This is a genomic window from Streptomyces sp. RLB3-17, assembly GCF_007113425.2.
GTDB lineage: Bacteria > Actinomycetota > Actinomycetes > Streptomycetales > Streptomycetaceae > Streptomyces > Streptomyces mirabilis_D.
The window spans coordinates 5311261-5367434 of record NZ_CP041610.2 but is presented as its reverse complement, the minus strand read 5'-3'; the positions used below and the strand labels follow the sequence as shown (position 1 = coordinate 5367434).

The following is a 56174-nucleotide window of genomic DNA, read 5'->3' as shown; positions in this document are numbered from 1 at the left end:
CGGCGGGCGAGAGCGACCGCGTCCCGCGCTTCCACGGCGCGGAGCAGCTCGCGGGCTGGACGAAGGTCGCCGACGCGGTGCACGCGGCGGGCGGCACGATCGTTCCGCAGCTGTGGCACATCGGCATGGTGCGCAAGGCGGGGAAGCCGCCGTACGCCGACGCCCCCGCGGTCGGCCCCTCCGGCATCCGTCTCGACGGCACCGAGGGCACCGGCAAGGCCATGACCCAGACCGACCTGGACGAGGTCATCGCGGCGTTCGCCGAGGCCGCCGCCACCGCCGAGCGCATCGGCTTCGACGGCGTCGAACTGCACGGCGCGCACGGCTATCTGCTCGACCAGTTCCTGTGGGCGGGCACCAACAGGCGTACGGACGCCTACGGCGGTGACCCCGTCGCCCGTACGAAGTTCGCGGCGGAGATCGTCGCCGCGGTCCGTGACTCGGTCTCGGCCGACTTCCCCGTCCTCTTCCGCTACTCGCAGTGGAAGTCGGACAACTACGACGCCCGGCTCGCCGAGACCCCGGAGGAGCTGGAGGCCATCCTGACCCCGCTCGCCGCCGCCGGCGTCGACGCCTTCCACGCCTCCACCCGCCGCTACTGGCTCCCCGAGTTCGACGGCTCCGACCTGAACCTCGCGGGCTGGACCAAGAAGCTCACGGGCAAGCCCACCATCACCGTCGGCTCGGTCGGCCTCGACGGCGACTTCATCAAGGCCTTCATGGGCGAGAGCTCCAAGGTGGCCTCCCTCGACAACCTCCTCGACCGCCTGGAGCGCGACGAGTTCGACCTCGTCGCCGTGGGCCGCGCCCTCCTCCAGGACCCGGAGTGGGCGGCGAAGGTCCTGGACGGACGGCTCGAGGAGCTGGGGTCGTACGACCCGAAGGCGCTGAGCTCGCTCAGCTGAACCTCGGGTCGACCGGGCGGGACCTGACCTCGTCCGGACCCGGCCCGACCGGATCGGACCGGATGTGACCCGACCTGTCCGAAATCGCAGCCAGGCGATCACCCTCCCCATCCCCGGGGGGTGATCGCCTGGCTGTTTCGTAGCACGCTGTTCCCCCAAGGGCCCGTTCCGTTCCGCCCGTACCCAGGGAGCCGTCGTGACGTCAGCAGGAGCGAGCGTGGTGCGTACCCACGCCGGTGCGGTGCGTGGTCGCCGGGAGGACGGGCTGACGGTCTTCCGGGGCATTCCGTTCGCCGAACCGCCGGTGGGGGAAGCGCGGTTCGCCGCCCCGCGTCCGGTGGCCGCCTGGGGCGGCACCCGCGACGCGTTCGCCTTCGGGCCGCCGCCCCCGCAGGAGTCGGGATTCCAGGGCCGTACCGGGGTGATCGACGCCCCGATGGGCGACGACTGGCTGACCGTGAACGTCTGGACGCCCGACCCGGACCCGGCCGCCCGCCGTCCGGTGATGGTCTGGATCTACGGCGGCGCCTACAAGCTCGGCCACTCCGGCAGCCCCGGATACGACGCCCGCCGCATCGCCCGCGACGGCGACCTGGTCGTCGTCACCCTCAACTACCGCCTCGGCGTGGAGGGTTTCGCCCGGATCGACGGAGCCCCCGCCAACCGGGGGCTGCTCGACCAGGTCGCGGCCCTGGAATGGGTGCGGGAGAACATCGCGGCCTTCGGCGGCGACCCCGGCCGGGTCACCGTCTTCGGCGAGTCCGCGGGCGCCGGGTCCGTCGCCTCGCTGCTGGCCATGCCCGGCGCGGCCGGGCTGTTCGGTCGGGCGATCGCGCAGAGCGTGCCCGGCCCCTTCTTCTCCGAGGACCTCGCCCGCGACATCGCCGCCGCCATCGCCGCAGAGGCGGGCCTGCGCCCGACGGCCGCCGACCTGTCCTCGGTGGATCCCCGCCGACTGACCGCCGTGGGCGAGGCGTTGGGGCCCAGGATGCGGGAGTTCGAGGACAGATGGGGCATGGTCGCCCACACGCTGACCGCCTTCTCGCCCGTCGTCGACGGAGAGGTGCTGCCGACCGCCCCCTGGCAGGCGCTGGCGGCCGGCTCGGCACGGGACGTGGAACTGGTCGTCGGGCACACACGGAACGAGTACCGGCTGTTCGCCGCGCTGGGCGGCCAACTCGGGACGATCACGGACGCGCAGGCGACGGCTGCACTGCGCACCTTCGGACCGGGGCCGGGCTCAGGGGCTGACGGCGAGCGGGCCTACCGCGCCGCCTTCCCCGACGCCTCTCCCGAGGAGCTCTACGAGTGGGTGCACTCCGACGCGCTGTTCCGTATGCCCTCGTTGCGCTTGGCCGAGGCGCAGATCGCGGGCGGTGGCCGCGCGCACGTCTACGAGCTGGCCTGGCCCGCGCCCGCCTACGGAGGCGCGCTGGGTGCCTGCCACGGCCTCGACATACCGCTGCTGTTCGGAACCTTCGCCGCCGACCTCGGCCTGATGCTGTTCGCCGGGGTCGGGTCGTCCCCGGAGGCCGAGGCCCTGTCGTCCCGCTTCCGCACGGCCTGGACGGCGTTTGCCACGACCGGAGACCCGGGCTGGCCCCCGTACGACACCGAGCGGCGGCCGATCCAGGTCTTCGACACGGACTCCGCGGTCACCCCGTACCCGCACGAGACCTCGCGCCGCCTCTGGGAGCACCACGACTTCGGGGCGCTGCCGTTGGGCTGAGGGCTCGGGCACGTCAACCCGCCGGCTTCCCGGTGCGCAGGACCGTGGCCAGGCGTGGGAGTCCGTCCGGTCCGTGGCCGGCGGCGACGGCTCGGTCGGCGGCGTCCTTCGCCGCGGTCAGCGCGCCCACCTCCAGGCCGTGGGCGGTGGCCGCGTCGATCAGGTGGGCGATCGTCGTCGCCGCGGAGGCGATCGTGGAGCGCTCACCGGGGTAGTCGCCGGTGCGGAGCTGACCGGCGAATCGCGGGATCATCTCGGACAGCAGACCGCTGATCCCGATGGCGAACGGGGCGAGGTCGTCGGGTGCGACGCCCTCGGCCGAGGCGAGCGCGAAGGAGTGGGCGACGCCGTACACCGACGTGGTGAACAGGTCGAGGAGCGCCACCTCGTATGCCGCCGCCCGGCCGGGATCGGCACCGAGATACGTACCGGTGCCGCCCACGGCGGCCATCGTGTCCCGTACGGCCTCGTGCACCTCGTGCGCCCCGCTGTAGAGGACGGCGGTGGCCGCCGTGCCGACGACCTGGGTCGGGGTGAGGATCGCGCCGTCCAGGTAGCGGATGCCGTGCGCGGTGGCCCAGTGCGCCATCGAGCGGGCTCGGGCCGGCTCCCCGCTGGTGAGGTTGGTGAGCAGGCGCCCCTCCCAGCGCGTCGGCGCGACCGGCCCCAGCACCGCTCGTACGGCGTCGTAGTCCCGCAGGCAGGCGACGACCACCCGCCCGGCACCCACCGCGTCCGCCACCGACCCGGCGACGGCGGCACCCCGGTCGGGCAGCTCGCCGGCCCGGCCGGGCGTGCGGTTCCACACCGTCACCGGGTGACCTGCCGCCAGGAAGGCGGAGGCCAGGGCGCGGCCCATCGGGCCGAGGCCGAGGACGGTGACAGGAGCGGGCGGGGCGGACGGGGCTGACGGATCGGGGTACGGCCGGGGGGTGTCCTGCGTGGATGAGGTCATGCTTCGACGCTAGACATTCACGTTGACGTGAGAGTCAAGTCCCTGTTGGACTCGGCCTCATGAGGATCGGTGAGCTATCGCGGCGTACGGGCGCGAGCCCGCGAGCCCTGCGCTACTACGAGGAGCAGGGGCTGTTGTCGCCGACCAGACTGCCGAGCGGATACCGGGAGTACGGCGAGCGGGACGTGATGACCGTGCGGCGCGTCCGGGTCCTGCTCTCCGCCGGACTCGGCACGTCCGTCATCGCGGAGATCGTGCCCTGCGTGGAGGACGACACCGTCGTCCTGGCGGGCAAGTGCCCGGAGCTCCTCGAAGGACTCGGGCGGGAGCGCGGGCGGATCACGGCGGCGATCGACGACCTGACCGCCGCGCGTGACATCCTCGACTCCCTCGTCGGCCGCCCTCTCTAGCGCTTGAGCTCCGCGACGAAGGCCGTCCATGCCTCGGCCCGGAACGTGAGTGTCGGGCCGAGGGGGTTCTTGGAGTCTCGGACGGGGATGAGGGTGGGGTGACCGGAGGCGACTTCGAGGCAGTCTCCGCCGCTGCCGCCGCTGTAGCTCGACTTGTGCCAAGTGGCTGTGCTCAGCTTGTGGTCAGGGTTGCTCGTCATGCTGGTAATCCTGCGCCAGCTCCTCGATCAGGGCCAGGGACTTCTCCGGGGAGAGCGCGGAAGCCGTGAGGAGCTCGTAGGTGAACCTGTGGTGCGCGACGGTGGCGGGGTCGTCCTCGAGCCGTCCACTGCCGACGCAGTCGAAATAGACGAGGGGAGGGGCGCCCTCGAAGTCCATCAGCTTCAGGGCGCCCTCCATGGCCGCGTGCGCACCTGCGCTGAACGGCAGCACCTGCACGATCGCCCCATTGCGGCGAGCCAGGTCGGCGACGTGACGAAGGGCCTGTGCCATCACCACAGCCCCACCCGTCTCGCGGCGCAGTGCTGCCTCGTCAATCACCGCCCACAACAGGGGCTTTGTTGGACTGTCGAGGATGAGGGCCCGCGCCAGCCGGGCCGCCACCAGTTCGTCGATCACCTCGTCCGGTGCCGTCGGCCGGTACGCGCGGAAGACGGCCCGCGCATAGTCGGCCGTCTGCAACAACCCGGGGATGAGCGTCGAGTGGTAGTGGCGAATGGCCGTCGCGCTCGCCTCCGCTTCCACCGCCTCAGCGAAGTGTTCCGGATAACGAGACTTCGCCGACGCGCCGCAGTTGCGCGTGAAGAAGTCCTCCATACCCAGGACCTCGTCAAGCATCCGCGCGTACTCCGGCTGCATCCGCCGCGTGCCCGCCTCCAACTGGCCGATGAACGAGCCGCTGACGAACAGCCGCCCGCCCAGCTCCTCCTGGCTGAGGCCCGCCTTCTCGCGGGCGTGGCGCAGCTCGGCGCCCAGAAGGGCACGGGGGGACGAGGAGGGGTCGAGATCCTTCGGGCCTGCCATGGACAACAACTCCCTGTCACACACGCTGGGTTGTTGGGACGCCGTCTCTGGCCAGGTTAGAGGCAGGTTGGCCACTCTGTGTGGTGAACATGGACACTCAGAGTGGAGAAGGCGGGATCATGGACGCGACGTCGACAGAAGAAGTGGTGGCACAACTCCGGGCGGCCCTGGAAGGCGTCGGCATCGTTCTGCCCTCGCTGCGGGTCGATCCGGTGACCGGTGCGAGCGAGGAGCCGTTCGCGCTGGTCGCGCTCGGGCGGTGCAACGTGCGTACCGCGGTGCGGCTGGCGGACGTGTTGCGTGCGTGCGCGCCGGAGGAGGCGCTGCGGGCGCGGGTCAGGGAGGCCAACCGGGAGTCCGAGCGTGCGAGATCGCGGACCGGTACGCCAGGGTGACCGTGGTGGTGGCCGGCCACGGCGCGGACAACGACCCGGGCGACTTCGTCAAGTGGATCGCGACGGTGTCCGGCTACAGGTCCTAGCCTGGAGACATGGGCGGTGGCCTCGTCACACTGTTCCTGGCCGGTGATGTGATGCTCGGCCGGGGAGTCGACCAGATCCTTCCGCACCCCGGCGATCCGAAGCTGCGGGAGTCGTACGTCAAGGACGCCCGCGCCTATGTGGAGCTGGCCGAGGCGGCGAACGGCGTGATTCCCCGTCCGGCCGGCTTCACCTGGCCCTGGGGCGACGCGCTGGACGTGCTCGCCGCGGTGGCCCCCGACGCCAGGATCCTCAACCTGGAGACCGCCGTCACGCGCAACGACGAGGCCGCGCCCGGCAAAGAGATCCACTACCGGATGCACCAGGCCAACCTGCCCGCCCTCGCCGCCGCAGGTCCGCACGCCTGTGCCCTGGCCAACAACCATGTGCTGGACTACGGCCGCCGCGGGCTGGAGGAGACCCTCGACGTCCTGGCGGACGCGGGTCTTCGTGCGCCGGGAGCGGGGCGGGACGCCGACGAGGCCCGGCGTCCCGCGATCGTCCCCGTCACAGGCGGCCGGCGCGTCCTGGTCTTCTCCGTGGGGGTGGCCTCCAGTGGCATACCCCGTGGCTGGGCCGCCACGGCGCAGCGCAGCGGGGTCGACTTCGTCGCCGAGCCGTCGGACGCCGCCGCGGCCGGGATCGCGACCCGGCTGCGTCCGGCCAAGCGGCCGGGCGACATCGTGGTCGTCTCGGTCCACTGGGGTTCCAACTGGGGCTACCTCGTCCCGCGTGACCAGGTCCGCTTTCGGCCATGCGCTCGTCGACGGCGGCGCGGACGTCGTGCACGGGCACTCCTCGCACCATCCGCGGCCGTTGGAGTCGTACCGGGGAAAACTCATCACCCACGGCTGCGGCGACCTGATCAACGACTACGAGGGCATCGGCGGCTACGAGGAGTACCGGGACGATCTCCGGTTGCTGTACTTCGTCACCGTGGACCCGGAGGACGGCAGGTTCGACCACGTGCGCGTCGTCCCGATGCGGTCCCGGCGGATGCGGCTGGAGCGTGCGACGGTCGAGGACTCGCGGTGGGTACGGGACGTTCTGAGCCGGATCAGCCGGTCCTACGGCTCACGGGTCGACCTCGACCCGGACGGCACCCTCACCGTCCGGCCGGCCCTGGGAGCCGCGAGTGGCGGCGCTCCATAATGGACTTGTCCGGACGGAACGGACTTTTCCTCCGGAATTGATTGTCCGCCCTGCAGTGCGGACCGGACTTCACTCGGGACCCGAGGAGCTCACCTCACCCGGGAGGCGACCATGTACTTCGCTGATCGAATCGACGCGGGCCGGCAGCTCGCCGCCCGGCTGCACCACCTCAAGGGCCAGGACCTCGTGGTCGTGGGACTTCCCCGCGGCGGCGTCCCGGTCGCCGCGCAGGTCGCCGAGGCTCTCGGCGCTCCGCTCGACGTCTGCCTCGTGCGCAAGCTGGGGGTGCCCTTCCAGCCGGAGCTGGCCATGGGCGCCATCGGCGAGGAAGGCGTCCGTGTCATCAACGAAGAGGTGCTGCGGGGGACGGGTGTGACGGACCGTGCCCTGGCGGCGGTGGAGGAACACGAGCGTGGCGTCCTGCAGCAGCGGGCCCGCCACTACCGGGGCGAGCGGCAGCCGGCCCGGTACGAGGGCCGGACGGTCCTGGTGGTGGACGACGGGCTGGCGACCGGCTCCACGGCGCTCGCGGCCTGCCGGATCGCGCGCGCCCGCGGCGCGTCGCGGATCGTGCTGGCGGTTCCCGTGGCGCCGCACGACTGGTCGGCCCGCCTCGGAGGCGCGGCGGACGAAGGCGTCTGTCTGCACACCCCCCGGCTGTTCTACGCGATCGGCCAGTTCTACACGGACTTCGGGCAGACGAGCGACGAGGAGGTCATCGCCTGTCTGGAGCACAACCGCGCGGTGCACGCCAGGTCCGACGCACCGCAGGCCGCCGCGGGCAGTGCCTCCCCGGAGGACGCTCCCCTGCCCTATGACGGGGAGGTCCGGATACCGGCCACGGGCGCCGCGCTCGACGGGCGGCTGACGGTTCCCCGCGGCGCCCCCGGGGTCGTCCTCTTCGCCCACGGCAGCGGCAGCAGCAGGAAGAGTCCACGCAACCGCTTCGTCGCCACCGGGCTGAACCGCGCCGGTCTCGGCACCCTTCTGTTCGATCTGCTCACCGAGGCCGAGGCGGTGAACCGGGACAACGTGTTCGACACGGCGCTGCTCGCCCGCCGCCTGATCCAGGCGACCGAATGGCTGCGTGAGCAGCCCGGCATCGAGGGCATGGCGTTCGGTTACTTCGGTGCCAGCACGGGCGCCGCCGCCGCGCTGTGGGCCGCGGCGGAGCCGGCGGCGGACGTCGCGGCAGTCGTCTCCCGCGGGGGCAGGCCGGATCTGGCCGGCGCCAGGCTGCCGGAGGTGAAGGCTCCGACGCTGCTCGTCGTCGGGGGCCGTGACCACGTCGTACTGGACCTCAACCGGCAGGCCGCGGCGCGCCTGAGCTGTGAGCATCGGCTGGCAGTCGTCCCCGGTGCCACCCATCTCTTCGAGGAACCCGGCACCCTGGAATCGGTCACCGAGCTGGCCACGGAGTGGTTCACCGGGCATCTCGCCTCTGCCGTCCCGAGCGCGGGAGCCCGCGGGTGACCGGCTACAGGTTGCCCATCGGCTCGATGTCCACCTTCACCGGTGTGCCCCAGATGCGCAGCACCTCGTAGTCCGTGAACTCGTGGACCAGGCGGTAGGCCATGCCGGGGCGCGGGGTGCGGCGCTCCGCGGCGAGATACCGCTCCGCCTCGACGCGGTCGCGTCGCGGGGTGCCGCACAGCTGCCACGCCTGGCCGGTCCACACCTCCGGCAGCCAGCGCTGCTGGGGCTGGGGGCGGTCGGCCCGCACGCCGTACCGGGACATCGTGCGCTCGGGTGCGTCGTCGGCGCCGCTGGGGCGGCCCTGCGGGAAGGCGTCGTTGACCTCGGTGCGGCGTGCGGTGCGTCGCCGTGTCTCACAGAGCAGGCAGAGGTCGACGGCGCCCTCGTCCACCGGGCCACTGGGGTGCTCGGCGCAGCGCGTCGTGGGCACCGCCGTCGTCACCGTCTCCTCCAGCAGGTCCAGCGCCCGCTTCAGGTCGGCCTTCACCTCGTGCAGCTTCGCGTCGGGCGTGTCGGCGTTCAGCGCGTCGCCGTGCTCGCCGAGCACGCGCAGGGCGCGGCCGAGGGCGGTCAGCTGTGCGTGGTTCACGGTGGTGGATTCCCTCCCAGGTCGGTGTCCTGCCCCTCCTTCGAAGAATCGCACACACCACTGACAGTGCCCCCGACCGTCCTCCCGAGGCCGAAGAAGTACGTCGCCGCGAACCCCACCACGTACCCCGTCAGCAGTCCGCCCGCGTAGATCGCCGCCGTCAGGGCCAGTCCGCCCGTGCCCTTGAGCAGGGGGAACAGCGCCCAGCCCGAGGGGCCGATCGCCGTGGAGCCGATCTTGTCGCCGAGCATCGAGAAGAAGCCGACGAAGGCGCCGCCCGCCGCGCCGCCCGCGCAGGCGGTGACGAAGGGGCGGCCGAGGGGGAGCGAGACGCCGTAGATCAGGGGTTCGCCGACGCCCAGGAGGCCCGCGGGGAGCGCCGACCTGATCGTCGTACGGAGGGACTGGTCGTGGTGGAGGCGGACGTAGACCGCGAGTGCCGCGCCGACCTGCCCGGCGCCCGCCATCGCCAGGACGGGGAGCAGGACCGTGTAGCCCTGCTGCTGGATGAGGGTGGTGTGCAGCGGGATCAGGGCCTGGTGCAGGCCCAACATCACCAGGGGGAGGAAGAGGCCGCCCAGGACCAGGCCCGCGAAGACGCCCGTGTGGTCGAGGAGCCAGTTCGCGCCCGTCCCGACGGCCGTCGACAGCTCGCCTGCCGTGTACATCAGGACGTAGAGCGTCACCAGGCCGGTGATCAGGACGGTGAGGGTGGGGGTGACGAGGACGTCGAGGGCTTCGGGAACCCAGCGGCGGCACCACTTCTCCACGTACGTTCCCAGGAGCGCGGCGGCCAGTGCGCCGAGTACCCCGCCCTGCCCCGGCGCCAGGGTCATGCCGAAGGCCGTCACCTTCGCGACCCCCGCGTACACGACGATCGCCGCCACCGCCCCGCCCAGGACCGGGGTGCCGCCGAACTCCTTCGCCGTGTTGTGGCCGACGAACACCGCGATCAGGGCCATGAAGCCGGAGGCGATCGCCGCGAGGGCGGGGGTGAGGGAGGGGAGCCACCCCAGATTGACCAGCAGGCCGCCCAGGCCCGCGATGACTCCGCAGCCGATCAGGGCGGGGATCAGGGGGACGAAGATGTTCGCGATCCGGCGCAGGAGGAGTTTGAGGGGGGTCGCGTTGCGCTGTTGCCGGGCCGCCTTCCACTCGGCGCCGCGTGCGGCCAGCGCGTCGGCCGTGCCGGTGACCAGGGCACCGGCCGTGCCGGCGACGAGCGCCTCGAACTCGGGGGTCACCCGTGCGACCGTGCCCGGCCCCAGGACGATCTGGTAGCTGTCGTCGTCCGTGACCACGCCCAGTACGGCGGGCAGGGACCTGAGAGCGTCCTCGCGTACGAGGGTCCGGTCCCGCAGGCCCAGGCGCAGGCGGGTCATGCAGTGGGCGACGGAGGTGACGTTCGCGGCGCCGCCGACCAGGGGGAGGATCGCGGCGGCGGTGGCGGCATGGGGGGTGAGGTCGTTCGTTGTGCGCACTCCACGAGGGTGCTGGTCAGCCCGTCGATGCGGCGAGCGCCGCGCGCAGATGGCCGTCGCTCTCCTCCAGAAGGCGGGCCGCCGTGGGCCCGTCCACGCCGCCGAGGATGGTGAGGATGGCGTTCTTCACCTCGCCGTCGGTGGCCGCGAGGGCCTGTTCGATCTCCTCGTCCGAGGCGCCGGTCGCGAGGGCGACGATACGGCGGGAGCGGGCCCGCAGCTTCTCGTTCGAGGCGCGGACGTCGACCATCAGGTTCCCGTACGTCTTGCCGAGACGGATCATCGTGATCGTCGAGAGCATGTTCAGGACGAGTTTCTGCGCCGTGCCCGCCTTGAGGCGGGTCGAGCCGGTCAGCAGCTCGGGCCCGACGACGATCTCGATGCCGTGCTCGGCCGCGGCGGCCAGCGCGCTGTGCGCGTTGCAGGACAGGCCGATCGTCAACGCGCCGCGTGCGCGGGCGTGTTCGACCGCGCCGACGGCGTACGGGGTGCGGCCGGAGGCGGAGACGCCGACCACCGTGTCGTCGGGGGTCAGGGAGAGCTCCTTCAGGTCGGCCTCGGCCAGCTCCTTGGAGTCCTCGGCGCCCTCGACCGAGGTGACCATGGCGCTCGGGCCGCCCGCGATCAGGCCCACGACCTCGGACGGGTCGGTGTTGAAGGTGGGCGGACACTCGGAGGCGTCCAGCACGCCGAGGCGTCCCGCGGTGCCCGCGCCCGCGTAGACCAGCCGGCCGCCGCGGGACATGCGCTCGGCCACGGCGTCGATCGCGGCGGCGATACGGGGCAGCTGGGTCGCGACGGCCGTCGGCACGGTCGCGTCCTCGGCGTTCATGATCTTCGCGATCTCCAGCGTCGACAGCCGGTCGATCTCGGACAGCTCGGGACGGAACGCCTCAGTGGTCAACGTCTCCAACTCGGCCCGCAGGGAGCGGTGGTTGGAGGAGGCGTCGGCGGTGGAGGAGGTCATGACGAACGGCTCTTTCCAGTGCTGGGTGGTGAAGGCGCGCCCCTCAGGGGCGCGGGGAACTGCGCGACCAGCCACAACGGGCCCGCAGAGTGACGACGGCATCCAGTTCTTACAGGCTCCCAGCGGAGCGTTACCGCATACGGCCACGAGGGCTGTGGCGGTGCGCCAGCGCCTCGTACGACGCGGACAGCGCCGGCGCCGCCGTCTCGTACGTCCGCTGGGCGACCCCCACGAACAGACAGTCCACCACCAGCAACTGGCTGGTGCGCGACGACATCGCCGCGGGACGCAACTCGCTCTCGCGGGCCGTGGACGTGGTGAGTATGTGATCGGCGTACTGCGTGACGGGCCCGTCCGGGCGGCCGGTGATCGCGACCGTCGTCGCCCCGCGTTCGAAGGCGACCCGCAGTGGCTCGATGACGTCGCCCGTCGAGCCGGAGTGGGTGATCGCGATCGCCACGTCCTTGGCCCGCAGCTGCACCGCGTTGGTGACGGCGAGGTGCGGATCGCTGTGCGGGTGGGCTATGAGTCCGATGCGCAGCAGCTTCTGGGCCAGGTCCTGGGCGACGAGGCCGGACGCGCCGACGCCGTAGATGTCGATCCGGCGGGCGGCGGCGAGCGCGGTGACGGCCGCGCCCAACTGGACCGTGTCGAGCCCCGCCGCGGTGTCGGCCAGGGTCTGCTGCTCGTCGTACGCCAGTTTCGCGACGACGTCCGCGATGGGGTCGTCGACCGCGATGTCCGCGGTGACGGCGGGGGCGCGGCCCGACTGCTGCTGGGCGGCGAGGCCGGCGAGCGCGAGGCGCAGGTCGCGGTAGCCGGGATAGCCCAGCAGACGGGCGGTCCGCACGACCGTGGCCTCGCTGGTGCCGGTGAGCTCGGCGAGGCCGGTGACCGTGAGGGCCGCGCAGCCGGCCGGGTCGCCGGCGACGGCTTCGGCGACCCGTTGCATGGAGCGGGTCATCGACGGGGCAAGCGTCCGCACCTTGGCCGCGAGGGCGGCGGGAGCGGGCGGAGCCTCACCGGCGAAAATTTCCTTCACGTTGTGGGTCACTTGTGAAAGATATTTTCTGCTGGGGTATGCGGTCAAGGGTGCGCACAATGGGTGCATGGACCCCACCAGCGATCCCGTCAGCCCCTTGGAGCAGGCGTTGCACGCGGCGCGCGCCCTCGTTCTCGCCGATCTCGTCGCGCGTGAGGTCGCCGAGGCGGATGTCGTCTCGCTCGTCGAGGACTCGGTGGTCCAGCGCCGATGGTGGGTCGAACAGTGGCCGGAGGGCGTCGGCTATGTGGCCGGGCTCGTCGCCCAGGACGTACAGGACGCGTTGCTGGAGCGGTACGGGCGGTGGCCGTTGTGTCCGGTCTGCGGCTCGGGCGACCCGCACGCCCTCGACGTCGAGCCGGAGCTCGGGCCCGACCCGCACTGGGTCTGCCACAAGGCGGGCGTGAAGGTCGCGTCCGTGGGATGCCTGGGGTCGGCGACCGGCGAGACGCCGTCTTCGTGACCGTCTACATCGACCCGCCCGCCTGGCCGGGGCACGGGCGGCTCTGGTCCCACCTGGTCAGTGACGTCTCGTACGACGAACTGCACCTGTTCGCCGCGGACTTGGGCGTGCCTCCGCGCGCCTTCGAGCGCGATCACTACGACCTGCCCTCCCACCGGTACGCGGACGCCGTGCGCGCCGGGGCGGTGGAGGTCAGCAGCCGCGAGGTGGTGCGGCTGCTGTACGGGGCGGGGCTGCGCCGGCGCAAGTACGTCGGTCGGTAGGAGGACCGGTCCGCCCACCGCGGTGGGCGGAGGTCAGTCCGTACGGGCGTACACCCGCAGCGAGGGATCCTGCGCGCGCAGCTCGTACGCGTACTCCTGCTCGTCCTCGCTCACCCGGGTGAATCCGGCGCGCGCGATGACCCGCTGGGAGGGCGCGTTGGTCCGCTCTATGGCCGCGAAGAGGATGTCGAGCTCGTCGTGGGCGAGGGCCCAGGCGGCCAGGGCGCGCAGGGCCTCGGTCGCGTAGCCGAGGCCGCGGGCGTTCTCGGCGAGGTCGTAGCCGACTTCCGCGCGGCCGTCCTCGTCGGGGGCGCCGTGGAAGCCCATCGCGCCGACCGCCCGGCCGTCCTCGGTCCGTACGAGCACGAACATGCCCCACTCCGGGCGGTGCACCCCGCTCTCGTAGGCCTTCAGGACCATTCCGGCGGCGTCCCGCGTGCCGTCGAAGGGTCCGCCCTCGATCCACTCGAAGCCGCCGGTGCCACCCGCGCGCAGATCGGCGGCGGCCGCCGGGGTGACGCCTTGGAGCGTGAGCCGTCCGGCCTCGATCACCAGGTTGTTGCTCCAGCGCCACTCGGTGAGCGGGGCGCGACCGGGCAGCTCGCCGCGGCCGGTCGCCCACAGGAGGGTGGGCCACGGGTCGGACCCCGGCCTGACGTGCGGAAAGATCCGGGTGAGGACGTCCGCGCAGAGCTCGGCCGGCGGCTCGTAGGCGACCCCGAGGCCCTGCGCGATGTCATGCGTGTGCAGCAGCACTTCGGTGACACCCATCGCGGCGAAGCCCTCGCGGTTCGCGCTGCGGAACGGGTACGGGTGGAAGGCACGCACCTCGCGCGGCGTGGTGCGCACGGCGGCGGCGAGCAGGGCGCCGGTCGTCTCGATCACGTCGACGACGCCCGCGTTGTCGGTACCGTCGTCCAAGGTGATCTCGAAGGGCACGTACGCCGTGGTGGCCCGCCCCGCCAACTGGCCCGCGTACGCGAGGAGATCGTCCGCGATGTGCTCGGCGGTCCTGCGGCAGCTCCACTCGAGACGGCCCGCCCCGACGCCGTCCCAGTCCCGCCCGGCCACCGCCCGCAACAGCGCGACGGCCCCCGCGACGGCTTCCTCCACCTGGTCCCCACCCATGGATCGCATGCGGCTGAGGATAGGCGCGGTCAGACGTCGTTACGTACTGGATTGTTGGTCCTGTCGGCCTTTTCGGCCTTCTTGTTCATGGACACCACCACGCGGGAGGCCCGGGTACGGCGCTGGAGGCGCAGCGAGACCGCGGCCACCCCCAGGCCCGTCACCGTCATGGCCGCGCCCGCCCAGGCCGTCGCCGGGTAGCCGAGACCCGCGTCGATGACCGTGCCGCCGACCCAGGGGCCGCCGGTGTTGCCGAGGTTGAAGGCGGCCGTGGTGGTGGCACCGGCCAGGGTGGGGGCGGCCCCGGCGAGGTTGAAGAGCCGGGCATTGAGCGCCGGGGCGGTGAAGAAGCAGGTGACGCCGAGGAGGAAGGAGAGAACCACGGCCGCGACCGCGTACTGCCCCAGGAGCGCGAGCGCCACGAGAACGGTGGTCGAGGCCGCGGTGCCGGAGAGGAGCACCCCGAAGAGGTGCGCGTCGGCGACCCGCCCGCCGATCGTCGTACCGATCAGCGCCCCGACCCCGAAGAGCGCGAGCACGCTCGGCACCCAGCCCTTGTCGAGCCCGGCGACATCCGTGAGCAGCGGCGAGAGATAGCTGAACGTGCAGAAGACGCCGCCCGCGGCGAGCATCACGAGAGCGACGGTGAGCCGGACCTGCGCGTCACGGTAGATGGAGACTTCCCGCCTGAGCTGCGGCTTCTCGTCGGGGAGCGGGATGCGGGGGATGAGGGTGACGACCCCGACCAGGGCGATCGCGGAGGCCGCGCCGACCGCCCAGAACGCGGACCGCCAGCCGAGATGCTCGCCGAGGAAGGCACCGGCCGGGACCCCGAGCACGTTCGCGATCGACAGACCGCCGATCATCACCGCGAGCGCGCGGGCCCGGGCGGTCACCGGGACCATCGCGATCGCCACCGCCGCGCCCACCGCCCAGAAGCCCGCACAGGCGAGGGCGCTGACGATCCTGGAGGCGAAGAGCACGGCGTACGTCGGCGCCAGCGCGCCGGCGATCTGGCCGAGCCCGAAGACGGCGATGAGCGAGACGAGGGTGGTACGGCGGGGGAGGCGGAGGGTGGCCACGGCGAGCAGCGGCGCGCCGACGACCATGCCTATGGCGAACGCCGATATGAGCAGACCCGCCTGCGGAATCGTGACACCCATGTCGTCGGCGATGGGCGGCAGGAGTCCCGAGAGCATGAACTCGCTGGTCCCGAGGGCGAAGACGGAGAGGGCGAGGATGTGGACGGCGAGGGGCATGCGGGGGCCGGGCGGCCGACCGGGGCGGCTCACTTGGCGGCCTTCCGGGGTGGGTTCGGTGAGTCCGGGGTGGCTTCGGTGAGGTGGGCGAGCTCGCGCCGGAGGTTCTCCCGGGCCCGCTCCTCCCACTCCCGTGTTCCGTACGGCGTCCTGAACAGCCGTGGCAGGTCGAGGAGTTGACGCAGCACGGCCGCCCGGCCCGCCCGGAACGCCTCGTCCGGGACGAAGGCGTACTCCTCGCGGACGGCGGCGGCGTAGGCGGCGTAGGTGTCGGGGAGCGAGGCGAGGATCGCGAGGTCGGCGTCGCAGAGGACCTGGCCGTTGCGGTCGTCGTCGGTCGGGGCGTGGGTGACGGTGAGCCGGACAAGACGCACGACCTCGGCTGTTTCGTCTTCCCTCACCCCGGCCTCGGGGAGGGCCCGTTCGGCGAGGCGGGCGGAGCGCTCCTCGTTCTCGGAACGGTCGGGGAGGTAGACGGCGTCGTGGAACCAGGCGGCGAGGCGGACGAGGGCGGGGTCGTCCGCGTACTCCTCCAGTACGTCGATGTGGTCGAGGACCGCGGTGAGGTGCGCGAGGGTGTGGTAGCGGCGCTGTGGCTCCTGCCAGCGGGCGAGGAGGTTGTCCGCGTACGGGACGGGGTCGGGGCCGCCGGGGGAGCGGGCGCCGTCGAGGGCATGGGACCAGCGGGTGCGCAGCGCGTCGAGGTCGGGCATGCGTCGATTCTCCCGCTTGGGCTGCTTGGCCCCTAGCGTGGAGGGCATGACGACTCCTGCTGACGTGTACGAGGCGAGGGATCCCGGGCTGCCGGGGCGGCTGCTGACCGTCGAGCGCGACGCGCTGATACCGCTGCTGCGGGCCCGGCCGGGGGAGGACTTCGGGCTGCCGACCGCGTGTCCCGGGTGGACCGTGCGGGATGTGCTCGCGCACTGCGGGGCCGCGCTGACCCGGGTGGTGGAGAGCCGGTTCGAGGAGGGGGTGTTCTCGCCCGAGGCGAACGATCGTGACATCGCCGAGCGGACCGGCTGGTCCGTGGCGGAGATCGTGGACGAGCTGGAGCGGGGGATGAGTGAGGCGGGGGTGGTTATCGCCGAGGCGGGTGGGGTGCTGGACGGGGTCGCGCTCGGGGAGTGGGTGCATGCGGGGGATGTGCGTGAGGCGTTCGGGGAGCCGGGGGCGTATGCGGGGGCGGGGCTTCCGTACGCGTTGACCTTGCTCGCGCGCGTCAGCCGTGAGAGGGGGCATGTCCCTGTGCACGCCGACCTCGACGATCTGGACGAGCCGTTGCGGTTGGGGGGCGTGGCGGGGGATCGGCCGCCGGCGCGCTACATCGGCGACGCTCCGACACTGATCCGGCTGTACGCCGGACGTCCTGTTTCCGGCACGGGGTACGAGTTGGCCGGGGCGGCCGAGCGGGACCTGAACATCTTCGGCTGACGCGTCGCCACGATTGCGCCCAGCGTTTTCCAGACCCCCGGGTGGGTTTGTCGGCTGCGGGCCGGTGGGGGCCGATCGCGCAGTTCCCCGCGCCCCTGGGCCACGGGGCTGCGCCCCGGCCCCCCTCGGCCTGAACGGCCTCGTCCTCAAACGCCGGACGGGCTGAATGATGCGGGCCGGAGGAGTGGTGGGGTGTCGCCCCCGAGAACAGGGACCCCTCGAACGCCGACCAAACTGAGGCTTCCAGGGGCGCGGGGAACTGCGCGACAAGCCCCCACCGTCCCGCAGCCAAAGCACACGGCGAGGGCGGGGCATCGGGGCGGAGCCCCGCCTGGGGGCGCGGGGAACTGCGCGACCGGCCACCGCCGTCTCGCAGGCGAACGGATTCGGGTGGGCGGGGGATTCGGGGCGGAGCCCCGTCTTGGGGGCGCGGGGAACTGCGCGACGAGCCACCGCCGTCCCGCAGGTGAACGCATTCGGGTGGACGGGGATTCGGGGCGGAGCCCCGATGATGTGTCCCGGTAAAGGGCGAGGCCTTCTCGCGGGGGTCGGTCGGCGCGGCGTACCCTGAGATTGGACTAGACCTGTAGCCGCCCCAGAGGAAGAGGCCCCATGAGCGAGCGCAAGCGTGCAGTTCTGGAGGTGATCGCCCTCGGCGTGGAGGACGCGGTCGCCGCCCAGGCCGGAGGCGCCGACCGGCTGGAGCTGGTCACCGACATGGCCGCCGACGGGCTCACCCCGGCGGTGGAGACCTTCGTCGGTATCCGCGCCGCCGTCGACATCTCGCTGCGCGTGATGCTGAGGCGGGCGGACGGCTTCGCGGCGGGCGGCGCCAAGGACGTCGACGCGCTCGTACGGCTCGCGGGGGAGATGCGGGCCGCCGGAGCGGACGAGTTCGTGCTCGGTTTCCTCGACGAGCACGGCGGTCCCGACCTGTCCGCCGTGGAGCGGATCGTCGCGGAACTGGACGGCTGCCCCTGGACGTTCCACCGCGCGATCGACCGCGCCGCCGACCGCGACTCCCTGCGCAAGCAGCTCGCGGACCTGCCGGGCCTGGACGCGTACCTCACGGCGGGTTCCCCGGACGGCGTGGACGACGGTTTCCCGACCCTCCTCGCCGAGGCCGCCCGCCGCACCGAACCCGGTTACGAGCCCCGGATCATGGTGGGCGGCGGGCTGCGTCTCGATCATGTTCCTCGGCTGAGGGCCGCGCGGATCGACGCCTTCCACATCGGTGGAGCGGCCCGGCCCGGCGGATGGGACGGGCCGGTGGCGGTGGCGGCCGTACGGGAGTGGCGGCAGGCCCTGGACGCGTAGCGGCCGGCAAAGGGCAGGCCCTAGGCCAGTTGCTGCGGCAGCGGGGCCGCGTGGGTGACGGTCAGGCCCGAGACCGCTCGGGTCAGGGCCACGTACAGGCGGCGCAGCCCGGTCCGTTCGTCCGGCTCGCCGTCGACCACGGCCTGCGGCTCGTCCAGGACCACGTAGTCGTACTCCAGGCCCTTGGCCAGGGAGGCGGGGACAAGGGTGAGCCGGGTCTGAGCCGTCGTCTCCTCGCCGGGGCCCAGGTACGTCAGGCCCGCCGCCGCCAGCACCTCGGTCAGCGCCGGGATCCGGGCGTCGGCGGCGATGAGGCCGACCGAACCCTCGTTGCGCAGCAACTCCTCGCAGGCGTCCACGACCTGCTCGTCGACGGTCGTCGGCCGCACCTCGAAGAAGCCCGGGTTCTCACGGACCGACGCCACCGGGGTCAGGCCCGGCGCGATGTGCGGCAGCAGCCGGGAGGCGTAGGCGATGACGTCGGTGGGGACGCGGAAACCGGCGGTCAGCTCCTCGATCACCGCTTCCCCCTTGCCGAGGTGCGCGAGCGCCTCGTCCCAACTCCGCGTCGCCCAGGGGGTCGTGCCCTGCGCGAGATCACCGAGCACGGTCGCCGAACCCGTCGTGCAGCGCCGCCCCACCGCCCGGTACTGCATCGGCGACAGATCCTGCGCCTCGTCGAGCACGACATGGCCGAGGGAGTGGGTGCGCTGGACGAGATCGGTGGCCTCGTCGATCAGCACGGCGTCGGCGGGCGACCACTTGGCCGACTTCACCGACCGCACCGGCTTCGACCAGAGGATCTCCTTCTGTTCGTCCTCGTCGAGGATGCCGTCCGCGTGGACGGCCAGGAAGTCGGCGTCGGTGAGCAGGCGAAGGACCAGCTTGGCGGGGTCGACCGGCGGCCAGATCGCCTTGACGGCCGCCTTCACCGCGGTGTTGCGGGCCACGGCGTCCTGCACCCGGTCGTCCGGTGCCTCGCCCGAGCGTTCCATCTGGACCAGCACGGCGTGCGCGATCCGCTGCGGAAGGGCCTCGCGGGCGGCGCCGTACCGGATGTCGCGGTCCAGCAACTCCCCGACGATCGTCTCGAGTTCGTACGCCGGGACACGCCAGCGCCGCGACCCGCGCACGACCACGACGCCCTCGGTCGGGAGCGTCACATGCGAGCGGACGGCCCGGCGCAGCACCTCGGCCATCCGGGCGTCGCCCTTGACGACGGCGGCGGTCGCGTCGTCCGTCCCGCGTACCTCCACATGCGCGACGAGGTCGTCGACCGTCGCCTGCTTGACCTCGAGCTCGCCCAGCGCGGGCAGCACCTGCTCGATGTAGTGCAGGAAGGACTTGTTCGGCCCGATGACCAGGGTGCCGGTGCGGGCCAGCCGCTCCCGGTGGGCGTACAGGAGGTAGGCGACGCGGTGCAGGCCGACGGCCGTCTTCCCGGTGCCGGGGCCGCCCTGCACACAGACGGAGCCCGCGAGACCCGCCCGTACGATCTCGTCCTGCTCCGGCTGGATGGTCGCCACGATGTCCCGCATCGGGCCCACGCGCGGGCGCTCGATCTCCTGCTGGAGCAGCTTGCTGGTCGCCGCGGCCTCGGAGGGGTCGGACAGGTGCTCGTCCTCGTACGCCGTGAGGTCGCCGCTGGTGTACCCGAAGCGGCGGCGCAGTCCGACGTCCATCGGGTCCTTCTTCGAGGCCCGGTAGAACGGCTGCGACACCGGGGCGCGCCAGTCGATGACCATCGGGTCGCCCTCGGCGTCGTGCACATGCCGGCGCCCGATGTAGAAACGCTCGCCCTCCGCGCCCTCCGCCTTGTCGGCGCCGGGCGCGTGCAGATAGTCGAGGCGGCCGAAGAACAGCGGGGTGTGGCTGAGGTCGGCGAGGGCCTTGATCCGCTCGTCGATCTGGTGCTGGAGGACCGCGGCGTTCACCCAGTTCGCGGTGACGTCCGTGATGTCGAGGTTCTCCACGTCCTCGCGCATCGCGCGCAGTGCCGCGCGGGACGAGCCGAGGTGGGCACGCTCGCGGGAGAGGGGGTCCTGGGCGGGTGGGGTGGACAACGTGGTGCCTCCGGAAGACCTGCTGCGTGTGAGTGGGTACGGCGGTCGAGCCGTTGGATGCCGTCCGGTTTCCGTCCGGGCAGCGGCACTCCGTCGAGGGAGGCGGGCAAGAGCGGAGATTCTAGGTCAGGGGAGGAGGTCCGGGCCAACCCTTTTTCGCGGACGGCTCGCGGCACCGTTCGCGGCGTCATACGCGGTATCAGGGATGCGACCCCCATATCCCTAGGGGTCGCCGTCCGTCGTGAGGCGTACACACAGAGGCCTGGAGGCGTACGAGGGGTCGCCGAGGTTCGGTCCATAGGCCGACGCCATAAGGGGGCGCGCATTCCATCATGGATACATGAGCGCAGCAACCTTCACCCCAGGCCCTTCCCAGCGCGGTCCCGCCGCTCGTGGCGCGACCGCCTTCTCCGCCGTCCACCACCGCCACCGTGTCGGCGACGCCCTGCATGCCGTCAAGGTCTTCGTGGGCGCGGCGTTCGGCGTGGTGCTCCTCGGGGAGTACGAGGAGGAGGCGGGCGTACGACGCCGGTGAGCCGTCCGCCGGGGTGAACCGTCCCGGCACTAGGGTCACTCCGTGCTTCAGCGGAACGTGACCGATCGCTCACTCGACGAAGTTCTCCCGTTCTCCGTCCCCCGTTTCTCCTCCCGCTTCCCCGCGTCTCTTCTGCCCCTCCTCCTGCTTGCCGCTTCCCTCACCGTCTTCGCCGCGCTGTGTCTTCTCCGGCGCACCCCGATGGCCGACGCGCTCGTCTACCGGGCCGAGGGTGCGGCCGTCGTCCACGGCACGGATCTCTACGGGTTCACCGTCACCGAGTGGCAGCTGCCCGCCACGTACCCGCCCTTCGCGGCGGTCCTCTTCGTCCCGCTGGCCTGGCTCCCGCTGTCCGTCCTCAAGGCGGCCTGCGTCGCCGGGAACGTGGCCCTGCTGGCCGTGCTGGTCCGGCTCTCCTGCCGTCTCGCGGGCCTGCCGACGCGGCTGCCCGCGCTCTGCGCCGCCACCGCGCTCGCCCTGTGGCTCGAACCCGTCTTCCAGACCGTGCTCTTCGGCCAGATCAACCTCGCCGTCGCCTGCCTGATCCTCTGGGACCTGACACGGCCGCCCGGCGCCCCCGGCAAGGGCATCGCCCTCGGCATCGCGGCCGGGGTGAAACTGACCCCCGCCGTCTTCGTGGCGTATCTGCTGCTCAGGGGCCGGCGACGGGAAGCGGCCACCGCCCTGGCGGCCTTCGCCGGGACCGTACTCCTGGGAGCGCTGGCCCTTCCCGCCGCGAGCGTCGACTTCTGGACCCGGCGGCTCTACGAGACCGGCCGCGTCGGCAAGGTGTGGATCGTCGACAACCAGTCGCTGCAGGGGCTGATCGCGCGGGCGCTGGGGGACCCGGCACCGGGCTTGCTGTGGGCCGTACCCGCGCTGGCCGTCGCGGCGGCGGGACTGCGGCTGGCCCGCCGCGCGCGCACCGACCGCCAGGGCGTCCTCGTCACCGCCCTCGCGGCCCTGCTGATCTCACCCATCAGCTGGTCGCACCACTGGGTGTGGTGCGTCCCGCTGATCGCCGTGCTGTACGCCGAACACGGCCCGCGCCCGGCCGCCGCCACCGCCGTGGTCTTCGCGGCCCGCACCCTCTGGCTGGTCCCGCACCAGGGCGATCTGGACCTTCGCCTGCCCTGGTGGCAGCAGCCGTTCGCCTCGCCGTACCCCCTGCTGGGGTTGGTACTGCTGGCTCAGTTGTCGGCCAGGAGCTCGTCCGCGTCGACGATCCGGTAGGCGTACCCCTGCTCCGCCAGGAACCGCTGCCGATGGGCGGCGAAGTCCTGGTCGATGGTGTCGCGGGCGACGACGGAGTAGAAGTGCGCCTGGTGGCCGTCGGCCTTCGGGCGCAGCACGCGGCCGAGGCGCTGGGCCTCCTCCTGGCGCGAGCCGAAGGTGCCCGACACCTGGATGGCGACGGTCGCCTCCGGCAGGTCGATGGAGAAGTTGGCGACCTTCGACACGACGAGCACGCTGATCTCGCCCTCCCGGAAGGCGTCGAACAGCTTCTCCCGCTGCGCGTTGCTGGTCTCGCCCTTGATGACGGGCGCGTTCAAGTGCTCGCCCAGCTCGTCGAGTTGGTCGATGTACTGGCCGATCACGAGGATCTGCTGCCCCGCGAACTTCCGTACCAGCGCCTCGGTCACCTTGCGCTTCGTCGCGGTCGTCGCGCAGTAGCGGTACTTCTCCTCGGTCTCGGCGGTGGCGTACGCGAGCCGCTCGGCGTCGGTGAGGTTGACGCGGACCTCGACACAGTCGGCGGGCGCGATGTACCCCTGCGCCTCGATCTCCTTCCAGGGCGCGTCGAACCGCTTGGGCCCGATGAGCGAGAAGACGTCCGACTCGCGCCCGTCCTCGCGGACCAGGGTCGCGGTCAGGCCCAGCCGCCGTCGTGCCTGGAGATCGGCCGTGAACTTGAAGACGGGCGCGGGCAGCAGGTGCACCTCGTCGTAGACGATGAGTCCCCAGTCCCGGGAGTCGAACAGCTCCAGGTGGGGATAGACGCCCTTCCGCTTGGTCGTCAGCACCTGGTAGGTGGCGATGGTGACCGGGCGGATCTCCTTCCTCGTCCCGCTGTACTCGCCGATCTCGTCCTCGGTCAGCGAGGTCCGCTTCACCAGCTCGTGCTTCCACTGCCGGGCGGAGACGGTGTTGGTGACGAGGATGAGCGTGGTGGCCTTGGCCTGCGCCATGGACCCGGCGCCGACGAGCGTCTTCCCGGCTCCACAGGGCAGGACCACAACGCCCGATCCGCCGTGCCAGAAGTTCTCCACGGCCTGCTTCTGGTACGGCCGCAGCGCCCAGCCGTCCTCGGCCAGCTCGATCGGGTGCGCCTCCCCGTCGACGTACCCGGCGAGGTCCTCGGCCGGCCAGCCCAGCTTCAGCAGCGTCTGCTTGATCTGCCCGCGCTCGGAGGGGTGCACGGCCACGGTGTCCGGGTCGATCCGGTTGCCGACGAGCGGGATGACCCGCTTCGACCGCAGGATCTCCTCCAGGACGGGCCGGTCGGTGGTGGTCAGGACCAGCCCGTGGGCCGGGTGCTTGCTGAGGGTGAGACGCCCGTAACGGTCCATCGTCTCGGCGATGTCGACGAGCAGCGCGTGCGGCACGGGGTAGCGGCTGAATTCGACGAGCGCGTCGACGACCTGCTCGGCGTCGTGGCCCGCGGCACGCGCGTTCCACAGGCCGAGCGGCGTCACCCGGTAGGTGTGGATGTGCTCGGGCGCGCGCTCCAGCTCGGCGAACGGCGCGATGGCGCGACGGCAGGCGTCGGCCTGCTCGTGGTCGACTTCCAGGAGCAGGGTCTTGTCGCTCTGAACGATGAGGGGTCCGTTCACACCCGTCCCTTTCTGCGTGCCGTCACCCCGCGCGGATGACCGGCCAAACGTCCAGTGTGCCTCAAGGGGAGGTGATCACGGCTGGTCGTCGGCGAGCTCGGCGACCCCCGTCACGCGGTGCAACGGATAGGTGCGGACCTCGTCCGCGGTGTGGTCGTACGCCGTCACGAAGCCGCCCTCCACCCGGATCGGGGCGATGACGCGCTGGCTGGCGGCGCCCTCGGCGTTCACATACCCGATCCACACCGCCTCACCGGTCATGACGGCGGCCTGCACGGTGGCGAGGGTCTCGGCGGAGCTGGTGCGCGGCAGCTCGCCGTTGCCCGGCGCCGGTGTCTGGGTGTCCTTGCGCGGGGTCGTGGAGGCCAGGTCACCGGCGCGGATGGCGCGGATCGCGGCACCGAGGAGCGTGGCGTCGGGCACCGGCGGACCGTCCGGGACCGGCACGGGGGCGGAGCGTGGCGGGGTGCGGTGGGCGTGCGCGCGGGTGATCAGCACATCGCCCTCGGCGGACTCCGCGGCGGGCGCGAAGCCCATCGAGCGCAAGCCCTCCAACAGCGCCGCCGGGTCGGCCTGCGCCGCGAGCACGGTGGGTGCGAGGCGGCGCAGCCGCAGTCCCTGCGAGCGCTTGTCGGCAAGGATCTCGCTCAGCACCGCGTCGTCGTCGCAGCGGACGTACGCCGAGGCCGCCCCGATCCGCAGATGGCCGTGCCGGCGGGCCACGTCGTCGATCAGATAGGCGAGCGGCTGTGGGACGGGCGTGCGGGAGTGGGCTGCGAGGAACGCGTGCAGGTCCGAGGCCGACCGGCCCGCGTCCAGAGCGCGCCGTACCGACCCCGGGGTGAACCGGTAGACCGTCGCCCCGCCCTTCGACTCGATGTCCGCGAGCACGCCGAGCGTGTCGGCGAGGGGCCGCTCCAGCGGGCCGGGGGCGACGGCCGTCAGGTCCGCCTGGAGGAGGACGTGGTCCAGGGGCTCGGGCAGCAGCGGGGCGAGGAGCCGGGCGGCACGGTCGGCGGCAGCGGCCTGCTCGGCCGGGGAGAGCGGGGTTTCGGAGAGGGGGGCCTCGACGGCGGGGCGGTGGTGCTTGTGCGCGGGGAGCTTGTCGCCGGGACCTGACGGGGCGCGCGTTCCGGTCTCGCGCACGCTCGCCGACGGCAGCCCCAGCAGCGCCCGCCCCTGCGCCGAGAGGGCGCCCCGGCCGGTGACTCCCAGCAGCTCCGACTCGGACAGCGTCCACCGGGCGAGCCGGGTCCGCAGATCCTCGGCCGCGCTCCGGTCCCCGCGCAGCGGACGCTCCCACTGGAGGTGGGCGAGGACCGAGTCCGGGGTGGCGGCGGCGCCCTCGGGCAGGGTGGCGAGGAGGGTGAGGACGCGGTGGCGGACCTCGGGGGCCGCCGAGCGGTCGAGGCCGGGGCCCAGCGCCGACAACGTACGGTCCTTCGTGTCCCGCCCGCCGATCAGGCCCGCCGTACGGGTCGCGGCCAGCCACGCGGAGGCGAGCATGGCCCACCGTTCGGCGGCGGGCCTCTCCAGCCACTCGTCATAGGCGGGCGTGGCCGCGTACCGTTCGTCGGCCTCCCCGTCCGAGGCCAGCAGTCCCGCCGCGTAGGCGAGCTCGACCCAGAACGCGGCCACCGGCTCCGCGACGTCCAGCGCCACCGCCGTCCGCTTCAGGTCCCGCACGCTGATCCCACCGGCGCGCAGTACGACGGGCCCGCCCTCGTGCCAGTCCTTCAGCAGCTCCTCGACGGTGGCGAGCGCCGTGTACGCCTGGCCCGCCGCCGCACTGTCCACAACCTGTGGACGGTGCGTCCGCGCGGACTCGACCGCCGGGGCCACCGGTTCCGTCGCCCGGTGCGCGCGGCCGGCCCGCAGATGCAGGGCGACCTCCCGGGGCAGTACGACCGTGCCGGGCGCCGTCGGCAGCAGCAGCCCGCGGTCGATCAGCCAGCGCAGATGGCGTGCCGGGTCGGCGGTCACCTGGCCGTACGGCGGCCCCCACACCAGCCGGGACAGCACGTCCACCGCCTCGGCCGGGGCGGTGTCGAGGAGCGCCGACATCCGGGCCCGGTCGGTGAACAGTGCGGTGAGCGAGGCGACGGCGGAGACGGAGTCGTGGGTGGTCGGCAGTCCGGCCTCGGCCACGATCTCCTGGATGCGCCCCGGGGACATGCCGGCCGTGGCTTCGGCGACGGTCGGGCCCAGGCCGGTGGGGGACGGGTGCTGGGGGGACGGCGCGAGCAGCTCACGCGCCGTCCGTACGAGGCGCAGGCGGTCGTCGGGGCCCCACACCAGGGCCTGCTCGCGGAGCGTCCCCAGAGCGCGCGGGAACGCCGCCGTGACCGCCGGGTCGTTGTCGTCGCCCGCCAGCAGCGCGAGCAGTTCGTCGTGCGCCGCCGGTTCCGACGCGACGGCGAGGGCCTCCGCGGTCTGGAGCGCGAACCGGTCCAGGCGCTCCAGGGCGCGGACCACCGAGGCCCGGGTGCCGGCGCGGGTGGCGAGCTGGGTGAGGTCCGTGGGGACGGGGGTGATGAGGTCGGGGCGGGTGCGGAGGAGGGCCGACAGGGAGGCGTCGTCCCGGGCGCGGAGGGCTTCCGCGAGGGAGCGCGGAGCGGTGCCCTGCGGGGCGGGGTCCGGGGTTCGGTCCGGCGTGGGGTGCTCCTCTGTGCTCATCCGCTCAACGGTAGTGGTTTCTCGCCCCCGCCGCCCCTACCCGTCCCATCCCCGGGGCCACGCCCCGGACCCCGGGTGTGTTGTACGGCTGACGGCCGGTGGGGGCTGATCGCGCAGTTCCCCGCGTCCCTGAGGCACGGGGCTGCGCCCCGGCGCCCCTTCAGGGGCGCGGGGAACTGGGTCTGGGGGCGGAGCCACCGGTGCGGGCGGCGGGGGCGAGGAACTCGGGGTGTACGCGGTACCGTCGTGGCCGCGGGGTTTACAACGTGCGCGCCCCGGAGGGGACTTCGTGGGGATTGAGAGCGACCAGCTCGTATTCGACTATCTGAGCCGCGTCGGAGACCTGGCCCAGCAGCGCCAGCTGCCCTCGGCCACCCGCATGCGACTCGTGTCGGAGCTGCGCAACGAGATCGACCGACGCCGGGCGAAGGCCCCCGTCGACAGCCCGGCCGCCGTCCGCCGCATCCTCTCCCGCCTCGGCACCCCGGACGACATCGTCACCGCCGCCCGCGAGGGTGCCTCCGAGGCCGGTACGGACACCTGGGCCGCCGTCCCCACCCAGCGCGCCGGCGAGGCCGACGACCGCCCCAAGGGCCTGCGCCGAGTCGTCCCGAGGCCGCGCCCGGCGGAGCCGAAACCCGCGCCCCGCCCCACCGAGGCCGACGGCGCCCCCTCCCCGCCCCACCTCGCGCCCACGCACGAACTGGGCGACAGCTCCGCGGATCCGGACTGGTGGCGCAAGGACACCAGCCCGTTCGGGCTGGGGGACAGCGTGCCGGGATTCGTCGGCGGCGTGGAGATCCCCGAACTGCTCAAGCCACCACCGAGGCACGAGGACGACGACGAGGACGAATCCGACGCCGTCGAGGAAGCGGGGCCGAAGCCCTCCAAGCCCTCCAGGCCCTCCAAGACGGCCAAGGTGCCCAAGTCGCCCAAGGCCGAGAAGCCCGCCCCGGTCGAAGAGCCCGACGTCGCCGTCGCGCCCCGTCGCCGGCTCCCCCGACCCGGCAACTGGAGCAACCCCCTCCTTCTGCTGGCCGCCGTCCTCCTCGTCGTCGGCGCCGTCCTCGGCAACTGGTTCGCCCTCGGCCTCGGCTGGCTCATCGCCTGGGCCTCCCGCCGGCTGAGCCTCGTCGAGTCGAAGTGGGCCGTGCTCGGCATGCCGGGGCTGGCCGTGACGGCGGGTGTCGTCTGGCTGTGGGGCCGTACGGACGGCCGCTGGGGCGATCCGATCGTCAAGGGGCACATGAACGAGGCGGTCGCGCAGACCTGGCCGTGGGTGGTCAGGGGCGCGGCCGTGGCCTCGGCGCTGTACCTGGTGTGGCGCTCACAGCGACGCCGCTGACCCGCGCGACGGGCCGCCACGGGCCACCACATGGGCATCTGGGCACGTGGGCACAATGGTCCATATGCCTATCGCATCGACGACCCCCCGGACTCCCCACCTGCTGACCGTCGGCTTCGACCTCGACATGACCCTGATCGACTCCCGCCCCGGCATCCACGCCTGCTACCGGGCGCTTTCGGAGCGCACGGGGACGTACATCGACTGCGACCTGGCCGTCACGCGGCTCGGACCGCCGCTGGCGGAGGAGTTGATCAACTGGTTCCCGGCGGACCAAGTGCCCGCGATCGCCGACCTCTACCGCGAGATGTACCCCGTGCACGCCGTCACCGGCACACTCGCGATGCCCGGCGCCCGCGAGGCCGTCGCGGCGGTCCGCGCGGCGGGCGGGCGCGCGGTCGTCGTCACCGCGAAGTGGGAGCCCAACGCGAAGCTGCATCTGGACCACCTGGGCATCGACGCCGACGCGGTCGTCGGCAACCTGTGGGCCGAGCAGAAGGCGCAGGCGCTGCGGGAGCACGGCGCGAGCGTGTACGTCGGCGACCACACCGGCGACGTCCGCGGCGCGCGCACCGCGGACGCGTACTCCGTCGCGGTCGCCACCGGCCCGTGCGACGCGGCGGAGTTGCGCGCGGCGGGCGCGGACGTCGTGCTGGCCGACCTGACGGAGTTCCCGGCGTGGCTGAGCGACTACCGGGGGGATTACCGGGAGGCCGTACGGGCCTGAATCGCGCGGGCCTGACGGCGTCCCGCGGCGACGGACCGCAGCACCCCCGCCGCGGCGATCAGGAAGCCGACGCCCATGAGCATGCTCAAGCCGAACATGTACGTCGGAAAAGGCGTCGTATGGAGGAGTAGCGGGGCCACGGTGACGAGTGTGGCCACGGCTCCGACGAAGAACACGATGGCACCGGCACGGATCAGCCGGTCACCGGGCTCTGCGGAATTCGGTTGGGTTTTGTCACGCACCGGACCAGGGTAGTTCCCAGCGCGAAGGAACAATCCGGCGACGTCTTGTCACCGGCCCCGGGACCATTAGCCTTGGTACCGGCGGGTCCGACGACCCGCTGTAGTGCTATCCGGGGCAGTTTCCGACCGTTGCCCGTGCAACGGCCCGAGTGTGCGCCCGTGCAGTTTCAGAGCAGTTTCCGACGAGTACGAGGACGAGGACAGACGTGCCTACCGGCAAGGTCAAGTGGTTCAACAGCGAGAAAGGCTTCGGCTTTCTCTCCCGCGACGACGGCGGCGACGTCTTCGTTCATTCCTCGGTCCTGCCCGCCGGAGTAGATGTGCTCAAGCCCGGCCAGCGCGTGGAGTTCGGCGTCGTCGCCGGCCAGCGCGGTGACCAGGCGCTTTCGGTGACCATCCTGGACCCGACCCCCTCCGTCGCGGCCGCCCAGCGCCGCAAGCCGGACGAACTGGCCTCCATCGTGCAGGATCTGACGACCCTTCTCGAGAACATCACGCCGATGCTGGAGAAGGGCCGCTACCCCGAAAAGGCCTCCGGCAAGAAGATCGCGGGCCTCCTGCGCGCGGTCGCCGACCAACTCGACGTGTAGCCCGCGGGCGGGCGGAAGGAAGCGCCGGAAGCGTATCCGGGCCGAGGGGCTTGATCAGCTCCTCGGCCCCGTCCGTGCCGTCGGCAGGGGATCAGGGGAATGACAGGGCGTGGGGTCCGAGTGCCGGGACCAGTCCTTCGGCGGCGGCGCGGGTGAGCAGTCCCCGGATCGCGGCGTAGCCGTCCTCCCCGAGGTCGGCGGTGAACTCGTTGACGTACAGGCCGATGTGCTGGTCGGCGACGGCCGGGTCCATCTCCTGGGCGTGTTCGAGGACGTAGGGGCGCGAGGCCTGCGGGTCGTCCCAGGCGGCGCGGACCGAGGCGCGGGCGGCGTCGGCGAGGCCCTTCAGACGCTCCTCGCCCAGCGCGCGCTTGGCGATGATCGCGCCGAGGGGGATGGGCAGTCCGGTCGTGCGCTCCCAGTGCTCGCCCATGTCGGCGAGATTGTGCAGCCCGTAGTTCTGGTACGTGAAACGGGCCTCGTGGATGACGAGTCCGGCGTCGACCTTCCCGTCCCGCACCGCCGGCATGATCTCGTGGAAGGGCATGACGACGATCTCGCCGACCCCGCCGGGAACGGTGTCCGCGGCCCAGAGACGGAAGAGCAGGTAGGCGGTCGACCGCTCGCTCGGCACGGCGACCGTGCGCCCGGTCAGGTCCGCGTCCGGCTCCCGGGTGAGGACCAGGGGCCCGCAGCCCCGGCCCAGCGCGCCCCCGCACGGCAGCAGCGCGTACTCGTCGAGGACGTACGGCAGGACGGCGTACGACACCTTCAGCACGTCGAACTCGCCGCGCTCGGCCATGCCGTTGGTGATGTCGATGTCCGCGAAGGTCACGTCGAGCGCGGGCGCGCCCGGGACGCGGCCGTGGGCCCAGGCGTCGAAGACGAAGGTGTCGTTCGGGCAGGGCGAGTACGCGATCTGCAGCGTCTTCTCAGGGCTGGTGGTCTGGGTCATGTGGGTTCCAACTCTCCAGGACGGGCGCGAGCTTCCCGAACGCCTCGGTGAGGGCCGCGAGAGCCTCTCCGATGCGCCAGGCGGCGCGGTCGCGCGGGCCGACGGGGTTGGAGACCGCGCGCATCTCCAGGACGGGCACACCGTGCGCGGCGGCCGCCTCGGCGACCCCGAAGCCCTCCATGGCCTCGGCGAGGGCGCGCGGGTGGCGGGCCCGCAGTTCGGCGGCGCGCTCGGCGCTGCCGGTCACGGTGGACACGGTCAGTACGGTTCCGGCGCGTCCACCCGTGGCCGACACGACTTCTCGTACGAGTGATGGTGGTGGACGGTGGCTGACGGTCCCGAACCCGAGCTCGGTGACCGGCAGGAACCCGTCCGCGGTCTCGGCGCCCAGGTCCGCCACGGTGATCTCGTCGGCGACGACGAGGGATCCCACCGGGGCCTCAGGCTGAAAACCGCCCCCGATGCCGGTGGAGACGACGAGGTCGTAGGGGGTGCCGTCCAGGGCGGCCGCGGTGAGCGCGCCCGCGGTGGACGACGCGGCCGGAGCGGGTCCCACCCCGGCGGCCAGCAGATCGAGGGTCACGCGGGCTTCAGCGCTGTCGCGGGAGGCCGACGACAGCCGCTCCAGGGTCGTCCCGGGCAGCCGCAGCGAACGGCCGGTGGCAGTGAACGCCCCGGCCACCGCGTCCCTCTCCACGGGAACGGCGGTGGCCACCAGCACCTTCAGCCCAGCGGCAGCGATCAGGCGTCCTTCTTGAACTTGAAGGTCCACAGCCCGGTCACCGTCTTGTCGCCCTCCTTGATGGAGACGCGCGTGGAGTTGCCGCTCGCGCCGTACTGCGCGTTGAAGAACACGCTGCCCGGGATCGTGCGGTACGTCTTCTTGCTGGAGTCGGTCAGCGGCTGACCGTTCATCAGGATCGTCCAGCCGTTGTCGGCGATCTTCGGGTCCACACCGAACCGGACGGTCTCGTCGGGGTCGACCTTGATGGACTTGATGTCCGAGCTCGTGAGGCACTTGGCCAGGTCCGCGGCCTTCACCTCCTTGCCGTCGTTGTAGCAGGCGGTCTCGGAGCTCACGGAGTTCTTGCCGACTGTGATGGTGGCCAGCGGCGTCGGCTTGTCACAGGCGGACAGGACGAGAAGTCCGGCGGAAACGGCGCCGAGAGCGGCAACGGCGCGACGGCGATGTCCATTGGCGGCTCTGCCGCGGGGCAGGGAGGTCATGGCCGAAGGCTATCGGGCACGTCCACCGCTCCCCCCACGTGGGGTACGGCGTGCCGCCCTCAGGCCACGCGTGACCGCACCGGGCCCCCGTGCCGTGCCGCGCCGAGCAGCCCCCGCACGGTGGTCAGCCATCCGACGGCGACGATCGCGGCGGCCACGGACAGGCCGAGCGTGCCGTTGAGGGGCAGCACGATGCCGATCGCGCCGCCGAACACCCAGGCCACCTGCAACAGCGTCTCCGAGCGCGCGAACGCCGACGTACGGACGAGTTCCGGCACGTCCCGCTGGATCAGCGCGTCCAGGGAGAGCTTGGCGAGCGCCTGCGAGAACCCCGCGACCGCCGTCAGACAGGCCACCAGGAAGGCCCCGAAGAATAGGGCGGCGGTGATCGCGGCCCCCAGCACACACGCGACGACCGTCACGATGATGATCTCCGGGGCGCGCGATTTCAGCCAGGCCCCGACCGCCGTGCCGAGCGCGTTGCCCGCGCCCGCCGAGACGCCCACTATCCCGAGCGAGACGGCCGCGCTCTCGCCGGTGAGCGGGTGCTCGCGGAGCAGGAAGGCGAGGAAGAAGATCAGGAAGCCGGAGAGACAGCGCAGGGCGGCGTTGGCGCCGAGGGCGTGGGTGACGGCCGTACCGACGGTGCGCAGCCCCGGCCGCCGCACCTTGTCCTTGATGAGCTGCGGTCCGTGCAGATGCTCCTCGTCCGCGACCAGCAGCGCCCGGTCCTCGCCCTTGGCCGAGTCGACCTTGGGCGGCAGCGTGAACGACAGGAACGTGCCCGCGATGAAGATGACGAAGGCGCCGTAGAGCGGATAGCGCGGGCCGAGGGCCTGCAACCCCGCCCCGATCGGCGCGGCGACACCGGTGGCCAGGAGTCCGCCCAGGGTGACCCGGGAGTTCGCCTTCACCAGGGAGAACCGGGGTGGCAACAGCCGCGGGACCACGGCGCTTCGTACGACCCCGTACGACCTGGACGCGACCAGCACGCCCAGCGCGGCGGGATACAGCTCCAGGCTGCCGGTGACGACCGCGCCCGACAGCAGCAGCGCGAGCATGGCCCGGGCGAACATCGCGCCCGCCATCGCGGCCCGGCGGCCGTGCGGCAGACGGTCCAGAAGCGGGCCGATCACCGGGGCGAGGACGGTGAACGGCGCCATGGTGATGGCGAGGTAGAGAGCGACGCGACCGCGCGCCTCGTCGGTGGGCACCGAGAAGAAGACGGTGGAGGCGAGCGCGACGGTGATCATGACATCGCCGGCGCCGTTCACCGCGTGCAGCTCGATCAGTTTCCCGAGGCCGGATTCGCCCGCCCCGTGCGCGTGCGTCGCCTTGCGGATCCCGCGCGCCGTTCCGGTCACCGGGAAATGCAGGGCACGGCCCACCGCGCGGACGGAACCGGTCATCCGGCCCGATCCGCCACTTCTGGTGCCGCCCTTGGCAGCGCCGACACCGGCGGCTCCTTGGGGCGACCTCGCGGCTGCCACTCCGCAATAGTGCCCCGAGAAGTGCGTACGTAGTGCGGTTACCGCGCGTATGGCGGCCGAGTGGGCTGGTGACGGGCCGTACGCGGGTCGCGTGTCGGGGTGTCGAACCGGACCGGGGCGGGGGCGAGGAGCGTTTTCCGGCCGACCGCGACAGTTGTGCGAGGTTCTTTTCGATCCGTACCAGAGGGGGTATGGGGTGGGAAAACACTGCTTCGGAGCGGTCCGGAAACCTGGCGCGGAGTGCGGAAGCGCCCCGCCGGTGTGGGCCCAGGGCTCAGGAGAAGGTAGCGTGCGTAGCGCGCCTGCGGCGGTTGTTCTCGGCCGCGCGCCTCTCGGTCATCCCGCAGAATGGATGACGTAGGTGCGCCCGAGTGCGATCGGGCGTGGACGTCGACGCGGCCCACCGGTCCGCTCCGTCCGCACTCCCGCCGAGGAATGGCGCACCCGTGAGACGGCGTAGGAGAGAAGCGATACCTGTGAGCGCAGCGACAACGCGAAGCCGCACCCCCGACCGCCTGTGCGCCGAGGCCGTCGACCTCGCGCGCACCGCCGCCGAGGAGGCCGCCGCCCCCGGCGTCGTCGGCGAGCACGTGGGACTGGTCTCCGAGGGGGACCGCGTTGTCACGCACTACTTCGAGTGCAAGGAGTTCGGGTACCGCGGCTGGCGCTGGGCCGTCACCGTCGCCCGTGCCTCCCGCGCGAAGCTCGTCACCCTCAACGAGACGGTGCTGCTGCCCGGCCCCGAGTCCCTGCTCGCCCCCGAGTGGGTGCCGTGGAGCGAGCGGCTGCGCCCCGGGGACATGGGCCCGGGCGACCTGCTGCCCACGGACGCGGAGGATCTGCGGCTGGAGCCCGGTTTCTCCGGGGAGGACGAGCCCGCGCCGAACTCCGCGGTCTCCCAGGACATGGCGGAACTGGTCGAGGCGGAGGACGCCGAGGTCACCGCCGGCACCCCCGCGCATCTGCCGTTCGCCCCGCGTCGCGGCTCGATCGCGGCCGTCGCGGAGGAACTCGGCCTGCGCCGGGCCCGTGTTCTGTCCCGCTACGGCCTGCATGTCGCGGCCGATCGCTGGGAGGAGTCGTACGGCCCCAAGACGGCGATGGCCCAGGCCGCGCCCGCGTCCTGCGTCAGCTGTGGCTTCCTGAACCCCATCGGGGGCTCGCTCGGACAGGCGTTCGGTGTCTGCGCGAACGAGTTCTCTCCGGCGGACGGGCGTGTCGTCTCGCTCTCCTACGGCTGTGGAGGCCACTCCGAGGCCGCGGTCATGCCCAAGCCTCCCCGCCCGGCCCCTCCGGTCATCGACGAGACCCGGGTCGACCCCTTCCCGCTGCGCCCGTCCCCGGACTCCGGTTCGGTCTCCCTCACCCCCGACGAAACCGCGGCGGAACTGGGCCACTCGTAACTCCCCTCGCCCCCGCCGCCCCTACCCATCCCATCCCCAGGGGCTCCGCCCCTTCAACCCCGCCAGGGTCTCCGCCCCCCTGCACCCCCGCGGGGCTACGCCCCTGCACCCCACCGGGGGCTCCGCCCCCTGCACCCCCGCGGGGCTCCGCCCCCCAAACCCCGCCGGGGGCTGCCGCCCCTGCACCCCCGCATCGCCCGAAGGGCTCGTCCTCAAACGCCGGACGGGCTGAAGATGCGCGCCAGCGCACTTGAGGGGCGCGGGGAACTGCGCGGCCGACCCCCACCGGGCCGCAGCCAAACGAACCGGGTGGGCGGGAGATGCGGGGCGAAGCCCCCGCCTCAGGGGCGCGGGGAACTGCGCGATCAGCCCCCACCGGGCCGCAGCCAAACGAACCGGGTGGGCGGGGAATGCGGGGCGAAGCCCCCGCCTCAGGGGCGCGGGGAACTGCGCGATCAGCCCCCACCGGGCCGCAGTCAACCGAATCGGGTGGGCGGGGGATACGGGGCGAAGCCCCCGCCTCGGGGCGGCCGGTCCCCGCTCGGCTGCAGCCGGGCGATTCGGGCGGGCGGAGGCGCGGGCCATGGAACGCCGGGTGCCCCGGGGTTTTCAGGGGCGCGGGGAACTGCGCGACCAGGCGTCAGCGGCCCGCAGACAGGAGATCTGCGGGCGGGGATCCGGGGCGTAGCCCCGGTTCAGAGGCCCGCGGCGGCTCGCACGCACCGTGGCCCGGGCCTGAACCCCTTCCGCCGCGCGGTACCTTCGTGCCGCGGCCGAGCCCAGCGCTCGCGATCGCACGAAGCGAGAGGGAGAGTGAACCGTGAGCAAGTTCGTGCGGCCGGCAGCCGAGGGCGCGGACCCGTTCGGCACGGCCCGCCTGCGCCGCGGCGTACAGGACGCCTGGGCCACCAGCCCGGCCCGGTTCCGCGAGGACGCCAACGCCGAGGAGGACCTCGTCCTCGGCGGCTACCGGGACCGGCTCGTCGTCGAGCTCGCCCAGAACGCCGCCGACGCGGCAGCCCGCGCCGGCGTCCCCGGCCGGCTCCGCCTCACCCTGCGCGACGGCGTACTCCTCGCGGCCAACACCGGCGCCCCCCTCGACGCGGCCGGCGTCGAATCCCTCGCCACCCTCCGCGCCTCCGCGAAGCGGGACGCGCACGACACCGCCGTCGGCCGCTTCGGCGTCGGCTTCGCGGCCGTCCTCGCGGTGACCGACGAGCCCGCCGTGGTCGGCCGGCACGGCGGCGTGCGCTGGTCCCTCGCCGAGGCCCGCGAACTGGCGTCGGACACCGCCCGCCACAGCCCGGGCCTCGGGGACGAGATCCGTCGGCGCGACGGTCATGTGCCGCTGCTCCGGCTGCCGTTCGCGGCCGAGGGCACCGCCCCTGACCCGTACGACACCGTCGTGATCCTCCCGCTGCGCGACCCCGCCGCCGAGGGCCTCGCCGAGCGCCTCCTGCAGAACATCGACGACGCCCTCCTGCTCGCCCTCCCGGGCCTGGAGGAAGTGATCGTCGAGGTCGGGGAGGGCGGCGAGGACGTACGCACGCTGCGGCGCCGCGGCGACGAGCACGGCGTCACCATCGAGGACTCCCGCCACGGCACCACGCCCTACCGCACCGTCTCCCACCACGGCCCCCTCGACCCCGCCCTGCTCGCCGACCGCCCGGTCGAGGAGCGCCTGCGCCCGCACTGGTCGGTGACCTGGGCCGTCCCGGTGGACGAGGACGGCACGCCCGCCCGGCCCCGTACCAGCCCCGTCGTGCACGCGCCCACGCCCAGCGACGAACCCCTCGGCGTGCCGGCCCTCCTCATCGCCTCCCTCCCGCTCGACACCACCCGGCGCCATGCCGCGCCCGGCCCGCTCACCGAGTTCCTGGTGGAGCGCGCCGCGGACGCCTACGCCGAACTCCTCGCCGCCTGGCGCCCGGTGGACACCGGGATCATCGACCTCGTGCCCGGCCCCCTCGGCAAGGGCGAGCTGGACGGCACCCTGCGCCAGGCGATCCTGGACCGGCTGCCGCGCACCGCCTTCCTGCCGCCCGCCGTCCCGCAGGCCAAGGACCAGGACACTCCGGCGGACTGGCCCGAGGGCGAGAGCGACGCGGCCGGGATCGGGATCGGTCTCGCGGAGATCGCGGAGAACCCGGACGCCCTGCGGCCGCGCGACGCCGAGGTCGTCGAGGGCGCCGGTGCCGACACCGTGCGCGTCCTCGCCGAGGTGATCCCCAGCCTGCTGCCCGCCGGGCTGGAACGCCGGGTGGAGCTGCGGACGCTGGGTGTCGCCCGCGTCCCGCTCACCGAGGCCGTGGACCGGCTGGCCGGCCTGGAGAAGGACCCGGGCTGGTGGCGGCGGCTGTACGACAGCCTCGCAGGCGTCGACCCGGACCGGCTCTCCGGCCTGCCCGTACCGCTCGCCGACGGCCGTACGACCATCGGCCCCCGCCAGATCCTGCTGCCGCTCCCCGAAGGCCCCACTCCCGACGACACCTGGGCCGCCACCTCCGACGCCCTCGCCCGCCTCGGCCTCAAGGTCGCCCACCCCGACGCCGCCCACCCCCTGCTGGAGAAGCTGGGCGCCCTCCCGGCCACGCCTCGCGCCGTGCTCACCACCCCCCAGGTACGTGCCGCTGTCGCCGCCTCGCTCGACGACGAGCGCGGGGCGTGGGACGAGGACGCCCCGGACGCGGAGGAGCTGGCGGACACCGTCCTCGCCCTCGTCCGCGACGCCGGCCTCGAACCCGGCGACGAACCCTGGCTCGGCGCCCTGGCCCTGCCCGACGAGGAGGGCGAACTCCTCCCCGCGGGCGAACTCGTCCTGCCCGGCAGCCCCTTCGCGCGGGTCATGCGCGAGGACGAACTCGCCTTCGTCGACGGCGAGCTGGCCGACCGCTGGGGCGAACAGCCGCTCGCGGCCTGTGGTGTGCTCGCCAACTTCACCCTCGTCCGCGCCACCGACGTCGTCCTCGACCCGGACGAACTGGAGCCCCGCGACTCGGACTTCGCCGAACCCGACGACGCGGGTCTGCTGGACGCCGTCGACGTGTGGTGCGAGGACGTCCTCGACCGGCTGCCCGACACGCCGGTGCCGCCGGTCGCGACGGAGATCGTCGCCGTACGGGACCTGGACCTGGTCGACGACGACCGCTGGCCGCAGGCACTCGCCCTGCTCTCCCAGCCGCCCCTGCGGGACACGCTCACCCAGCCGGTACGGATCCTCCTCCCGGACGGCACGCACGAGATCGTCCGGCCGTACACGGCCTGGTGGCTGCGCGACCACCCCGTCCTCGACGGCCGCCGCCCGGCCGGTCTGCGGGCGGAGGGCGGCGACCCCCTCCTGCACGGCCTGTACGACGCCGCCGACGCCACCGGTTTCAACGACGAGCAGGTCCTGCGGGCGCTGGGCGTCCGTACGTCCGTGGCCGCCCTCCTGGACGAGCCCGGCGGCGCCGCCGAACTCCTCGACCGGCTCGCCGACCCCGACCGCGAGGTCTCCGGAGCGCAACTCCACGCCCTCTACGGTGCCTTGGCCGACCTCGAACCCGAACAGGTGACCCTGCCGGACGAGTTGCGGGCCGTGGTGGACGGCGAGGTGGTCGTCGTGGACGCCGCCGACGCCGTGGTCGTCGACTCGCCCGACCTGCTGCCCTTCACCGGCGGCATGCCGCTGCTCCCCGTACGGCCCGCGCGCGCCGCCGATCTCGCCGAGCTGTTCCAGGTGCGGCGGCTCAGCGAGTCGGTGACCGGCGAGGTGACCTCGGAGGGCACCGAGCACGACGTACCGGAGTCCGTGCGGGTCCTGCTGGGCCCCTCGACCCCCACCTCGTACGTCGAACACGAGGAACTCGTCGTCGACGGCACCGAATTGGACTGGCGCCGCACGCGGGACGGGGTGCTGCACGCCGCCACCCTGGAGGGCGTGGCGGCCGGCCTCGCCTGGGCGGCCGAGCAGTGGCCGCGCCGCTTCGAGGTCGCGGCCCTGCTGGAGGACCCGTCCCGCACGGAGGAACTGGCCCGGGACCGCTGGTTCGACTGAGGCCGGGTACAGGCCCGTCAGAGGGCACTGCATACGGGCCCGTCGGAGGGCGTGCGCGTTCGTTCGCGTCCTCTCCGGCGGGCCCGTGCTGTGACCTTCGTCATACCCGCACAAAGGTTCCACCAGTCGTACAACCATTCGCTCGCCTCGCGGATCAGATCACCCGAGTCAACAGACTCCATGATCACTTGGGCCCCAAGGGAAGACGAGCCGTGAGGAACGACCACTCACCACCGGGGCCCCTTTCTCCACTTGGGGATCGCATGCGCATTCGCGCCACTGTGGCAGCCGTTTCCGGCGCCCTGGCCCTCTCCGCCTTCGTGGTACCGGCCGCTCACGCCGCCGATGTCCCGGGCGCCGCCTCGCTCGCCCGCACCGTTCAGCCGAACACGGCGAAGTCGCCCACCGACGTCACCCACGGTGACACCAAGATCTCCAACGTCGTCGTCAACGGCGGCAAGGGGGTCGTCTTCGGCACGACCACGAAGAAGACCTTCACGGTCACCTTCACGGCCTCCGACAACTCCGGCATCAAGATGGCGCTGGCGATCCTGTATCACGGCGCGAACATCGAGGACTCCGACAACGGAGCCGTGCCGAACGAGAACGGGGGCGCGAAGGCCTCCTGCACCGCGGTCAGCAGCACGACCGCGAACTGCAAGGAGACCTTCACGATCCAGGCCAACCAGCAGCTGCTCAACGCGCACGCGGGCACCTGGAAGGTCTGGGCGATCGCGCAGGGCAAGGACGCCGACTACGTCCAGAAGGAGAACGTCAAGAGCTTCTACGTCCAGCGCGCCTCCAAGCTGACGGTCAACGCGGCCCCGGAGCCGGTGAAGAAGGGCAGGACCATCACGGTCACCGGTGCCCTGACCCGCGCCGACTGGCAGACCGGCAGGTACACGGGTTACGTGGGCCAGGCGGTGAAGCTGCAGTTCAAGAAGAAGGGCGCCAGCGCCTACACCACGATCAAGACGATCAAGACGACCACGGGTGGCGCGCTGAAGACGACGGTCACGGCGTCCGTCGACGGCACCTTCCGTTACTCCTTCGCGGGCACCTCGACCACCCCGGCGGTCAACGCCACGGGTGACTACGTCGACGTGCAGTAGTCACCACCAGCTGTTTCGTGCTGTTCCCCGCGTCCCATCCAGGGGCGCGGGTTCGTCGTTTGGCACCCCGCCCGGTTCGTCAGCCGACACGTCAACCCGTGGGGGGGGGAATCCATGCGCAAGCGCACCACCACCGTCGCCCTGCTCGTGTCCTTCGCTGCCGCCGGAGCCGCCCTGGCGCCCGCGGCCTTCGCGGACGGCAGCCAGGGGACACGAAGATCACCAAGGTCGTCGTGAACGGCGGCAAGGACGTCGTCATCGGCACGACGACCGTCAAGACGTTCACGGTCTCCGTCACCGCCACCGACGACCAGGGCATCAAGAGCGCCGACATCACCCTCAACGGCCCCGGCCAACGCCTCTCCAAGCTGACGGTCCACCCCGGCGGTCAACGCCACCGGTGACTACATCGACGTCAGGTAGTGACCGGCTCACCCGCCGGCACGGCTCACGCGGGAAAGCGGCGGTCCACCCATCTCCACAGGAACTCCAGGGTGGCCGCCGCCATCACCGAGATGCCCACCGCGATCCACGGCATCTCCACGCCCACCAGCTTCAGCGCGAAGAAGTGCTGGAGCCACGGCACGATCAGTACGACGAGGAACGCCAGGCCCATCGAGGCCACCAGGGCGACGCGCCACCAGGTGTACGGGCGGGCGATGATCGCCAGCACCCACATCGAGATCAGGAACAGTGTCAGCGTGGCGGCGCTGGTCTCCGCGTCCAACTCGCCCGGCCCGGTGTAGTGATGACGGGCGACCAGATACGTGATGAAGGTGGCGACCGCCGCGACCACGCCCCCGGGGATCGAGTACCGCATGACCCGCTGGACGAAGTGCGGTCTCGCCCGCTCCGTGTTGGGGGCGAGCGCGAGGAAGAACGCCGGGATGCCGATGGTCAGCGTGGACAGCAGGGTCAGGTGCCGGGGCAGGAAGGGGTATTCGACCCGCCAGCACACCACCAGGATGGCCAGCAGCACCGAGTAGACCGTCTTCACCAGGAAGAGGGTCGCGACGCGAGTGATGTTGCCGATGACCCGGCGGCCCTCCGCGACCACCGAGGGCAGCGTCGAGAAGCTGTTGTTGAGCAGCACGATCTGGGCCACCGCCCGGGTCGCCTCCGAGCCCGAGCCCATGGACACGCCGATGTCGGCGTCCTTCAGGGCGAGCACGTCGTTCACGCCGTCGCCCGTCATCGCCACCGTGTGCCCGCGTGACTGGAGCGCGCCCACCATGTCCCGCTTCTGCTGCGGGGTGACCCGCCCGAACACCGTGCCCTTGTCCAGCGACTTCGCCATCTCCTCCTTCTCGTCGGGAAGGTGGCGCGCGTCCACGACGGTGCCGCTCAGGCCGAGCTTCCCGGCCACCGCTCCCACCGAGACCGCGTTGTCGCCGGAGATGACCTTCGCCTTCACGTCCTGCTCGGCGAAGTAGCGCAGGGTGTCCGCCGCGTCCGGGCGCAGCCGCTGCTCCAGGACCACCAGGGCGGTGGGGCGGGCGCCCTCCGTCACCTTGGGGTCGTCGAGGTCCTTCGAGGCCTTGGCGAGCAGCAGCACCCGCAGCCCGTCCTCGTTCAGCCGCGCGGTCTCGGCGAGCGCCGGGTCCCCGTCGGGCAGCAGCACGTCGGGGGCGCCGAGCAGCCACGTACTCGACTCTCCGTTGCCCTCGCTGAAGGACGCCCCGCTGTACTTGCGGGCCGAGGAGAACGGCAGCGACTCGGTGCAGCGCCAGTCCTCGCTGTCCGGGTAGGAGTTGATGATCGCCTGGAGGGAGGCGTTCGGGCGCGGATCGGACTCGCCGAGCGCCCCGAGGGCCTTGCGTATGTACGTCTCGTCGGCGCCCTGGATGGGCCGCAGCTCGGTGACGTCCATGCCGCCCTCGGTGAGGGTGCCGGTCTTGTCGAGGCAGACGGTGTCGATGCGGGCGAGGCCCTCGATGGCGGGAAGTTCCTGCACGAGGCACTGTTTCCGGCCAAGCCGGATGACGCCGATCGCGAAGGCCACGGAGGTGAGCAGGACCAGGCCCTCGGGGACCATCGGGACGATCCCGCCGACCGTACGGGCGATGGAGTCCTTGAAGCCGTGCTGCTTGACCACGAGCTGGCTGATGACCAGACCGATCGCGGTCGGGATCATCATCCACGTCACGTACTTGAGGATCGTGGAGATACCGCTGCGCAGTTCGGAGTGGACCAGTGTGAACCGGGACGCCTCCTCGGCGAGCTGTGCCGCGTACGCCTCCCGTCCGACCTTCGTCGCGGTGAACGCGCCGCCGCCCGCGACCACGAAGCTGCCCGACATCACCGCGTCGCCCGCGTGCTTGACCACCGGGTCCGCCTCACCGGTGAGCAGTGACTCGTCGATCTCCAGACCGTCGGCCTCGACGCACGAGCCGTCCACGACGATCTTGTCCCCGGGCCCGATCTCGATCACGTCGTCCAGCACGATCTCCGACGTACTGACCTCGCCCGCGACCCCGTCCCTGCGGACCGTCGGCTTCGCCTCGCCGATGACCGCGAGCGAGTCCAGGGTCTTCTTGGCCCGCCACTCCTGGATGATGCCGATCCCGGTGTTGGCGATGATCACGTAACCGAACAGGCTGTCCTGGAACGGCGCCACGAACAGCATGATCAGCCAGAGCACACCGATGATCGCGTTGAACCGGGTGAAGACGTTGGCGCGGACGATCTCGCCCATGGAACGGCTGCTGCGCACGGGGACGTCGTTCACCTCGCCGCGGGCGACCCGTTCGGCCACTTCGGCGGCGGACAGCCCCGGGGCCCGCTTGGGGGCGGGCAGGGGCACGGGGTGAACAGGGTCGAGTTCGGCGCCCGCGTCGATGTGCGTCATGCATTCGACGGTACGTGCGGAAATACGGCTTCACCCGCCGAGTGCCCCAAAGATCCGACCAGGGGAGGACCGGAGCGGCGGCGAGTGATGCCGTGGTTGTAGGGGGAGCTGGTTGCTCCGCAGCAGCGGAGGGTTACTCCGTAGTGGCGGTGGGCTGTTGCTCCGCTTCGGTGGCGGCCCTCTTGAGGGCGGCGTCGCGCCCACGGACGTACCAGATGCCGATCAGGCCGAGGCCCCCGCCGGCCAGACAGGTCCACACCCACCACAGGTGCCCGTGGTCGTCGAACCAGCCGTAGAACGGCAGCTGCACCAGGAAGAGGACGAACCAGAGGATCGTGCCGCCCGTGATGGTGGCGACGACGGGGCCCTCCAGGGGCTCCGGCGCCTCGTGCTTGGGGGTCCACTTCGCCATGGACACAGCTTACGAGGCCGTCCGCCCCGGCTCCGCCGGACCCGGTGCGCCCCTTGTATACCAACGGTCTACGCGCGGAGATAGCGATTTCGAACTCATATGTTCATACTGAAACGGTCTGAGTCTGGCTCTTTCTGTTCGTACGAAACTCCAACAGAAACATCTGAGAAACCTGTTGGTGATCGCGCGGCGGCCAGACTCGATCATGTTTCCCCCCAGCCCGGCGCCCTCCCCCAAGCTCTCGGCTTCGCTCGAGCAGGGGGTACCCCCATCGCCCGGCGCCAGTCCTGGCCCGCAAGGCCCCGCACGTATGAGGTCACCCATGTCCACCTCGGCCACCACCAAGGCCCCCGCCCCGGACCAGCCGGGACCCGGCCCCGCCCAGGGCGCGCTGGACCGCTACTTCAAGATCTCCGAGCGCGGCAGCTCCCTGCCCCGCGAGATCCGCGGCGGTCTCGCCACCTTCTTCGCGATGGCCTACATCATCGTGCTGAACCCGATCATCCTGGGCAGCGCGAAGGACATGTACGGGCACCACCTGGACAACGGCCAGCTGGTCACCGCGACCGCCCTGACCGCGGCCTTCACCACGCTGCTCATGGGCGTCATCGGCAACGTGCCGATCGCGCTGGCGGCGGGCCTCGGTGTGAACACGGTCGTCGCCCTCCAGCTCGCCCCGCGGATGTCCTGGCCGGACGCCATGGGCATGGTCGTCCTCGCGGGCTTCATCGTGATGCTCCTCGTCGCGACCGGTCTGCGCGAGCGCGTCATGAACGCCGTGCCACTGGGCCTGCGCAAGGGCATCTCGATCGGTATCGGCCTGTTCATCATGCTGATCGGCCTGGTCGACTCGGGCTTCGTCACGCGCATCCCGGACGTCGCCCAGACCACCGTCCCGCTCCAGCTCGGCACCGACGGTCACCTCAACGGCTGGCCCGTCCTGATCTTCATCCTCGGCACGCTGCTCACGCTCGCGCTGATCATGCGCAAGGTGCCCGGCGCCATCCTCATCTCGATCGTCAGCATGACGGTCCTCGCGATGATCATCAACGCCGTCGCGAAGGTCCCGTCCTGGGGCCTGACCACCCCGAAGTGGCCCGGGAACCCCCTCGCCACCCCGGACTTCGGTCTCGTCGGCAAGGTCAGCCTCTTCGGCGGCTTCGGCAAGGTCGGCGTGCTGACCGGCATCCTCTTCGTCTTCACCGTGCTGCTGTCGTGCTTCTTCGACGCGATGGGCACGATCATGGGCATCGGCGACGAGGCCAAGCTGACGGACGCGCGGGGCAACATGCCCGGCATCAACAAGGTCCTCTTCGTCGACGGCATCGCGGTCGCCGCGGGCGGTGCCACCTCCTCCTCGGCCACCACCTGCTTCGTGGAGTCCACGGCGGGCGTCGGCGAGGGCGCGCGCACCGGCTTCGCGAACGTCGTCACCGGCGCGCTCTTCGCCGTGGCCCTCTTCCTGACCCCCATCGCCACGATGGTCCCGTCCCAGGCCGCGACCCCCGCCCTGCTCGCGGTCGGCTTCCTGATCCTCTCCGGCTCGGTCAAGGAGATCGACTGGGCGGACTACACGATCGCCATGCCCGCCTTCGTGACCATGGTGATGATGCCGTTCACCTACTCGATCACGAACGGCATCGGCATGGGCTTCATCACCTTCGTGGTGCTGCGCCTGGCCGCCGGCCGCGCCCGGGAGATCCCGGTCGCGATGTACGTCGTCTCGGCGGTGTTCGCCTTCTACTACCTGATGCCGGCCCTGGGCCTGACGTGAGCGGCCCCCACGGGGGTCGCGTGAGCGGCCCCACGGGGTCTCACGTGACCCCGTAGAACTTCTCCGTCTCCTCGACCGCGGTCTGGAACCGCTCGTCGAAGTCATCGCGAATGAGCGTCCGGACGACATAGTCCTGGACGCTCATTCCGCGTTTGGCGGCATGGTGTCGGAGCCGGTCGAGCAGCTCCCCGTCTATCCGCAGGCTGAGCACGCTGGTCCCCATGCAGTGAGGGTCGCGGGACCAGGAGGGACGAGGAGTCACTTTCTGGAAGGGACTCACTCATATGGGTGACGTAAAGGTTCAGTGGCCCGTGTCACGGGCATCCTGGGGCTCTTTAGAGAGAGTAATGAGTTACCCTAAAGACATGGCTGACCTCACCCATGGCGACGACGCTGCCGCCGTGAACGCCCTGCGCTCCGCAGTAATGCGGCTGTCGCGTCGACTCAAGCACCAGCGGGTCGACGAGTCGCTGAGCCCGACCGAGATGTCGGTGCTCGGCACCCTCGCCCGCTGTGGCACCGCCACACCCGGCGAGCTCGCCCGTAAGGAGCATGTGCAGCCACCGTCGATGACCCGCATCGTCGCGTTGCTGGAAGCCAAGGGCCTGGTCAGGCTGGAGCCGCACCCCGAGGACCGGCGCCAGAAGGTCGTCACCCAGACCGACAAGGCCGAGGCGATGCTCGAGGAGAGCCGCCGCAAGCGCAACGCGTTCCTGGCCGGACTGGTCGAGGCCCTGGACGAGGACGAGTGGGCGAAGGTCCGCGAGGCCGCGCCCGTCCTCGAAAAGCTCGCGCAACTGTGACAGGGGCGCGCACCCGGCCCGGGCCCGCACGCGACAGGCGCGGCTTCGGCGCGGGCGCCGCGCGGCGGTCGCAGCCGCGCACGGCGGACCGCCGGATGTGCGCCGGCCACGGCGCCCCGTGCACCGCCAGGGGCACGCCGTGACGGCCGTGCGCACTGCCCCGCACGCTTCGCCGTGCCCGAACCTCACCGTGACAGACGCGGCCGCGCCCGCGTGCAATGACGTCCCACGCTAGGAGGCGAATCCCTTTGAGTACGGGATCCGGAATACCTTCCGCCCCCGGACCAGCCACCCCCGACTCCCCGCCCGCCCCCGAGAGTTCCTCCCGTTCCTCCCGTTCCCCCCGCTCCTCGATGTTCAGCTCGCTGAGGATCAGGAACTACCGGCTGTTCTTCCTCGGCCAGGTCGTCTCCAACACCGGCACCTGGATGCAGCGCATCGCGCAGGACTGGCTGGTCCTGAGCCTCACCGGCTCCTCCGCCGCGGTCGGCATCACCACCGCGCTGCAGTTCCTGCCGATGCTGCTCTTCGGGCTGTACGGCGGCGTCCTCGTCGACCGCCTCCCCAAGCGCCCCACCCTGCTGGCCACCCAGACCGCCATGGGCGTCACCGGCCTCGCGCTCGCCTTCCTGACCCTCTCCGGCCACGTCCAGGTCTGGCACGTCTACCTGGCGGCCTTCGCCGTCGGCCTCGCCACGGTCGTCGACAACCCCGCCCGGCAGTCCTTCGTCTCCGAGATGGTCGGCCCGGGCCAGCTGCAGAACGCGGTCAGCCTCAACTCCGCCAACTTCCAGTCCGCCCGCCTGGTCGGCCCCGCCGTCGCGGGCGTCCTGATCACCGGCGTGGGCACGGGCTGGGCGTTCCTCTTCAACGGCCTGTCCTTCGTGGCCCCCCTCGTCGGCCTGCTCCTGATGCGCGCCCGCGACCTGCACCCCGTCGAGCGGGCGCCGCGCGGCAAGGGCCAGCTCCGTGAGGGCCTGCACTACGTCGCCGGCCACCCCGAGCTGATCTGGCCCATCGTCCTCGTCGGCTTCATCGGCACGTTCGGCTTCAACTTCCCGGTCTGGCTCTCGGCGTACGCGGACGACATCTTCCACGCCGGCGCCGGCGGATACAGCCTCTTCAACACGCTGATGGCGGTCGGCTCGGTGGCCGGCGCGCTGCTCGCCGCCCGCCGCGGCACGGCGAGACTGCGCATCCTGATCGCGGCGGCCATGGCCTTCGGCATCCTGGAAGTGGCCGCGGCCCTGGCCCCGTCCTTCTGGCTCTTCGCCCTCCTCATGGTCCCCATCGGGATCTTCGGTCTCACCGTCAACGTCACGGCGAACACCGCGGTCCAGATGGGCACCGACCCGGCCATGCGCGGCCGGGTGATGGCGCTGTTCATGATGGTCTTCATGGGCGGTACGCCCCTGGGGGCGCCCCTGGTCGGCTGGGTCACCGACGCCTACGGCGCCCGGGTCGGCTTCGCCCTCGGCGGCCTGGTCTCGGCCGTCGCCGCGACCACCGTCGGCCTGGTCCTGGCCCGGGTCGGCGGCCTGCGCCTGTCGGTGGGCTGGCATCGCGGCCACCCGCAGGTCAGCTTCGTACCGAGGGAAGCGGGAGAGCAGAAGGAGCGGCTGGCCACGGCGGTGTGACGACGGCCGCCCCACGGTTGCCCGGCCGACCGCCGTACGGCGGTCGCTCGGCCGGCGGCACGGCGCGAAGGTGGTCAGGTGATCCATTCCCTGGAAGGGTGATGGGCATGAGACTCTTTGCGGCCGTGCTGCCACCTCAGGCCGCGGTGCGTGAACTCGGCACTCTGGTGGACGCGTTGCACCGCCTGCCGGGCGCGGACGGACTGCGCTGGACGGGCCGCCCCGGCTGGCACTTCACCCTCGCCTTCTACGGCGAGGTGGCGGAAGAGCTCGTCCAGCCCCTGTCCGACCGCCTGGCCCGCGCGTCCCACCGCACCCCCTCCTTCCCCCTCGCCCTCCACGGCGGCGGCCACTTCGGGGGCCGGGCGCTGTGGACCGGGGTGTCGGGAGACGTCCCTACGATGCGGCTGCTGGCCGACCGGGCGGAGGCCGCGGCGCGGAAGGCGGGCGTCGGGACGGGCGAGCACCGTCGCTACCGCCCGCATCTGACGCTGGCCCGCAGCCGCGACACCGCGGACTTCGCCCCGTACGTCGCCGTCCTGGACGCCTTCGCCGGGCGCGATTGGACGGTCCGGGAGCTGTGTCTCGTACGCAGCAATCTGCCGAGGTCGGGAGTGTCGGGAGAGCAACCGCGCTACGAGACGGTGGCCCGCTGGCCGCTGGACGGGGCGGGCGGCTGAAGGTCCTCGGGGGCGGCCGGTTAACCTCGATGACGTGAACCCGAAGACCCGAAACCAAATCATGGCCGGTGTGCTCGTGCTGATGTTCGTCGTGGTGGCGCTGGCTGCGGCGGTCAAGTAGGGCCGACCAGGCCGCTCCGCCGGAGCGCCGCTCGTCCGCCCGCGGACAGGCCGTGGCCGGTCGCGCGGTTCCTCACGCCCCTTGAGGGGCGCCCGGGCGGGCGCCCCCTGGGGAGCGTTACCAGGCGAAGGCCTCCGGGGAGGGGCCCGGACCCGGGAAGATCTCGTCCAGGCCGGTCAGCAACTCGTCCGACAGCTCCAGCTCGACCGCGCGCAGGGCCGAGTCGAGCTGTGCGGCGGTACGGGGGCCGACGATGGGGCCGGTGACGCCGGGACGGGTCAGCAGCCAGGCCAGCGCGGCCTCGCCGGGCTCGATCCCGTGCTTGTCGAGCAGATCCTCGTACGACTGGACCTGCGCGCGGATGGCGGTGTTCGCGAGGGAGTCGGCGGCCCGGCCGCTCGCCCTGCGCCCGCCCTCGACCTCCTTCTTGATGACCCCGCCGAGCAGTCCGCCCTGCAGCGGCGACCAGGGGATGACCCCGAGGCCGTACTCCTGCGCGGCCGGGATGACCTCCATCTCGGCGCGCCGCTCGGCGAGGTTGTAGAGGCACTGCTCGCTGACGAGACCGATGGTGCCGCCGCGCCGGGCGGCGATCTCGTTGGCCTGGGCGATCTTGTACCCGGGGAAGTTGCTGGACCCCACGTAGAGGATCTTGCCCTGCTGCACCAGTACGTCGACGGCCTGCCAGATCTCCTCGAAGGGAGTGCGGCGGTCGATGTGGTGGAACTGGTAGACGTCGATGTAGTCGGTCCGGAGCCGCTTGAGGGAGGCGTCCACGGCTCGTCGGATGTTGAGGGCCGACAGCTTGTCGTGGTTGGGCCAGGCGTCGCCGTCGGCGGCCATGTTCCCGTACACCTTGGTGGCGAGCACGACCTTGTCGCGCCGCTCGCCGCCCTTCGCGAACCAGTTCCCGATGATCTCTTCCGTGCGGCCCTTGTTCTCGCCCCAGCCGTACACGTTCGCGGTGTCGAAGTAGTTGATTCCTGCGTCCAGCGCCGCGTCCATGATGGCGTGGCTGTCGGCCTCGTCGGTCTGCGGACCGAAGTTCATGGTGCCGAGGACGAGTCGGCTGACCTTGAGTCCCGTGCGTCCGAGCTGCGTGTACTTCATGACTCCCTAGCCAACGACGTGGAGTGCGCTCTAGGCAAGGGAGATGCGCTCGTGGCGGTCAGTCGCGGGGGAACTCGTCTGTCTTGAGGGTGAGGCCGACGGGAGTGGTGGTGAGGTCGATGTCCACCCCGAAGGCGACGGACAACTCACTGACGTACTCGCCGTCTTTGGGCTGGGTGAAGAGGTGGCACCTGCCCTGGTAGGGGTCGGCGATGAGGTAGACGGGGACCTCCGCGAGTGCGTACGCGGTCTTTTTGGGGCCGTAGTCGTTGGAAGCCGTACTCTGCGAGATGACCTCGGCGATGAACTCGACGTTCTTGTAATGCCAGCGGCCCTCGTCGTCCTTCTTGGCGGAGTCGCTGAGTTTGGCCACATCAGGGCAGAAGCCGTTCTCGCGGCCCGGGAAGTCGATGCGGACGTCCGAGAAGACCTTGACGTCCATCCCGAACCTGTCTTCGACGGACCGCACGATCCTGCGGATGATCTCCCAGTGGGTGTCACGCTGAGGCGTCATATGAACGGTGCCCCCGACGATCTCGACCCTGAATCCTTCGGGGACGGGCATACGCTCAAGCCGCTGGAACCATTCGTCCAAGCGCTTGGTGTTGGCGTCGGCCATCTCGATCCTGTCTTCAAGGACGGTCATCGTGGCGCTCCTCCCCGGCCGCAACCTGGTCGAGTACAGCCGCGCGGTACAACGATACGCACGGTGACCCGGTCACGTAGGGATCAGTTCCCGGCGGTCACTTGAGTCTCCCGTAGGGGGAGGCGGCAGGGTGGGGGCATGGATGGCGGCATGAACGACCCCCTCGGTCCGCTCTGCTCGATCGGTGAGCTGGCCCGGCGGACCGGGCTGACGGTCAAGGCGATTCGGTTCTACTCCGATCGGGGCATCGTGCCGCCGACCGGTCGCAGCCCGGCCGGCTACCGCCTCTACGGCGCCGACGCCCTCGCGCGTCTGGATCTCGTGCGGACCCTGCGTGAGCTGGGAGTAGGGCTTCCGGACATCCGAAAGGTCGTGGCACGCGAGCTCTCGCTCTCCGAGGTCGCGGCGGCGCACGCGGACGCGCTCGCCGTGCAGATCCGCACCCTGCGGCTGCGGCACGCGGTGCTGACGGCGGTGGCCCGACGCGACTCCGACCCCGAGGAGATGGATCTCATGCACCGGTTGGCGAGGCTCTCCGAGGACGAACGCCGACGTCTGATCGACGACTTCCTCGACTCCGTCTTCACCGGGTCGGCCGGTTCCGGCGCGTTCGTCGGGATCCGGCGCTCGTTCACCCCCGAACTGCCCGACAACCCCGAACCCGAACAGATCGCGGCCTGGGTGGAGTTGGCCGAGCTGTCCCAGGACGGGGAGTTCCGGGCCGTCGTGAGGCGGTTGGTCGAACATCTGGCGGCGGAGCAGGAGGGTGCCCGCGGCGGCGGCCCCCGCCCCGGGCTGGTCCCGACCGTTCGTGAGCTGGTCGGCCCGGTCCTCGCGGCGGGGATCGAACCGGGAGACGGCGCCGCCGCGCCGGTCGTCGAGGCGCTCCTCGCTCACGACGTCCACGTGCTGACCCGGCTCGAAGCCGTCAACGACCCGCGCAGGGAGCGGTACACGGAGCTGCTCGCCGTCATCAACGGCTGGCCGGCACCGGAGAGTGTGGCGCCCGTGCTGGACTGGGCCGTCGAGGCGCTGCGCGTCCGGGAGCCCGTGGGCGGGGTCCCGGGTGCCCCTGACGTCCCCTCACGTCCTTGACCTCAATCGTGGTTCAGGTAACAGGGTGGGGTGATGACCACCGAGACCGTTCGTTCCGATCACCATCACCATCACCATCACCTCGCCATCACCACGTTCGTCAGCCGGTTCTTCCGGTCCCTGGACGTGGGGAAGATCGACGAGGCATGGGCGCGGGAGTACTTCACGGAAGACGTGCGGGAGCGGACTCCCATCGGTGACAGCGAAGGGCGGGACGCCGTGCTGCGGCACACCGTCGAGGCGCTCGGGCGGTTCGCTCGTACGCAGCACATGGCGACGGATGTGGTGAGCGAGGTGACGGAGGGCGGGGCGGCGGCCGTCGTGTCCTGCAACGCGTTGATGACGCACGTACACCACGACGGCACCGTCTTCACCGTGGGCGGTCACTGCCGGACCGAGCTCCGGCGCACGCCCGACGGCTGGCGCATCCGCGACACGGCCGTCGAGGTGATCTGGACGCAGGGAAGGCCGCCGGCCGGCGTCGGCGGTCAGGCCGAGTAGGGCTCGCCCAGGTCCCAGGCCTGGTACATCGCCTCCGCGAAGGCCTCCGCGATCTTGTGCTCGCCGGTCGCGTTGGGATGCGTGCCGTCGTACGTGTCGTGGCGGAAGTCGTAGCCGGGCGGCGGGGAGGCGAGGAGGACGGGGGAGCGGGGTTCGTCCAGGTCGGCCACCGCCTTCGCCAGGAGTTCGTTGAAGGCGGCGACCTCGGCGGCGAAGGGCGCGTCGGACTCCACGCGGACGTTCGGTATCACCGGGAGGAGGACCAGGTGGATGCGCGGGTTCGCCGCACGGGCCTCGGCGACGAAGGCCCGGGCGTTCGCGGCCGTCTGTACGGCGTTCGTGTAGAAGCCCAGGTCGATCAGGCCGAGGGAGACCAGGAGCACGTCCGCGCGCTGGGTGCGGACCGCCTCACCGATCAGGGGCACCATGTGCTGCCAGCCCTCGCCCCAGCCCGCGAGGTGGGCGCGCGGGAAGTCGGGGTCCGCGTACTCGTGCGAGTCGGGGGACTCCGTCGCCTTGTCGTACAGCGTCTCGCGCGGGCCGACGATCCGGAACGGGCCCCCGTACGTCGCGCGCAGGTGCTGCCACATTCGGTAACGCCATGTGTGTTCGCCCGCGCTTCCGATCGTCATGGAGTCGCCGACGGGCATGAACCTGAGCATCCGCTCATCATGGATGATCGGGCGGGCGATCAGTAAGGGCCGTGTGGGGTGCGAGGTGTGAGGATGGACACGCCGGGGGCGGCGGCTCCCCGCGGGCTCACCGGGTCCCGGCGGCTCCGGGATGGCAGGCTGGGGCCATGCGCCGATCGCCCTCGTTCCTCGCCGGAGCCGCCTCCGCCGCTGCCGTTCTCGCCCTCGCGCTGCCGGCACCGGCTCTCGCCGCCGACGGGGACGGGGGGTTCACGATCAAGGACTCCCGGATCGCCGAGTCGAGCGGGCTCGCCGCCTCGCACCTCCACCCCGGCATCTACTGGACCCACAACGACAGCGACGACGGTCCGTACATCTACGCCGTCGACAGCAGGACCGGCGAGACCGTCGCCACCATCACCATGAAGGGGGTGGGCGCGCCGCGTGACGTCGAGGCCATCTCCCTCGGGCCCGACGGCGACCTCTACGTCGGCGACATCGGCGACAACCTCGGCGGCAAGTGGTCCTACGTGTGGATCTACAAGCTGCCCGAGCCGAAGGTGCTCAAGGACCAGACGATCCGGGCCACGCAGTACGTCGTGAAGTACGCCGACGGGCCCCGCAACGCCGAGGCGCTGATGGTCCATCCGAAGACCGGACGGGTCTACATCGCCGACAAGAACGAGGACGGCGGCCACCTGTACGAGGGTCCGGCCCGGCTCTCCACGTCGGGCACCAACATCTTCCGGCCCGTCGCCACCATCGACCTCTGGGTCACCGACGGCGCCTTCTCGCCCGACGGTCAACAGCTCGTCGTGCGCGGGTACTTCGGCGGGATCGCGTACGCCTGGAACGACGGGAGGCCCAAGCGCCAGGGGCGGTTGAACGTGCCGCTCCAGCGGCAGGGGGAGTCGGTCACGTACACCCCCGACGGGTCCAGGCTCATGTACGGCAGCGAGGGCAAGGACAGTCCGGTCCAGCCCGGCTCGGTTCCCGGGGGCGGGTCCGGTTCCAAGTCGCCTTCGGAGGGCGGGGGATCGGCGTCGGCCGGTGGGAGCGACGGGGGCGGAGGCATGAGCTCCGGCGCCAAGGGGGCGCTCGCCGTCGCCGCGGTCCTGGCGGCGGGGTTCGGCCTGAAGAGGTTGTTGCGGAAGTCGTAGTCGCATGAGAAAAGGGGCGCCCGGCGCGATTGCCCGCGCCGGGCGCCCCCTCTGCGTACGAGTGAGGACTACAGCTTTTCGATCACGTAGTCGACGCACTTCGTCAGCGCCTCGACGTCCGCCGGGTCGATCGCCGGGAACATCGCGATACGGAGCTGGTTGCGGCCGAGCTTGCGGTACGGCTCGGTGTCGACGATGCCGTTGGCCCGCAGGACCTTGGCGACGGCGGCGGCGTCGATCTCGTCGGCGAAGTCGATCGTGCCGATGACCTGCGAGCGCTTGGCGGGGTCGGCGACGAACGGGGTCGCGTACTTGCTCTCCTCGGCCCAGGTGTAGAGGCGGGTCGAGGAGTCCTTCGTACGACCCGTGGACCACTCCAGACCGCCCTGGCCGTTGATCCACTCCAGCTGCTCGTTGAGCAGGAACAGGGTGGCGAGGGCCGGGGTGTTGTACGTCTGGTTCTTGCGGGAGTTGTCGATCGCCGTGGGGAGCGAGAAGAACTCCGGCACGTGACGGCCGCTCGCGTGGATGCGTTCGGCGCGCTCGATGGCGGCGGGGGAGAAGACGCCGATCCACAGGCCGCCGTCGGAGGCGAAGGACTTCTGCGGGGCGAAGTAGTAGACGTCCGTCTCGGTGATGTCGACCGGGAGGCCGCCGGCGCCGGAGGTGGCGTCCACCAGAACGAGGGAACCCTCGTCGGCGCCGTTGACGCGCTTGAGGGGGGCGGCGACGCCCGTGGAGGTCTCGTTGTGGGTGTAGGCGTAGACGTCCACGCCCGCCTCGGCCGCCGGCTCGGGGTGCGTGCCGGGGTCGGAGGAGATGACGGTGGGCTCGGCGAGCCAGGGGGCGAGCTTGGCGGCCTTCGCGAACTTGGAGCTGAACTCGCCGAAGGTGAGGTGCTGGGACTTGTTGTCGATCAGGCCGTGGGTCGCGACGTCCCAGAAGGCGGTGGAGCCGCCGTTGCCGAGGACGACCTCGTAGCCGTCGGGGAGCGAGAACAGGTCGCGCACGCCCTCGCGGACCTTGCCGACCAGGTTCTTGACCGGGGCCTGGCGGTGGGAGGTGCCGAGCAGGGAGGTACCGGTCGCGGCCAGCGCGTCCAGCGCCTCCGTGCGCACCTTGGAGGGGCCCGCGCCGAAACGTCCGTCGGCGGGCTTGATGTCAGCGGGGATCTGGATATCAGCCACGGTGGGAGCGTATCCGTTGTGCGAAACGTCGTGGAAACCTCGTCCGGCCGGTGAGACGGGGCGGGGACCCACTTTCCCTCGCCCCCGCCGCCCCTACCCGCCCCATCCCCGGGGCTCCGCCCCAGCCCCCGCGAGCCGTCCTTTTGACCACGGACGGGCGGGGGCTTCGCCCCGTATCCCCCGCCCACCCGATTCGGTTGACTGCGGCCCGGTGGGGGCTGGTCGCGCAGTTCCTCGCGCCCCTGAGGCGGGGGCTTCGCCCCGCATTCCCCGTCCGCCCGGTTCGTTTGGCTGCGGCCCGGTGGGGGTCGGCCGCGCAGTTCCCCGCGCCCCTCAAGTGCGCTGGCGCGCATCTTCAGCCTGTCCGGCGTTTGAGGACGAGCCCTTCGGGCGATGCGGGATCCGGGGCGCGACGATGCGGGGGTGCAGGGGCGGCAGCCCCCGGCGGGGTTTGGGGGGCGTAGCCCCGCGGGGGTTCGGGGGCGGAGCCCCCGGTGGGATGCGGGGGCTTAGCCCCGCGGGGGTGCAGGGGGCGGAGCCCCCGGTGGGGTGCAGGGGCGGAGCCCCGTGGGGGTTCGGGGGCGGAGACCCTGGCGGGGTTGAAGGGGCGGAGCCCCTGGGGATGGGACGGGGTAGGGGCGGCGGGGGCGAGGGAGTGGGGCCGGGTTAGGGGGTTGGGGGCAGGTGTACGGGGAGGTCGTGGAGGTCGTTCTGGGTTACCACCGGCTTGTTGCGGAGTTCTGAGGAGGGGATCGCCAGGTCCAGGGACGGGAAGCGGGCGTACAGGGCCGGGAGGGCGACGGCCGCCTCCAGGCGGGAGAGCGCGGCGCCGGGGCAGACGTGGGGGCCGTGGCCGAAGGAGATGTGACGGTTCTGGGTGGTGCGGGTGATGTCGAAGTCGCCCGCGGTCGGACCGTGGGCGTTCTCGTCGCGGCCGATCGCGCCGTACGAGACGATCAGCGCGTCGCCCGCGGGGATCACCTTGTCCCCGACGGGCACGTCCTCCGTCGCGAAGCGGATCAGGACGTGCGAGGTCGGGGTGGAGTAGCGGAGGGTCTCCTCGACGACCGCCGACCAGTCCGCCTCGCCGGAGAGGACGAGGGCGCGCTGCTCGGGGTGGGTGGAGAGGTTGACCACCGCGTTGACGATCAGGGAGATCGTCGTCTCGTGGCCCGCCGCGACCATCAGCTGGAGGGTGGAGACGATCTCCTCGTCGGTGAGGTGGTCGCCGTCCTCGGAGGCCAGGATCAGGGCGGAGGTCAGGTCGTCGCCGGGCTCCGCCCGCTTCGCGGCGACCGTCGCCGCCATCATCCCGGCCAGCTCCGTCAGCGTGGCGATGACCTCCGCGGGCGGGGTCTGCGTCGAGAAGAACTTCTCGAAGAGTTCCTTGAGGCGGGGGAGCCGGGACTCCTCGATGCCCATGAGGTCGGCGACGACGTACATGGGGAGCGGGTAGGCGAAGTCGGCCTTCAGGTCGACGACCCCGCCGGGCCCCGGCGCCAGGGCGTCCAGCAGACCCTCCGTCAGTTTGGTGATGCGCTCCCGCATCTGCTCCACCCGGCGCGGGGTGAGCGCCTGCGCGACCAGCGTGCGCATCCGGCGGTGGTCCGCGCCGTCCACCGTGAGCATGGAGCGGCCGGGGTTGGCGAGCCCGATCAGCGGCCAGTCGGGGGCTATCTCGCCGCGCTGCCAGGCACCCCAGACGTTGATGTCCTTGACCAGCCGGGGGTCGGTGAGCAGGGCGCGTGCCTCGGCGTGGTGGGTGACGGCCCAGACCGGGACGCCGCCGGGCAGTTCGACGGCGGCGAGCGGGCCCGCCTCCCTGAGCCGGGCGCTCTCGCCGTCCAGGTCGGACACGAACGGGTCCAGGGCGATACGACTGGTCATGCGGGGGTGCCTCCCAGGGCCGGGGTCGGGGTGAAGCGCACAGGCAGTTCGGTCAGGCCGCGCAGCCACGGTGAGGGGCGCCGGGCCAGGGAGTCGGCCGGGACCGCCAGGTCGATGTCCGGCAGGCGGTCCAGTACGACCTCGATCCCCGTCCGCGCGATGACCTCCGCCACCTCCTGCGCCGGGAACGGGCAGCGGTGCTCCCCGTGGCCGAAGGAGAAGTGGGCGTTGTTGCCGCCGGTGAGGGCGGAGCCGTCGGTGCGGACCTGGGGGTCGGAGTTGGCGCCCTGGAGGCCGAGGAGGAGGAGATCGCCCGCGCGGACGCGGTGACCGCCGAGCTGGGCGTCGCGGGAGGCCCAGCGGCCGGCCACGTT

52 protein-coding genes and 1 pseudogene (2 of these 53 only partly in view) are annotated in these 56174 nt (G+C 71.9%); 26 read left to right on the top strand and 27 right to left on the bottom strand.

Annotated elements, in window-relative coordinates:
- On the top strand, positions 1-905 hold the 3' portion of the coding sequence (locus FNV62_RS24325; RefSeq protein WP_054235147.1) for an NADH:flavin oxidoreductase. 220 nt of this gene lie to the left of the window's left edge; the window shows 905 of its 1125 coding nt (coding positions 221-1125); the start codon falls outside the window, past its left edge; its stop codon occupies positions 903-905.
- 196 nt (positions 906-1101) lie between these two features.
- Positions 1102-2634 carry a carboxylesterase/lipase family protein gene (locus FNV62_RS24320; RefSeq protein ID WP_143608481.1) on the top strand — a complete coding sequence of 511 codons (1533 nt, stop codon included), beginning with the start codon at positions 1102-1104 and terminating at the stop codon, positions 2632-2634.
- A 13-nt stretch (positions 2635-2647) separates the two neighbouring features.
- On the opposite strand, the gene FNV62_RS24315 is transcribed toward FNV62_RS24320, so the two are convergent.
- Entirely contained in the window at positions 2648-3589 is a 942-nt protein-coding gene (locus FNV62_RS24315) for an NAD(P)-dependent oxidoreductase (RefSeq protein WP_143627103.1), read from the bottom strand.
- A 59-nt stretch (positions 3590-3648) separates the two neighbouring features.
- On the opposite strand from FNV62_RS24315, the gene FNV62_RS24310 reads away from it, so the two are divergent.
- On the top strand, positions 3649-3999 hold the full coding sequence (locus FNV62_RS24310) for a MerR family transcriptional regulator (protein WP_054235149.1): 351 nt from the start codon (positions 3649-3651) through the stop codon (positions 3997-3999).
- Here the strand turns inward: FNV62_RS24310 and FNV62_RS24305 are convergent.
- On the bottom strand, positions 3996-4199 hold the full coding sequence (locus FNV62_RS24305; RefSeq protein WP_097285236.1) for a DUF397 domain-containing protein: 204 nt from the start codon (positions 4197-4199) through the stop codon (positions 3996-3998). The genes FNV62_RS24310 and FNV62_RS24305 overlap by 4 nt on opposite strands.
- The gene (locus tag FNV62_RS24300; protein ID WP_097289051.1) at positions 4183-5022 is read right to left on the bottom strand and encodes a helix-turn-helix domain-containing protein; all 840 of its coding nucleotides are present in this window, start codon (positions 5020-5022) and stop codon (positions 4183-4185) included. Before FNV62_RS24300 ends, FNV62_RS24305 begins: the two co-directional genes overlap by 17 nt.
- A 119-nt stretch (positions 5023-5141) precedes the next feature.
- Between FNV62_RS24300 and FNV62_RS24295 the strand changes: the two genes are divergently transcribed.
- From FNV62_RS24295 to FNV62_RS24285, 3 genes and pseudogenes are all read left to right on the top strand, one after another.
- Complete coding sequence (locus FNV62_RS24295) at positions 5142-5417, top strand: hypothetical protein (RefSeq protein ID WP_079090338.1); 276 nt, start codon at positions 5142-5144, stop codon at positions 5415-5417.
- Positions 5418-5512: 95 nt separating this feature from the next.
- Positions 5513-6653 (top strand): annotated as a pseudogene (locus FNV62_RS24290) (CapA family protein).
- A gap of 111 nt (positions 6654-6764) precedes the next feature.
- Positions 6765-8126 (top strand): phosphoribosyltransferase family protein, encoded by a 1362-nt coding sequence (locus FNV62_RS24285; RefSeq protein ID WP_143608477.1) that lies wholly within the window; start codon positions 6765-6767, stop codon positions 8124-8126.
- Between the two features lie 4 nt (positions 8127-8130).
- Here the strand turns inward: FNV62_RS24285 and FNV62_RS24280 are convergent, their stop codons facing one another.
- The 4 genes from FNV62_RS24280 to FNV62_RS24265 form a co-directional block, all read right to left on the bottom strand.
- Positions 8131-8718, bottom strand: a complete 588-nt coding sequence (locus tag FNV62_RS24280; RefSeq protein ID WP_060897121.1) for a hypothetical protein — start codon at positions 8716-8718, stop codon at positions 8131-8133.
- Entirely contained in the window at positions 8715-10199 is a 1485-nt protein-coding gene (locus tag FNV62_RS24275; RefSeq protein ID WP_143608475.1) for a PTS transporter subunit EIIC, read from the bottom strand. The genes FNV62_RS24280 and FNV62_RS24275 overlap by 4 nt, the downstream gene beginning before the upstream one ends.
- A gap of 16 nt (positions 10200-10215) precedes the next feature.
- Complete coding sequence (gene murQ / locus FNV62_RS24270; protein WP_097285233.1) at positions 10216-11166, bottom strand: N-acetylmuramic acid 6-phosphate etherase; 951 nt, start codon at positions 11164-11166, stop codon at positions 10216-10218.
- A gap of 130 nt (positions 11167-11296) precedes the next feature.
- Positions 11297-12220 carry a MurR/RpiR family transcriptional regulator gene (locus FNV62_RS24265; RefSeq protein ID WP_054235156.1) on the bottom strand — a complete coding sequence of 308 codons (924 nt, stop codon included), beginning with the start codon at positions 12218-12220 and terminating at the stop codon, positions 11297-11299.
- 55 nt (positions 12221-12275) lie between these two features.
- On the opposite strand from FNV62_RS24265, the gene FNV62_RS24260 reads away from it, so the two are divergent.
- Both FNV62_RS24260 and FNV62_RS24255 read left to right on the top strand, forming a co-directional pair.
- Positions 12276-12671: a hypothetical protein gene (locus FNV62_RS24260; RefSeq protein WP_054235157.1), complete on the top strand. Its 396-nt coding sequence runs from the start codon at positions 12276-12278 to the stop codon at positions 12669-12671.
- The gene (locus tag FNV62_RS24255) at positions 12668-12934 is read left to right on the top strand and encodes a DUF4031 domain-containing protein (protein WP_054235190.1); all 267 of its coding nucleotides are present in this window, start codon (positions 12668-12670) and stop codon (positions 12932-12934) included. Before FNV62_RS24260 ends, FNV62_RS24255 begins: the two co-directional genes overlap by 4 nt.
- A 33-nt stretch (positions 12935-12967) precedes the next feature.
- Here FNV62_RS24255 and FNV62_RS24250 read toward each other — a convergent pair whose 3' ends face one another.
- From FNV62_RS24250 to FNV62_RS24240, 3 genes are read right to left on the bottom strand one after another with little or no spacing between them, the layout of a single operon-like run.
- The gene (locus tag FNV62_RS24250) at positions 12968-14071 is read right to left on the bottom strand and encodes a GNAT family N-acetyltransferase (protein WP_211179010.1); all 1104 of its coding nucleotides are present in this window, start codon (positions 14069-14071) and stop codon (positions 12968-12970) included.
- A gap of 20 nt (positions 14072-14091) precedes the next feature.
- On the bottom strand, positions 14092-15321 hold the full coding sequence (locus tag FNV62_RS24245; protein ID WP_143605459.1) for a Cmx/CmrA family chloramphenicol efflux MFS transporter: 1230 nt from the start codon (positions 15319-15321) through the stop codon (positions 14092-14094).
- 29 nt (positions 15322-15350) lie between these two features.
- Complete coding sequence (locus FNV62_RS24240; RefSeq protein ID WP_143605460.1) at positions 15351-16034, bottom strand: hypothetical protein; 684 nt, start codon at positions 16032-16034, stop codon at positions 15351-15353.
- A gap of 46 nt (positions 16035-16080) precedes the next feature.
- Between FNV62_RS24240 and FNV62_RS24235 the strand changes: the two genes are divergently transcribed.
- Together FNV62_RS24235 and FNV62_RS24230 are read left to right on the top strand one after the other, a co-directional pair.
- Complete coding sequence (locus FNV62_RS24235) at positions 16081-16755, top strand: maleylpyruvate isomerase family mycothiol-dependent enzyme (protein ID WP_143602095.1); 675 nt, start codon at positions 16081-16083, stop codon at positions 16753-16755.
- Between the two features lie 612 nt (positions 16756-17367).
- Positions 17368-18072, top strand: coding sequence for a copper homeostasis protein CutC (locus FNV62_RS24230; protein WP_054235161.1), 705 nt, complete (start codon positions 17368-17370; stop codon positions 18070-18072).
- Positions 18073-18092: 20 nt separating this feature from the next.
- Here FNV62_RS24230 and FNV62_RS24225 read toward each other — a convergent pair whose 3' ends face one another.
- Entirely contained in the window at positions 18093-20057 is a 1965-nt protein-coding gene (locus tag FNV62_RS24225) for a HelD family protein (protein ID WP_375336843.1), read from the bottom strand.
- 418 nt (positions 20058-20475) lie between these two features.
- On the opposite strand from FNV62_RS24225, the gene FNV62_RS24220 reads away from it, so the two are divergent.
- Both FNV62_RS24220 and FNV62_RS24215 read left to right on the top strand, forming a co-directional pair.
- Positions 20476-20670 carry a hypothetical protein gene (locus FNV62_RS24220; protein WP_060898774.1) on the top strand — a complete coding sequence of 65 codons (195 nt, stop codon included), beginning with the start codon at positions 20476-20478 and terminating at the stop codon, positions 20668-20670.
- Positions 20671-20814: 144 nt separating this feature from the next.
- On the top strand, positions 20815-21903 hold the full coding sequence (locus FNV62_RS24215) for a glycosyltransferase 87 family protein (RefSeq protein WP_225900866.1): 1089 nt from the start codon (positions 20815-20817) through the stop codon (positions 21901-21903).
- On the opposite strand, the gene FNV62_RS24210 is transcribed toward FNV62_RS24215, so the two are convergent.
- Together FNV62_RS24210 and FNV62_RS24205 are read right to left on the bottom strand one after the other, a co-directional pair.
- Positions 21861-23504, bottom strand: coding sequence for a DNA repair helicase XPB (locus FNV62_RS24210; RefSeq protein WP_054235164.1), 1644 nt, complete (start codon positions 23502-23504; stop codon positions 21861-21863). The genes FNV62_RS24215 and FNV62_RS24210 overlap by 43 nt on opposite strands.
- Before the next feature lie 75 nt (positions 23505-23579).
- The gene (locus FNV62_RS24205) at positions 23580-26180 is read right to left on the bottom strand and encodes a helicase C-terminal domain-containing protein (protein WP_143627101.1); all 2601 of its coding nucleotides are present in this window, start codon (positions 26178-26180) and stop codon (positions 23580-23582) included.
- Between the two features lie 289 nt (positions 26181-26469).
- On the opposite strand from FNV62_RS24205, the gene FNV62_RS24200 reads away from it, so the two are divergent.
- Entirely contained in the window at positions 26470-27525 is a 1056-nt protein-coding gene (locus FNV62_RS24200) for a hypothetical protein (protein WP_143627099.1), read from the top strand.
- A gap of 55 nt (positions 27526-27580) precedes the next feature.
- The gene (locus FNV62_RS24195) at positions 27581-28252 is read left to right on the top strand and encodes an HAD family hydrolase (protein WP_179858208.1); all 672 of its coding nucleotides are present in this window, start codon (positions 27581-27583) and stop codon (positions 28250-28252) included.
- On the opposite strand, the gene FNV62_RS24190 is transcribed toward FNV62_RS24195, so the two are convergent.
- Positions 28228-28494, bottom strand: coding sequence for a hypothetical protein (locus FNV62_RS24190; RefSeq protein WP_054235167.1), 267 nt, complete (start codon positions 28492-28494; stop codon positions 28228-28230). The two genes, FNV62_RS24195 and FNV62_RS24190, sit on opposite strands and share 25 nt — an antisense overlap.
- A 206-nt stretch (positions 28495-28700) precedes the next feature.
- Between FNV62_RS24190 and FNV62_RS57610 the strand changes: the two genes are divergently transcribed.
- Positions 28701-29084, top strand: a complete 384-nt coding sequence (locus tag FNV62_RS57610) for a cold-shock protein (RefSeq protein ID WP_054235168.1) — start codon at positions 28701-28703, stop codon at positions 29082-29084.
- Between the two features lie 91 nt (positions 29085-29175).
- Here the strand turns inward: FNV62_RS57610 and FNV62_RS24180 are convergent, their stop codons facing one another.
- From FNV62_RS24180 to FNV62_RS24165, 4 genes are read right to left on the bottom strand one after another with little or no spacing between them, the layout of a single operon-like run.
- On the bottom strand, positions 29176-30039 hold the full coding sequence (locus tag FNV62_RS24180) for a 1,4-dihydroxy-6-naphthoate synthase (RefSeq protein ID WP_060901738.1): 864 nt from the start codon (positions 30037-30039) through the stop codon (positions 29176-29178).
- Positions 30017-30754 (bottom strand): futalosine hydrolase, encoded by a 738-nt coding sequence (locus FNV62_RS24175; RefSeq protein WP_240361305.1) that lies wholly within the window; start codon positions 30752-30754, stop codon positions 30017-30019. The genes FNV62_RS24180 and FNV62_RS24175 overlap by 23 nt, the downstream gene beginning before the upstream one ends.
- Positions 30755-30780: 26 nt before the next feature.
- A complete protein-coding gene (locus FNV62_RS24170) occupies positions 30781-31266 on the bottom strand; it encodes a hypothetical protein (protein WP_060901739.1) in 486 nt (161 codons plus the stop codon).
- A gap of 59 nt (positions 31267-31325) precedes the next feature.
- The gene (locus FNV62_RS24165) at positions 31326-32756 is read right to left on the bottom strand and encodes an MFS transporter (RefSeq protein ID WP_179858207.1); all 1431 of its coding nucleotides are present in this window, start codon (positions 32754-32756) and stop codon (positions 31326-31328) included.
- A 476-nt stretch (positions 32757-33232) separates the two neighbouring features.
- On the opposite strand from FNV62_RS24165, the gene FNV62_RS24160 reads away from it, so the two are divergent.
- The 4 genes from FNV62_RS24160 to FNV62_RS57605 all read left to right on the top strand — a co-directional run bounded on the left by FNV62_RS24160 (position 33233) and on the right by FNV62_RS57605 (position 39711).
- Complete coding sequence (locus tag FNV62_RS24160) at positions 33233-34159, top strand: DUF3027 domain-containing protein (protein ID WP_143614635.1); 927 nt, start codon at positions 33233-33235, stop codon at positions 34157-34159.
- Positions 34160-34979: 820 nt separating this feature from the next.
- A complete protein-coding gene (locus FNV62_RS24155) occupies positions 34980-38195 on the top strand; it encodes a sacsin N-terminal ATP-binding-like domain-containing protein (protein WP_143627097.1) in 3216 nt (1071 codons plus the stop codon).
- 263 nt (positions 38196-38458) lie between these two features.
- On the top strand, positions 38459-39307 hold the full coding sequence (locus tag FNV62_RS24150) for a DUF5707 domain-containing protein (RefSeq protein WP_144315635.1): 849 nt from the start codon (positions 38459-38461) through the stop codon (positions 39305-39307).
- A 233-nt stretch (positions 39308-39540) separates the two neighbouring features.
- Complete coding sequence (locus FNV62_RS57605) at positions 39541-39711, top strand: hypothetical protein (protein WP_313905024.1); 171 nt, start codon at positions 39541-39543, stop codon at positions 39709-39711.
- 44 nt (positions 39712-39755) lie between these two features.
- On the opposite strand, the gene FNV62_RS24140 is transcribed toward FNV62_RS57605, so the two are convergent.
- Both FNV62_RS24140 and FNV62_RS24135 read right to left on the bottom strand, forming a co-directional pair.
- The gene (locus FNV62_RS24140) at positions 39756-42155 is read right to left on the bottom strand and encodes a cation-translocating P-type ATPase (RefSeq protein WP_097285223.1); all 2400 of its coding nucleotides are present in this window, start codon (positions 42153-42155) and stop codon (positions 39756-39758) included.
- A 133-nt stretch (positions 42156-42288) separates the two neighbouring features.
- Complete coding sequence (locus tag FNV62_RS24135) at positions 42289-42567, bottom strand: DUF2530 domain-containing protein (RefSeq protein ID WP_054235176.1); 279 nt, start codon at positions 42565-42567, stop codon at positions 42289-42291.
- Between the two features lie 322 nt (positions 42568-42889).
- Here FNV62_RS24135 and FNV62_RS24130 point away from each other — a divergent pair, with 322 nt between their 5' ends.
- Positions 42890-44341, top strand: coding sequence for an NCS2 family permease (locus FNV62_RS24130; RefSeq protein WP_054235177.1), 1452 nt, complete (start codon positions 42890-42892; stop codon positions 44339-44341).
- A gap of 40 nt (positions 44342-44381) precedes the next feature.
- Here the strand turns inward: FNV62_RS24130 and FNV62_RS24125 are convergent, their stop codons facing one another.
- A complete protein-coding gene (locus FNV62_RS24125) occupies positions 44382-44564 on the bottom strand; it encodes a hypothetical protein (RefSeq protein WP_054235178.1) in 183 nt (60 codons plus the stop codon).
- 142 nt (positions 44565-44706) lie between these two features.
- Here FNV62_RS24125 and FNV62_RS24120 point away from each other — a divergent pair, with 142 nt between their 5' ends.
- The 3 genes from FNV62_RS24120 to thpR all read left to right on the top strand — a co-directional run bounded on the left by FNV62_RS24120 (position 44707) and on the right by thpR (position 47461).
- Positions 44707-45144 carry a MarR family winged helix-turn-helix transcriptional regulator gene (locus FNV62_RS24120; RefSeq protein WP_054235179.1) on the top strand — a complete coding sequence of 146 codons (438 nt, stop codon included), beginning with the start codon at positions 44707-44709 and terminating at the stop codon, positions 45142-45144.
- Between the two features lie 353 nt (positions 45145-45497).
- A complete protein-coding gene (locus FNV62_RS24115; RefSeq protein ID WP_060898832.1) occupies positions 45498-46781 on the top strand; it encodes an MFS transporter in 1284 nt (427 codons plus the stop codon).
- A gap of 107 nt (positions 46782-46888) precedes the next feature.
- Positions 46889-47461: an RNA 2',3'-cyclic phosphodiesterase gene (gene thpR, locus FNV62_RS24110; RefSeq protein WP_097289046.1), complete on the top strand. Its 573-nt coding sequence runs from the start codon at positions 46889-46891 to the stop codon at positions 47459-47461.
- Between the two features lie 238 nt (positions 47462-47699).
- Here thpR and FNV62_RS24105 read toward each other — a convergent pair whose 3' ends face one another.
- Together FNV62_RS24105 and FNV62_RS24100 are read right to left on the bottom strand one after the other, a co-directional pair.
- Complete coding sequence (locus FNV62_RS24105) at positions 47700-48692, bottom strand: aldo/keto reductase (protein WP_060898831.1); 993 nt, start codon at positions 48690-48692, stop codon at positions 47700-47702.
- A gap of 58 nt (positions 48693-48750) precedes the next feature.
- The gene (locus FNV62_RS24100) at positions 48751-49338 is read right to left on the bottom strand and encodes a Uma2 family endonuclease (RefSeq protein WP_054235182.1); all 588 of its coding nucleotides are present in this window, start codon (positions 49336-49338) and stop codon (positions 48751-48753) included.
- Positions 49339-49488: 150 nt separating this feature from the next.
- On the opposite strand from FNV62_RS24100, the gene FNV62_RS24095 reads away from it, so the two are divergent.
- Entirely contained in the window at positions 49489-50433 is a 945-nt protein-coding gene (locus FNV62_RS24095) for a MerR family transcriptional regulator (RefSeq protein WP_143627093.1), read from the top strand.
- Between the two features lie 33 nt (positions 50434-50466).
- Complete coding sequence (locus FNV62_RS24090) at positions 50467-50934, top strand: nuclear transport factor 2 family protein (protein ID WP_143602080.1); 468 nt, start codon at positions 50467-50469, stop codon at positions 50932-50934.
- Here FNV62_RS24090 and FNV62_RS24085 read toward each other — a convergent pair.
- Positions 50922-51596, bottom strand: coding sequence for an SGNH/GDSL hydrolase family protein (locus FNV62_RS24085; protein WP_054235185.1), 675 nt, complete (start codon positions 51594-51596; stop codon positions 50922-50924). The genes FNV62_RS24090 and FNV62_RS24085 overlap by 13 nt on opposite strands.
- Positions 51597-51733: 137 nt before the next feature.
- Here FNV62_RS24085 and FNV62_RS24080 point away from each other — a divergent pair, with 137 nt between their 5' ends.
- Positions 51734-52726, top strand: a complete 993-nt coding sequence (locus FNV62_RS24080) for a hypothetical protein (RefSeq protein ID WP_097285217.1) — start codon at positions 51734-51736, stop codon at positions 52724-52726.
- A gap of 68 nt (positions 52727-52794) precedes the next feature.
- Here the strand turns inward: FNV62_RS24080 and serC are convergent, their stop codons facing one another.
- The 3 genes from serC to FNV62_RS24065 all read right to left on the bottom strand — a co-directional run.
- The gene (serC, locus tag FNV62_RS24075) at positions 52795-53913 is read right to left on the bottom strand and encodes a phosphoserine transaminase (RefSeq protein WP_099922014.1); all 1119 of its coding nucleotides are present in this window, start codon (positions 53911-53913) and stop codon (positions 52795-52797) included.
- A 666-nt stretch (positions 53914-54579) separates the two neighbouring features.
- Positions 54580-55800 (bottom strand): cytochrome P450 family protein, encoded by a 1221-nt coding sequence (locus FNV62_RS24070; RefSeq protein ID WP_144315634.1) that lies wholly within the window; start codon positions 55798-55800, stop codon positions 54580-54582.
- Positions 55797-56174: the final stretch of a cytochrome P450 gene (locus FNV62_RS24065; RefSeq protein ID WP_164331747.1), read on the bottom strand. The gene runs 846 nt beyond the window's last position; 378 of the gene's 1224 nt are visible here — the last part of the coding sequence; its start codon lies beyond the right edge, outside the window; the stop codon is at positions 55797-55799. The genes FNV62_RS24070 and FNV62_RS24065 overlap by 4 nt, the downstream gene beginning before the upstream one ends.

Bases quoted from the DNA above. Each gene is read 5' to 3' on its own strand.
- thpR (WP_097289046.1), top strand. From the start codon at position 46,889: ATGAGACTCTTTGCGGCCGTGCTGCCACCTCAGGCCGCGGTGCGTGAA.
- FNV62_RS24095 (WP_143627093.1), top strand. From the start codon at position 49,489: ATGAACGACCCCCTCGGTCCGCTCTGCTCGATCGGTGAGCTGGCCCGG.
- FNV62_RS24195 (WP_179858208.1), top strand. From the start codon at position 27,581: ATGGTCCATATGCCTATCGCATCGACGACCCCCCGGACTCCCCACCTG.
- FNV62_RS24120 (WP_054235179.1), top strand. From the start codon at position 44,707: ATGGCTGACCTCACCCATGGCGACGACGCTGCCGCCGTGAACGCCCTG.
- murQ (WP_097285233.1), bottom strand. From the start codon at position 11,166: ATGACCTCCTCCACCGCCGACGCCTCCTCCAACCACCGCTCCCTGCGG.
- FNV62_RS24295 (WP_079090338.1), top strand. From the start codon at position 5,142: ATGGACGCGACGTCGACAGAAGAAGTGGTGGCACAACTCCGGGCGGCC.
- FNV62_RS24310 (WP_054235149.1), top strand. From the start codon at position 3,649: ATGAGGATCGGTGAGCTATCGCGGCGTACGGGCGCGAGCCCGCGAGCC.
- FNV62_RS24245 (WP_143605459.1), bottom strand. From the start codon at position 15,321: ATGCCCCTCGCCGTCCACATCCTCGCCCTCTCCGTCTTCGCCCTCGGG.
- FNV62_RS24100 (WP_054235182.1), bottom strand. From the start codon at position 49,338: ATGACCGTCCTTGAAGACAGGATCGAGATGGCCGACGCCAACACCAAG.
- FNV62_RS24235 (WP_143602095.1), top strand. From the start codon at position 16,081: ATGACGACTCCTGCTGACGTGTACGAGGCGAGGGATCCCGGGCTGCCG.
- FNV62_RS24225 (WP_375336843.1), bottom strand. From the start codon at position 20,057: ATGCGCGAGGACGTGGAGAACCTCGACATCACGGACGTCACCGCGAAC.
- FNV62_RS24150 (WP_144315635.1), top strand. From the start codon at position 38,459: ATGCGCATTCGCGCCACTGTGGCAGCCGTTTCCGGCGCCCTGGCCCTC.
- FNV62_RS24125 (WP_054235178.1), bottom strand. From the start codon at position 44,564: ATGGGGACCAGCGTGCTCAGCCTGCGGATAGACGGGGAGCTGCTCGAC.
- FNV62_RS24140 (WP_097285223.1), bottom strand. From the start codon at position 42,155: ATGACGCACATCGACGCGGGCGCCGAACTCGACCCTGTTCACCCCGTG.
- FNV62_RS24205 (WP_143627101.1), bottom strand. From the start codon at position 26,180: ATGAGCACAGAGGAGCACCCCACGCCGGACCGAACCCCGGACCCCGCC.
- FNV62_RS24220 (WP_060898774.1), top strand. From the start codon at position 20,476: ATGAGCGCAGCAACCTTCACCCCAGGCCCTTCCCAGCGCGGTCCCGCC.
- FNV62_RS24130 (WP_054235177.1), top strand. From the start codon at position 42,890: ATGTCCACCTCGGCCACCACCAAGGCCCCCGCCCCGGACCAGCCGGGA.
- FNV62_RS24260 (WP_054235157.1), top strand. From the start codon at position 12,276: ATGGACCCCACCAGCGATCCCGTCAGCCCCTTGGAGCAGGCGTTGCAC.
- FNV62_RS24135 (WP_054235176.1), bottom strand. From the start codon at position 42,567: ATGGCGAAGTGGACCCCCAAGCACGAGGCGCCGGAGCCCCTGGAGGGC.
- FNV62_RS24250 (WP_211179010.1), bottom strand. From the start codon at position 14,071: ATGCGATCCATGGGTGGGGACCAGGTGGAGGAAGCCGTCGCGGGGGCC.
- FNV62_RS24105 (WP_060898831.1), bottom strand. From the start codon at position 48,692: ATGAAGTACACGCAGCTCGGACGCACGGGACTCAAGGTCAGCCGACTC.
- FNV62_RS24300 (WP_097289051.1), bottom strand. From the start codon at position 5,022: ATGGCAGGCCCGAAGGATCTCGACCCCTCCTCGTCCCCCCGTGCCCTT.
- FNV62_RS24230 (WP_054235161.1), top strand. From the start codon at position 17,368: ATGAGCGAGCGCAAGCGTGCAGTTCTGGAGGTGATCGCCCTCGGCGTG.
- FNV62_RS24285 (WP_143608477.1), top strand. From the start codon at position 6,765: ATGTACTTCGCTGATCGAATCGACGCGGGCCGGCAGCTCGCCGCCCGG.
- FNV62_RS24240 (WP_143605460.1), bottom strand. From the start codon at position 16,034: ATGCCCGACCTCGACGCGCTGCGCACCCGCTGGTCCCATGCCCTCGAC.
- FNV62_RS24305 (WP_097285236.1), bottom strand. From the start codon at position 4,199: ATGACGAGCAACCCTGACCACAAGCTGAGCACAGCCACTTGGCACAAG.
- FNV62_RS24085 (WP_054235185.1), bottom strand. From the start codon at position 51,596: ATGCTCAGGTTCATGCCCGTCGGCGACTCCATGACGATCGGAAGCGCG.
- FNV62_RS24115 (WP_060898832.1), top strand. From the start codon at position 45,498: ATGTTCAGCTCGCTGAGGATCAGGAACTACCGGCTGTTCTTCCTCGGC.
- FNV62_RS24170 (WP_060901739.1), bottom strand. From the start codon at position 31,266: ATGACCTCCCTGCCCCGCGGCAGAGCCGCCAATGGACATCGCCGTCGC.
- FNV62_RS24180 (WP_060901738.1), bottom strand. From the start codon at position 30,039: ATGACCCAGACCACCAGCCCTGAGAAGACGCTGCAGATCGCGTACTCG.
- FNV62_RS24080 (WP_097285217.1), top strand. From the start codon at position 51,734: ATGCGCCGATCGCCCTCGTTCCTCGCCGGAGCCGCCTCCGCCGCTGCC.
- FNV62_RS24070 (WP_144315634.1), bottom strand. From the start codon at position 55,800: ATGACCAGTCGTATCGCCCTGGACCCGTTCGTGTCCGACCTGGACGGC.
- FNV62_RS24315 (WP_143627103.1), bottom strand. From the start codon at position 3,589: ATGACCTCATCCACGCAGGACACCCCCCGGCCGTACCCCGATCCGTCA.
- FNV62_RS24090 (WP_143602080.1), top strand. From the start codon at position 50,467: ATGACCACCGAGACCGTTCGTTCCGATCACCATCACCATCACCATCAC.